Source organism: Actinomadura sp. 6K520 (assembly GCF_004349245.1).
In the GTDB taxonomy this organism is placed as follows: Bacteria; Actinomycetota; Actinomycetes; order Streptosporangiales; family Streptosporangiaceae; genus Spirillospora.
In genome coordinates, this window is the sequence record NZ_SMLC01000049.1 from 1 (window position 1) to 43,613 (window position 43,613).

Here is a 43,613-nt window from a genome sequence, read left to right on the forward strand (position 1 = left end):
GTTTGCTGGCATGCTACTGTCCCCCTTTTCCTTTCGGATCCGGGTAAGCCATTAGGCCCAGAGAAAACCTCCAATCCTCTCCCGGCTGAGCCGGGAATACGACCAAGCGCCTCGTGGCGCACTCCCACACCTCCACGACCACGAGGCCGTCGCGTGGGTCGCGGAGCACCCGCACGACGATCGGGGGCTTCCCGTGCCGGTAGGCGTTGGTCACCAGCTCGCAGACGACGAGCCGCCCCACGTAGTCGTCGCCGATCCCCCACTCCGCGAACCGCGCGGCGAGAAACCCCCGCGCCAGCCGCGGAGCCTGATCAGTCGCATCGAGCACGAGCGTCGGGACCTCGGAGACACATGCAGTGCGCATCGCTACAACCTTCGGCGTTCGGACGTGTGTGAACTACGCCACAGAGTCACGCCATCACGCTAAGTTCGCATGTGTACACAGCGCAGTCGCAACAACACGGAACGCGGAGGCTCCCCCCATGGCCACCAACGCGCCCCCCAATCCCAAGGACAGCATGTGGGCCTTCATCGCCTACTACCTGCGTTTCTGCCGCACCCAGCGGGGCCTGTCCGGCGAAGCCACGGGACGCCTCATCAACGCGAGCAAGGCGACCGTTTCACGCGTCGAAAACGGCGTCGACCGCCTGGACGGGCAACGCGCAGCCCTCCTGGACAAGGCATGGGAGACGGGCGGCGTCTTCGGCCTGCTGGTCTGGTACGCCAGCATCGGCCACGACCCACAGTGGCTTGCCCAGTACAAAACCTTCGAGCAGCGAGCGCGGATCATCCGAATCTTCGAGCCGCTCCTGATCTCCGGTCTCTTCCAAACCGAGGAGTATGCCCGGGCCCTCCTGACCGGTGGAGGCGTACCTGATCCGGAGCCGGACGTCACCGAGCGGATAGAACGCCAGAACGTCCTCGACCGAGCGTTCGTCATGGTGCTGTTGAGCGAGGCCACGTTGCGATGGCCTGTCGGGAGCCCCCGGATCATGCGGGAGCAGCTCGCACACCTCCTCGAAGTGGCCGAGCGCCCAAACGTCGTCGTCCATGTAATTCCACAGACCTTCGAGACCAACGCCTATCCGGGCCTGGACGGTGGTCTGAAACTCGTGACGGGAGACGATTTCGGCGAAGTGGCCTACACCGAGTCACTGGGTGGTGGACGACTTATATCGTCTCCATTGGAGGTCGCAGAGTACGCGATCCTGTACGCGCGAATCAGTGCGAAGGCTCTCCCTGAGCACAGGTCCAAGGACCTGATCAGAGCGGCTACGGAGGCGTTCAGTGACGACGAGATGGCGTAAGAGCAGTCATAGCGGCACCCAGAGCGGAAGTGAGTGCGTCGAGGTCGGCCGCTTCCCCGACTCCATCGCCGTCCGAGACTCCAAGGACCCAGAGGGTCCGAAGCTGGTCATCGACCGTGGCGAGTTCGCGGCTCTCATGGCGGCTCTCAAGCGATAACTGCCGGTTGGGCGCGTCGCATTGGTGGGCGGTGCGTGGGGCGCGCCGCCCACCGGTGCTCAGCCGCGGCTATGCGAGTGCGGTGACGCCCTGGTATTCGGCTCGGGGTGCTTGGCCGGTCACCTCGTATTCGAGGAGGAGCAGGCCATTGGGGGTCGCCTCGTGGTGGAGCAGGCGGAGGCCGGACGGGGTGCCCTCGCTCTTCAGCAGCCGCCGGCCGCTTCGCAGGACGGCGGGGGCGATCACCAGGCGGAGCGTGTCCACGAGACCCGCCTCCAGCAGGGAGTCGCCGAGGCGGGCGCTGCCGTGGATCTGGAGTTCCCGGCCCGGCCGTGCCTTGAGGTCGGCGACCGCCTGGACCGCATCGCCCTTTAGAACGGTCGTGGGGTTCCAGGTCCCCTCGGTGAGGGTGTTCGTCACGACGTACTTCGGCAGCGTGTTCATCCGCTCGGCGAACGGGTCGGCCGGGTCGGTGATCTGCGGCCAGTCGCGGGCGAACGCCTCGTAGGTCCGCCGTCCGAGCAGGAGGCCGTCGGCGAGGTCGAGCCAGTCGGAGGCGCGCTTGACGAAGGCCGGGTCCATGTGCGGGACGAGCCAGCCGCCGCGGTCGAACCCGTCGCTGGTGTCCTCGTCCGGCGAGCCAGGACCCTGGCTGACCCCGTCGAGCGTGACGAACTCGGTAATGGCGATCTTCACTTCGTGCCCTCCACGTGTGCTGCGAGCTGGGCGGCGACCGTGCCCCAGCCATCGGCGAAACCGAGCTTGTCGTGCTGTGCGCGGGCGTCGGGGGTCCCGTGCCGGACGACGATCCGGTAGTCCGTGCCGTCCGGGTGGTCGGTCAGCGTGACCGTGGCGGTCATCGCGATCGGCTCGGGCCTCGCGGGACGCCAGTCGCTGTCGATCGCGTTGGTGAACACCATCCGCTCCAGCTCATCGACGGCGACGAAGCACGCGTCCATATGCGGGACGTACTCGGTCCCGTCGTCACTGAAACTCGTCACGAACGCGCCGCCGGGACGCACGTCCAAGCGGTCGACCCGGCACAGCGAAGGCGCCGGGGTCCACCACCTCGCAAGGCGGGATGGATCGGTCCAAGCGCGCCACACGGCCGCCCGTGGGGCACGGATGATGCGCTCCAGACCAAGGTCGAGGTCGGGGTCGAAAGTCATGGCCGGTTCTCCTCCGGATCGGTGACGAACTGTTCCAGGCGGTCGGTGCGGCCCTCCCAGATCCGGCGCTGCTCCGCGAGCCAGTCGTCCACCAGGGCGAGCCGCTCCCGGTTGAGCACGCAGGTGCGCACCCGGCCGGACTTGACCGTGCGGATGAGGTCGTTCGCCTCCAGGGTCCGCACGTGCTTCATGAACGAGGGAAGCGTCATGGGGAACTCGCGGGCGAGATCGCCGACGCTCGCGGGCCCGAGGCCGAGCCGCCGGACGACCGCGCGCCGCGTCGGGTCGGCCAGGGCGACGAACACCCCGTCGAGCTGCGCCGAATACTGTGCCATGAGGCTAAGTATGCCCGCCCACGTTAGTTAACGCAAAGGCTAAGTGTCGGCCCCTGCGAGCCCGCCGACACCGGTACCCCCGAGGACCGTGAGGATTCCGCGGGCAGCCAGCCTGGTTCCCGAGCCGTTGGTATCGTTCGCGCCATGGCCTCGGGAATCGCCGATGGCACGAGAAGGTCCTCCGGATGGACATCCGAAACCGAGACCCGCAGCGGACGAAGTCCATGGAATACGTCGGCCGCGTGCCCGCACCGCCGCTCGACCTTTTCATCGACGACATCTACTGCCTGACCGGAGTGCCGCGCCACCGCCGGATGAACGTCCCGCCGATGCCGTCGGCACACCTGTTCATCAACCTGGGCGAACCCGCCCGCCTCTGGGACTCCGACCCCTCCGTGCCGTCGATGGCGTTCAACGACGCATGGTTCATGGGTGTATGGACCAGGCGTTTCCTCTACGAGTACCCCACACGGGCGAGACTCGTCGGGGTGCACTTCAAGCCATGGGGGATGTCGCCGTTCATCGACATGCCGGCGAGCGAGCTGCGGAACCGGTGGGTGCCGGTGGACGCCGTCTGGCAACGGTCTGTGGACCGGATTCGCAACCAGCTCGGCGACCTCGCATCGGCCGCCGAGACACTGCGGGTCGTGGAGGCGGAGCTGCGTTCGCGGCTTGCCGATGCACCGTCACGCGGTCTCGACCTCGTCCAGCACATGGGCAGGAGACTGGAGACCTCTCACGGCGCGATCCCGGTCGGCGCGCTGGCGGACGCCGCCGGGGTGAGCGGGAATCACCTGGCCACGCAGTTCAAGTCCCATGTCGGGGTCACCCCGAAGCGGGTGGCGCGGATCTACCGGTTCGCACGGCTGATCCTGTCCGTGGACGCGCTGCGCCCGGTCGACTGGTCGGACCTCGCCCAGCGGGCGGGCTACTTCGACCGGGCCCACTTCACCAGGGAGTTCAAGGACTTCACCGGCCACACCCCGACCGAATACCTGGCGCTGCGGCGCCGGTTCCCAGCCGAGCAGGGGTTCCCGCCGGACAGCGGTCCGATGCCCGCCGATTGATTTCTTACATGCCCGGTCGCCCCCGAGGGCGGCAAGATCGGCCGTGAAGGCGCGAGGAGACTGCGAGGAGAACCCGTGGGCACAGTGATCATGCACAGCGTGACGTCGGTGGACGGCTTCATCGCCGACGGGAACGACGACGTCGGGCCGCTGCACGATTGGTACTTCAACGGGGACACCCCGATCACCGCAACCGGCGACCAGGAGTACGACCATTCCGGAGCCGGAAGCCGCTTCAAGGTCTCCAAGGCATCGGCGGAGTACGTCCGGCCGATGTGGGACGCGATCGGCACGATCGTGATGGGCCGCACCCTGTTCGACCTGGTCGACGGCTGGGAGGGCAGCCCGCCCGCGGGCGATCACGTGGTCGTGGTGTCCCACCGGCCCAAGCCCGAGGGCTGGCACCCCGAGGCGTCCTACCACTTCGTCGACGACGTGACGGCCGCGATCGCCAAGGCCCAGGAACTCGCCGGGGAACGAATCGTCAGCGTGAACGCCGGCGAAGTGGGCGGCCAGATCTTCGCGGCCGGCCTGGTGGACGAGGTGGCGATGGACGTGGTGCCCGTGGTGTTCGGGTCGGGCAAACGCTACTTCGGCGGCGTCGACGGGCAGCATCTACTGGAGCATCCCCACGTGGTCGTCCAGGGCGACGGGGTGCTCCACCTGAAGTTCAAGGTGCGCCGCTAGGGCGGGGCGCACTCTCCGCGGCGGACCAGGGTTCCCACCGGCCCTGCCGCATCGTCAAGGACGGGTGATCGCAGTGGACGACCTCGACGCACATGCCCGCGCGCTCATCGAGGCGAATCTGTACCTGACGCTCGGCACCGCCGACGCCGCGGGGCGGCCATGGGTCTCGCCCGTGTACTTCGCGACGGCCGACTACACCGAGTTCTACTGGGTGTCCGCCCACGACGCCGCCCACTCGCGCAACATCGCGCAGCGCCCGCAGGTGAGCATGGTCATCTTCGACTCGCAGGTACCGACTTACCACGGCCGCGCGGTCTACCTCTCGGGGACGGCCGCCGAACTCGTCGGCCGCGACCTCGACCGCGGCATCGGAATCTACCCCGGTCCGGTGACACGGGGGGCGACCGGGGTGACGCCGGACGACGTCACCCCGCCGTCCCCCTATCGCCTGTACCGCGCCACCGTCACCGAGGCGTTCGTCCTCTGCCCGCGAGAACCCCGGCGACCGTGCCCGCTGCACTCGATCAGCGCCGACCACCGGACGCCTGTCCGCCCGTGGCGGTGCGCCCGGTAGCCGCCGCTGAACGCGCCCCCGATTCAGGCGGGCTGGTGGAGCTGGATCAGGTTGCCGCAGGTGTCGTCCAGTACGGCCGTGGTCACCGCGCCCATGTCCGTGGGTTCCTGGACGAAGCGCACACCCAGGCCGCGGAGGCGCTCGTACTCGGCCTTGACGTCGTCCACGGTGAAGGACGTGAACGGGATGCCGTCGGCGACCAGGGCCTCCTTGTACGGCTTCGCCGCCGGGTGGCCGCTGGGTTCGAGCACCAGCTCGGTGCCGTCCGGTGCCTGCGGGGACACCACGGTCAGCCACCGGGCCTCGCCCATCGGGATGTCCTGCTTCTTCACGAAGCCCAGCACATCGGTGTAGAAGCGCAGCGCCTTCTCCTGGTCGTCGACGAGCACGCTCGCCAGGTCGATCCTCATGTCGATCCCCTCTCCCCGTCTGCCTCGGCACCGTCTTCACGGCCGCCGGGCGTCCTGTTCTTGAGCCACCGCTCGACGATCGGTTCGAGCGGCCGCGGGTTGATGTAGTGGAACTTGTAACGGCCCTCGCGCCTGGTCTCGACCAGGCCGGCCGACTCCAGCACGTCGAGGTGCTGCGAGATCGCCTGCCGCGACGAGCCGAGCTGGTGCTTGGTCGTCAGGCGGGCACAGATCTCGAAAAGCGTCTGGCCGTTCCGATCCGTCAGTTCGTCGAGAATGATCCGCCGCGTGGGGTCGGCGAGGGCCTTGAAGACGTCTCCCACGCCCGAAACGATAGGCAAGCCGCGACTTGCATGTCAACCTTGTGCAGGGACGATCTGGTCGGGGTGGACGAGAGGGTGCGTCGAAACACGTCACGATCAACGCGCTCGACCGCCGTCGCCGGGTGGGGGTCGAGACGTCCGGCACACGGGGTCGGCGGCAGGTGCAGGAGGTACCCCGCAGCTACGTCGCGGGGGCGAGGTCGCCTTCGAGGATGGTCCGGGTGATCGGGGGCCGGTCCCAGAGGGCGAGGAGTTCGTTCGCGAGGTCCACGATCGGGAGCGGGTGCGGCTCCTGGCCGGGCACCTCGATGGCGGCGGCCGACAGGCTGCGCGGGACGGCTCGGGCGTCCAGCAGAAGACGCCAGTCCTCCGGTCCGAGTTCCAGGAACTCCAGTCCCTTGAGTTCGGCGATCTCCATCGGGTCCGCGAGGGTGCCGGGACAGGCGGTCAGGGTCCGCAGGCGGGGCAGGCCGACGACGGGGGCGAGGCTCAGCGGATCGTCCTTCCAGACGCCGATGCTCAGGACCTCCAACCGGGGGTGCGCGGCGGCCTCGATGCTCGTCAGGTTCCTGATGTTGACCCTGGCCACGGCTGGAAGCTCGGCACCGTGACGGGTGTCGTCCTCGTCGTCCTCCCCGTTGACCACGAAGCCGGTGAGCGAGTCGGCGAGCAGATGGGCGCCGATGCTCGTTTCGTGGCTGAGCATGATGATCTGGCCCACGTGGCCGCGCGGACCCGGCGTCAGGTCGACCGTGATCCGGTCGCCGCCTCCGTTGTCGCCGAAGACGATCCAGCCGGGAGAGCCGACTACGCCCTGCACGGCGGCGTCGGTTGGGGTGATGACCGCCTCCATCGCCGCGTATTTCCACGGGCATGGGCGAGACGCCGCGTCCGCGATGTACACCTCGTCCAGCGGGAGGACGTCGCAGCCCACCGCCTCGTAGACGCGTTTCACCGTCGCGTAGTCCGAGTTCCGTCCCTGTGGGGGCATAGCCCGGTAGAGCACCTTGAGTTCGTCGGGCAGCGCGACGCCAAGGCGTTCCTCTGCAGCGGCGATTTCGGCGTAGGTGGCACCGTCCGCGCTGCCGAGACGCTCTTCGAGAGCCTTCTTCAGCGACCGCGGATCGGCTGACGGCGCGGGCACCGCCCCGGGCACCGGGTCGGGCAGGCGGCGCCAGGGCTCGGGGACGGCGCCCTCCACCAGGATGAGCGAACCCGGGTACGGCCCGAGGCCGGCCTCCACGGACGGACCGGCGGTCAGCAGGTAGAGCACGGTCCGTCCGGTCGGCGAGATCTCCGCGGCGAACGAGATGTCCTCCAGGCCGGCGTGCTCCAGGGCGCTCCGCACCCGCTCGATGGCGTCGATCTCGTCCTGCATGTCCTCGGTCTGCAGGGCTCGGCCGGGCGGCGGAAACCGCGGCGGCAGCGGCACACTCCACCCGAATGTGCCGATCCGTCCCGCCACGTGGCCGCCCGGCGCGGCGAGGCTCTCGGCGTTGCCCGCCCGCAAGAGCCGCAGCAACGGCTCCCAGGTCGCAAAATCATGAATCGAGGACAACGGCCGCCTCCGGTCACGCCGATGATCGCGTGAGGGTGATTATTGCGGAGAATCGATTTCCGAGGTCGGTGAGTGAGAGTCGATGTGCCCCGACTCGGAGGCGAGTCGGCCCCGGTCACCACCGATCGTTCCAAAGCCGGGCCTTCGTGCGTTGATGGGTCGTCTGATCAGGCGCCCGCCACCATGACCGGGACGGTCAGGGCTATCAGGGCGGTCAGGATCCACAGGGCGGGGGCCGAGCCCAGGACCTGGTCGCGGCGGGCGGCGGCGCGGGCCGCCTCCAGGTCGTTGCGGGCCAGCCACCACGGGTTCTCCCGATGCTCCAGCCAGGCGAGGACGGCACCGAGCGCACCCCCGTACGCGAGGTGGCCGATGAGGCTCGCGAAGTCCGCGGCGATCGTGGGGGCCGTCCACCACAGCGGGACGCCCAGCGTCGCGGGCATCAGGGTCAGCCCGCCGAACACCCACCAGAAGAACCCGTACGAAAGCCCCCAGCCGACGCCGGACACCAGGTCGTAGGCGCGTCCGCGGAACAGCAGCGCGTACGACACCCCGATGCCCTGGGCGATGAGGAGATGGACGACCCAGCCGGCCGCGTCACCGTCCGCGCCGACGAGCTTCGCCACCGTGGGCAGCACGTCCACCGTGCCCCACACGAAACCGAACAGGACGCCGCCGACCAGCCCGGACAGCGCGCCATAGCCGACGACGCGCAGGCCGCGCGTGCCGGCCGCGCGGGTCCGGAGCCGCACATCGTCCACGAACAGGGCGCGGGCGAGGGAGCCCAGCCAGCCGAAGACGGCCGCGATCCCGGCGCCCGCCAGCAGGTACGGCGCCAGCGTGCTCGTCGCCTCCGCCACGGCGGACTCCGACCAGTCGAGGCGGCCCGCGTCCAGCAGCGGTGTGCAGGTCAGACCCGCCACGATCCACCACACGAAACCGTAGGCGGTGCCTCGGACGATAGCCGGACCGGTGCCCTCCGCGCGTCCCGTGAACACCAGCGGGTAACCGACCCCCATGGCCAGCGCGACGACGGGCAGCCAGCCGAGCCGATCGCCGGCGGTGAGGGCGAGGACGCCGCCGACGATCCCGGCGGCGAGCAGGCCGCGCAGGAGCGTCCTCGGCCGCAGATGGTCCGCGGCGACGGACCGGCCGTCCCGCTGCAGCAGCGCGAAGACGACCGCGGTTACCGCGCCGTAGTAGAGGTGTCCGAACAGGCTCGGCAACGCTTCCTGCGCGGCATCCAGGCTCCACGTCATCGGCGTCCCGGACAGCAACGGCAGCAGCGTCAGCGTCCCAAGGAACCACCAGAACATCCCGTAGGCGAGACCCCAGAACAGCAGCTCGCTCGACCGGATCCGCTGGTGCGCCGCGAGCAGCCCGAACACGGCGCCCACCGCGACCGAGATCAGCATGTTCAGCACGAACCCGAGCCACGGCGCCCCCGACCCGGCGAGCACCGCGACGTCCGGGAGCATGCCCAGCGACACCATCGCCGCGCCCCACACCATGCCCCCGGCCGCGCCGGCGAACGCGCCCGCCGGTGCGCCGCGCCCGGAGAACACCGGTCCGCGGACCGCCTCCGCCGTCATCGCGCACCCCCTCCGGGCAGCGCCGCCGGAGCGTCGGCGGGCGGGCCCGTGACGACGATGTCGCGCGGGAACGCCACGTCCAGCACCCAGTCGAGCAGGACGCGGACCCGCCGCTCCACCCCCGGCAGCTTCGCGAGATAGATGCCGCGCCACAGCAGCCAGGCGCTCAGCCCGGAGAAGGGACGGCCGCGGATCTCCCCGGCGGCGGTGCGATGGCCCAGCGCGACGAACGTCCCGATCGTCGTGAAGCGGAACGGGCGGGGCCGCTGCCCCCGCAGCACGGCGGCGATGTTGTCGGCGACCGCCTTGCCCTCGCGCATCGCGTGCTGCGCGGTCGGCGGGTAGAGCGCGCCGTCGGGCGCGGGGATCTGGGCGCAGTCACCGATCGCCCAGACCCGGTCCATCTCGAACGCGCGGAGCGTCCGGTCGACGAGGACCGCGTCGCGGCGGCCGGTCTCCCCGGGCAGCGTCCGCAGCATCGGGTTCGGCTGGTTGCCCGCCGTCCACACGAAGGTCGCCGTCTCGATCACCTCGCCGCTGTCGAGGTGCACGCTCCGGCCGGTCGCGCCGGTCGCGCGGACGCCCAGCCGGAACTCGATGCCGCGGGACCGCAGCTTCTCCAGCGCGTACGCGCCCAGGCGTTCCGACAGCTCGGGCAGGATCCGCCGATCGGAGTGGACGAGGACGAAACGCGGCTCGTCCGGGTCGATCGCGGGATAGAAGTGCAGCACGTCATGGGTGAGGTCGTACAGCTCGGCGACCGACTCCGTCCCGGCGAACCCGCCGCCCGCGACGACGAACGTCAGCAGGCGCCTCCGCTCCGCCGGATCGGTCTCCTGGTCGGCGCGCTCCAGCAGCCCCAGCACCCGTTCCCGCAGCCGCACCGCGTCCCCGAGCGACTTCAACGTCAGCGCGTTCTCCGCCACACCCGGCAGATCCGGGAAGAACGGGACGGACCCGACCGCCAGCACCAGATGCTCGTACCCGACCTGCTCGCCCCCCGATTCGAGGACGACCCGCCGCCGCGCGACGTCCACCCCCGCGACCCGCCCGTGCCGGAACCTCGTGTGCGACGCCGCGGCCCGCACCGGTGAGCTGATGTGCTGCGCCTCCAGCCCACCGGACGCGACCTCCGCGAGCATCGGCGTGAACAGCAGGTAGTTCGAGTCGCTGATCAGCGTCACGTCGACGCGATGGCCCCGCAGGTTCAGCCGCTCGAACCGGCGCGCGGCGCTGACCCCGCCGAAACCGCCCCCGACGATCACGACGCGCGGCGCGGGCGCCTTCGGCCTGTCCGGACGCCCGCCGAACCCCCGCATGGCGGAATGGAACAGCATCCCCGCCAGCGTCCCCTGGAGCAGCGAGCCCACCAGCTCCGGATACAGCGCAGTCGCCGCCTCCACCGTCCAGGTCGGCGTACCGCCCCGGACCCACGGATCCAGGCTCAGCCACCACACCGTCCAGCCGAGCACGCCGAGCAGCAGCCCGCCCGCCGCCGACACCGCCGGACCGGACGGCCGCCGCCCGACGAACGCGCCGAGCAACTGCCCGATGACCGCCGCGTACAGGGCGAACACCGCCCACCCGAACGTGCCGTGGGACGCGAGCAGGCCCTGCCCGGCCATCAGCCCCCCGACCGCCAGCCCCGACACCAGACCGCAGCCCATGCCGATGAGCACCCTGACGCCGCCCCCCGGCGCCGTCGGACCCTGCTCCCGAAGCCGCATGTCACCTCACCGTCCCCCACCGGCCGCGGGCGGGGCCGCCCGCTCGCCGCCCCGTCCCGACGGACCCCCGGGACCGCACCGACCGTCCCCCGTGAACCGGTCGAGGCTCGGTCCCCGAGGCCCTCGACCCTCGTACGGGCGAACTCGACCGCGCGGTTCAGCCGACGTCGCTCCAGCCACCGAACACCGGCAGGACACAGGACCCGAACGACATATGCCCTGCAAGCCGGCCTGCGCCCCCTTCCCCCCCGACCGCTTGCGGCCACTCCGCCCTAGCAGGTTGAGAGGCCCGATCCCGTCAGGCGACATGTCGGGCGGCGCGGCCGGTCCGGCCGTGGAGAACCCACGGAACCGGCAGCCGCCGGAACGACATCGACGTCCTGCTCCTCGACCCTCTGCGGGAGCGAGCAGCAAGTGCGCACCGCGGTGGTCCGCCGCGGTGCGCACTCGTTGTCGCCGAGGGTCAGGGCCGCTGGCCGGGCTTGTCCACGACCTCGATGGCGTCGCGGACCATGAGCCGCTGCAACGTCCCCGCCTTCACCGTGAACGCGGGCTCGCCGGCGGACTCGAACGTACGGCTCTTGATCGTGATCGCGCGCTCGCCGAGGTAGGCGTAGGTCTGCGGGTCGAGGAGCACTTCCTCGTGCAGCCAGCCGTCCACCGTCAGGCCGAGGCCGATCGCCGGGCGCCCCGCGGCGTCGACCCTGCCCTCGACCGGCGTCACGCCGGGGATCAGCTTGATCGCCCGGAAGATCGCCGCCTCCGTCTCCGCGGAATGGACAGTGTCCCGCAGGAGCGTGACCAGCGTCTGGTAGGCCATGAAGGAGTGGCCCTTGCTCCCGCCGACCTTCCGCAGCAGCGCCTTGGGATCACTGGGCAGGGGCTCGTACTTGGCCGCGACGGATGACGACACCGTTTCATGTCCGGTCTGCGGCTTGCCGTTCTTGTAGGCGGCGAACTGCTTGCCGTCGCCGCGCCGCCACAACTCCCACGCTTCCGTCTTGTACGGACCGCCGCTGACGAGCCCGGCAGGCTTCGCCGACGAGGTCAGCTTCATCTTCGTGTAGACCCACTGCCGGGGGCCGGGTGCGTCGAGCGACCGGGTCTCGGCGGCCTTGGCGGCCCGGTCGAGCACGTGTGCCGCCTTGGCGGCCGATCCCAGCGAGATGCTCTGCGGCGCCGCCCCGGAAGATTCCGGTGCCTGCTCACCGGCCGGCAGGTCGGCCCGCAGGACGACCCCGCCGACGGCGATCGCCGCCATCGCCCCGACGACGGCGAGGCGCACGCCCAGGCCGGGCAGTTGGAACCGGCGGGGTGTCCGCTCCGGCCCTTCCGCGCGCCCACCGTCCCCTGCCTGCGCCGCCGTCTCGGCGTGGAATTCCTTGGGCGGTGTGAGCGTCATGATGTCCTCCGCGAGGTCGCGCGCTGCGGGCCGGCCGGCGAATCCGGCCAGGTTCTCGTCGTGGACGCGGGCCATCGACCGCACCAGGTCGTCGGTGGAGTGCGACTTCATGTCAGGGATCTCCGTTCGCTGATGGGACGTGTGGGGCCCACGGCCATGGATTCGGACCGCGCCGAGCGCAGCGCACGGGAGAAGCGCTTGCGCGCACGGTGCAACCGGACGCGCGCGGCTCCGGCGGAGCAGCCGAGGACGGCCGCGATGGCGGCGTGGTCCAGCCCCTCCCAGGCGACCAGGCCGAGCAGTTCGCGATCGTCGACCGACAGGTCGCGGAACGCCTCCGCGATGGCCGACGCCTCAACGGGGTCCGCGGCGACCGCGGCGATCTCGTCGCGGAGGTCGTGGCGCAGGCTCGTCGTGCGTCGCCGGCGCTGCGCCTCACCACGCCAGTGATTGGCCAGCACCTTGCGCGCGACGCCGTACAGCCACAGCCGCGCCCTGTCACCGGCCGGGATCTCGTCCAGCCGCCGCCACGCGATCGTGAACGTCTCGGCCACCACGTCGGCGGCGTCATCGGGCGACGGGCAGCGGCGCAGCACGTAACCGAGGATCGGCTCGTACGTCGCGGCGTACATCGCCTCGAACCGTGCCTCACGGCCGTCACCCATCGAAGCCCCGATGGTCGGATCTCTCCTGGTGCACGTGGCCCTCCTTCACTGGTGGGGGAACACCACGTACGTGTCGAGAGACCCGCCGGTGTTACACCGCGCGGGCGCCCTCGGTTCGCGGCCGCGCGGCTACTGCGCCATGTCGACGAAGCGGCTGTAGTGGCCCTGGAAGGCGACGGTGACGGTGGCGGTCGGGCCGTTGCGGTGCTTGGCCACGATCAGGTCGGCCTCCCCGGCACGCGGCGACTCCTTCTCGTAGGCGTCCTCGCGATGCAACAGGATCACCATGTCGGCATCTTGTTCGATTGATCCCGATTCACGGAGATCGGACACCATGGGCTTCTTGTCCGTTCGCTGCTCGGGGCCTCGGTTGAGCTGCGACAGCGCGATGACGGGCACGCCCAGCTCCTTCGCGAGCAGCTTCAACGACCGGGAGAACTCCGACACCTCGACCTGGCGGCTCTCGACGCGCTTGCCCGAGGTCATCAGCTGCAGGTAGTCGATGATGACCAGGCGCAGGTCATGCTGCTGCTTGAGCCGCCGGCACTTCGCGCGGATCTCCATCATCGACATGTTGGGGGAGTCGTCGATGAACAGCGGCGCCTCGGCGACCTCGCTCATCCGGCGCGCCAGGCGCGTCCAGTCCTCGTCCTGCATCGTGCCCGACCGCATCGCGTGCAGCGCCACCCGCGCCTCGGCCGACAGCAACCGCATGGTGATCTCGTTGCGCCCCATCTCCAGGCTGAAGAACGCCGACGTCAACCCATGCTTGATCGACGCCGCCCGCGCAAAGTCGAGCGCCAGCGTCGAGTTATGGGTCGGGATGCACGACCGGCCCGCCAGATACATGTGGTCGGAGTTGTCGACCTGGACGCACCGGACCGGCACGCTCTCGACCGGCCGGACGTCCACGATGTACCGCACCCGCGCCTTGGGGTGGACGATCCTGCGCTGCCGCGCCGCCTTGCGCGGCAGCCGGAACACCGTCTCGCTCGGCGTGAAGTTGATCCGGTAGAAGGTGGAGGTCTCCGGAGAGCGCCCCCTGACCGGCTTGGTCGTCATCGTCGCGCGGTAGCCGAGGCTGAGGATCAGCTCGTGCGCGTCCTCGGCCAGCCGCCTGTAGGCGAACGCCAGCTGCACCTGGCCGATCTCCGAGACATACCCGTCCGTGTCGAGCATCCCGGCCAGCAAGGCCCGCCGCTGCTCCTCAGACGCCCGCAGATACTCGGCCGGGATGTGCTTGTTGCGCCACAGGCCCAATGCCTTGATCTTGGTGACCAGACCGGGAAGGCCGAAACTTCCCGGGGTCCTGTGCCGCCTGACCGGCTGCCCAGCTGCTTCGATCTGTTCCAGAATCTCTTCGTCGAAGCACGTTATGGAGCAGTTCGTGGCACACCCATCACCTAGCCAGGTGCCGAGGACATACGGATCGACGGGCAACTCGGCGGTCGGGAACTGGAACGGAGCGGCTACTTCGACCGCATGATTGGGACGGCTGTCCCCATCGCAGCGGACGGTCGCGGCGATCTCCCGAGTCGTCTTGATGGGGCGGTGCTGTGCCGTTGTCGCAGCGTTCTTTGGACGGACGGCACGATGCAGCAGCCCCCTGTAGAGACTCGTGCGGTCATAGCGAACCTGGCGCTTCGAGATGCTCCGATCGGCTTCACCGGCATGGCCGAGCTGCCGGGTGACCGCGTACAGCGCATGTCTGAACTCGGCTCCTACCTCGTCCACGGCCTGCCGGTGCGAAATGAGCTGACGGGGTTGCTCATTGGCCTCCGCCGTCGCCCACCGAACACGGTTGATCGCTTCGTCGGGCCAGTAGTAGGTCGTTCGGGTCTCGCTTCGCTGACGGCGACTTGCACGTGTCGTCGTACGCCACTGGTGCTCGGCGTCGGCGACGATCACCTCGCCGTCCGAGAACTCGATCTCGTAGCAGGGGCGACCGTGCATCACCTCTGTTGCGGCGACGACACGAGTCGGTTTGCCGTCGGCTCCGATCAGGTAGTCGCCAACGGACACTTCCCCCATGGTGGTCCATCCCGTTGGGGTTGGAAGGGGAGTATTCAGACATATCGCCTTCCCCATGGCAGGTCTTGCGGCGACTACTACCATTTGTCCGGGATGTAGGCCGTTGGTGAGGGCGTCCAGGTCGGCGAAGCCGGTGGGGCAGCCGACCATCTGGCCGCCGCGGCTGCCGATCGCCTCGATCTCGTCCAGGGCGCCCGGCATGATCTCGCTGAGCGGGACGTAGTCCTCACCGGCGCGCTTCTCGGCGATGGCGAAGACCTCGGCCTGGGCGCGGTCGAGGACCTCGTCGGCGTCGGCGCCGTCGGCGGCGTAGCCCATCTGGACGATGCGGGTGCCGGTCTCGACCAGCCGGCGCAGGATCGCGCGCTCGTGGACGATGCGCGCGTAGTACCCGGCGTTGGCCGCGGTGGGCACCAGGGAGATCAGGGTGTGCAGGTAGGGTGCGCCGCCGATGCGCCCGATCTCGCCGTTCTTGGTGAGCTCGCCGGCGACGGTGACCGCGTCGGCGGGATCGCCCCGGCCGTAGAGGTCGAGGATGGTGTCGAAGACGATCTGGTGCGCGGGACGGTAGAAGTCCGGCGTGCGCAGGATGTCGACGACCTCGGCGATGGCGTCCGGGGAGAGCAGCATGCCGCCGAGGACGCCCTGTTCGGCGGATATGTCGTGCGGTGGTGTGCGCTCGAACTCGGGTTCGCTCGGTCCGCCGATTTCGGCAACGCTCACCGTCGCACCCCCTTCATCTCGATCGCCGGCGGCCCCGTCCGCCCCGTCGGCGACCGTCCGTCCCAGGTCTATCCGAAGCGTCCGACATTCTCGCGAGCCCACGCGGCGGCGGGCAAAGCGTCCTGTGGACAAGGCTGTGGAATGCCTGTGCAGACACGCCGCGCAGGTTGTGCACGACCTGTGGAAAACCTTGTGGATTCATTGCGGACGAACCGCGCCGCAAGTCGTTGAGCTGCGAAAACTTCATCCACCGGGTGTGCGGAAAAGAAAGTCGGCCGGTCGGCCCGATGTAAGGTGCCAAGTGGATTAGGAGGATTACCAGGGTGCTACCCTCGGCGCGGTGAAGACCTCCCGGCGCCCCGCGGCCACGCATGATCGCGAGATCCTGCGCCTCGCCGTGCCCGCCTTCGGCGCGCTCGTCGCCGAACCGCTGTTCCTGCTGTCGGACTCGGCGATCGTCGGCCGGCTGGGCACCGAGCCGCTCGGCGGTCTGGGAGTCGCCGGCCAGGCGCTGGCCACCCTCGTCTACCTGTGCGTCTTCCTCGCCTACGGGACGACGGCCGGGGTGGCCCGGCAGATCGGCGCCGGGGACATGCGGGCGGCGGTCCGGCAGGGCATCGACGGCATGTGGCTCGCGCTCGCCATCGGCGTCGTACTGATCATGGCCGGCTGGCCGCTGACCCCGGCGATCGTGGACGCGTTCGGCGCCTCCCCGGCCGTCGCGCCCTACGCCGAGACCTACCTCGCCGTGAGCCTCTTCGGCATCCCGTCGATGCTGGTGGTCCTGGCCGGGACGGGCGTGCTGCGCGGCCTGCAGGACACCCGCACGCCGCTGTACGTCTCGATCGGCGGGTTCTCGCTGAACCTCGTGCTCAACGTGCTGTTCGTGCTCGTCCTGGACTGGGGGATCGCGGGCTCGGCCTGGGGCACCGTCATGGCCCAGACCGCGAGCGCCGCCGTCTACGTGTGGGTCGTCCTGCGGGCGGCGCGGCGGCACGGAGCCCCGGTGCACCCGGATCTCGCCGGGATGAAGACGGCGGCCACCGCGGGAGTCGGGCTGCTGCTGCGGACGGCGGCGCTGCGCGTCGTCCTGATCGTGGGGACGTCGATCGCGGCCCGCATGGGGGACGCGGAGATCGCCGCCTACCAGGTGGCCTTCCAGGTGTGGACGCTGCTGGCGTTCGCGCTCGACGCCATCGCGATCGCCGGGCAGGCCATCACCGGACGGTACCTGGGCGCGTCCGACATCACGGGCACGCGGGCCGTCACGCGCCGGATGGTGTGGTGGGGGATCGCGAGCGGCGCGGTGTTCGCGCTGCTGATCCTGCTGGTCCGGCCGTGGCTGCCGGGCCTGTTCACCTCGGACGGCGGCGTCCACGACCTGCTGTTCGCCTCACTGCTCATCGTCGCGGTGCTGCAACCCGTCGCGGGCGTGGTGTTCGTCCTGGACGGGATTCTCATCGGCGCGGGGGACGGCGCGTACCTCGCGGTGACGACGCTGCTCGCGACGGTCGTCTTCCTGCCCGCCGCCATCGCCGCCTACCGGGCGGACGCCGGGCTCATCGGGCTCTGGACGGCGATCTCCCTGTGGATGGCGACCCGCCTGGTCACCCTGGGCCTGCGTGCCCGCGGCGACCGGTGGATGGTCACCGGCGCCGTCCGCTGAGAGCCGATTTCCGCGAACCGCACCCGTACCTGGCGTCACACTCGCTACTATTCGAACATGTGTTCCACGCATGGCGAGCGGATGGCCCGGCTGACCCAGGCGATCGACGACCTGGCGGCCGAGGGCCTCGCCGGACTGCCGCCCGAGACCCTGGTGGAACGCGTCGCCGGCATCTGGTCCCTGGTCGAGGGCATCGACCCCGAGATAGCCCGCCGCCGCACCCGCTACACCACCCCGGAGACCTGACCCCCGCCGGTGGTGGCCGCGGTCAGCCGTCGAAGGACGGAAAGATCGACGTCACCAGGCCCCCGGCGGAGCCGCTCGCGCCCCCCGAGCCGTTCAGCCGGTCCGCGACCGACCTGCGCAGTTCGGGCAGCCGCGCGTAGAGGACGTCGCCGGGGCATGTGGTCGAGTTGTAGTCGCGGTGACCGACGATCGCCTCGGCGGGTTCGAGGTTGTACGCCCGGCACAGCCAGACGCACACCTCCACCAGCGAGTCCCACAGCCGGCGCGGGACCCTCGCGCTCGTGTACGTCCCCTCGCTCTCGATCCCGATGGTGTGCTGATTGTGGTGCAGGACATGCGCGCCGACCGCGTGGTTCTTCGCCCGGATGGCCGCCAGGCTCTGGTTGCGCCCCTCCATCACGATGCCGCCGCGGCTGATCGTGAGCTGCTGGCCCGTGTCGTTCCAGCCGTTCCCGTCCATGTGCCACTTCTGGATCTGCCGGGACAGGCCGAACGCGTGGACGAGGGAGCGGTCCCTGGTGTTCGCCGAGGCCGTGTGGTGCACGACGATGTGGTCGGGCGGCCGGTCGAGGATCCGGGCGGCGCGCTTGGGCGACCGCGCGTTCCACTGGGCGCGCGTGTACACCTGGGGAGCGTCCGCCCTGAACGCCGGGTAAGGCGGTCCCACCGGATACTCGCTCGCCATGGCCCCATCCCGTATGGACGACCCCACCGTCAGCAGGCCCGCCGCCCCGACCACACCGCCGATGAGCGCCCGGCGCGTGAACTGCGGGCCGCAGCGTTGCCCGCCGTCCGCGCCCTCCCCCGAATGCGCGTGCAACACATCGACCTCTTTCGTTCCGACTCGATCTGATTACGGAACGTATTGGCCGCTAGTTGATCACCCCAAACACCGGGTGATTCAGGGACGTTTCACATGAAACCCAGAGCGCACTACCCCGCTTTGAACAGGGGGTCGACCGATCTTGCAGCAGAGATTGCCGACTTCTGAACCGGCGGGCGGTGCGTGTCGACCGGCGGGCCGTGCGTGTCACGCCCCGTGCGGCCGCCGCACCCGGTGACCGCCGTAGGCCAGTGCCGCCGCCCCGAACATGGTCAGCAGGGTGAAGGTCTCCGTCTCCAGGCCCATGGCCCCGGTCCCCACCGAGATCACGCCGCCGCCGGCCGCGGTGGCCAGCACGCCGGCCGACAGCCATCCGGCCGTGGCGGCCGACCATCGCCTGGGCTGCATGGCCTCCCCGTTCGCCGCACGGACGTCCGGACCAGATCATACGGCGCGGACGCGAAACGACCCCCGCGCTCCCGGTGGGGCGCGGGGGTCGTTCGGCGGACGACGGTCAGGCTTCGACCACGTCGACGTCGATGGTGGCGTTGACGTCGCTGTGGAGCCGGACGCTGACCCGGTGGGTGCCGACCGTCTTGATCGGGTTGCCGATCTCGATGCGGCGGCGGTCCAGGTCGGGGCCGTTGGCGGCGCGGACCGCCTCGGCGATGTCGGCGGCGGTCACGGCGCCGAACAGGCGGCCGCCGCTTCCGCTGCGGGTGCGCAGCGTCACCCGCAGCGCCTTCAGCTGGTCGGCGACCTCCTTGGCGTGCTCGACGGTCGCGATCTCGCGGGCCGAACGCGCCTTCTTGATCGACTCGATCTCGCGCTCGGCGCCGCGGGTCCACCGGATGGCGAAGCCGCGGGGCACGAGGTAGTTGCGGCCGTAGCCGTCGCGGACCTCGATGATGTCCCCGGGTTCACCGAGACCGGAGACCTGCTGGGTCAGGATGAGCTTCATGTTCGTTCCCCCTGCCTCAGCGCGCGGTGCTGGTGTAGGGCAGCAGCGCCATCTCGCGGGCGTTCTTGATCGCCGTGGCGACGTCCCGCTGGTGCTGGGTGCAGTTGCCGGTCACCCGCCGGGCACGGATCTTGCCGCGGTCGGAGATGAACTTCCGCAGCAGGCCCGTGTCCTTGTAGTCGACGTAGGAGATCTTCTCCTGGCAGAAAACGCAAACCTTCTTCTTCGGCTTGCGGGGAGGTGGCTTCGCCATCGTGGTGCTCCTTTGGGAGAGCCCCGCTCACGCGGGAATGGACGTTGATTTGGTGTTGCCGGTGCGGGACGGCCGGTCAGAACGGCGGGTCGTCGGAGAAACCGCCGCCACCGCCGCCACCGCCGCCGGTGGCCCAGGGGTCGTCTGCCGGGGCGCCGCCGCCTTGCTGGCCGCCGCCGCCGAAGCCGCCGCCGCCCTGCTGGCCGCCGCCGCCGAAACCGCCGCCGCCCTGCTGGCCGCCGCCCCCGCCGCCGAAGCCGCCACCGCCGCCGCCACCCTGCCGCTGGGTCTTGTTGACCTTGGCGGTGGCGTTGCGCAGCGACGGGCCGACCTCGTCGACCTCGATCTCGAAGACGGTGCGCTTCTCACCCTCGCGGGTCTCGTACGACCGCTGCTTGAGGCGGCCCTGCACGATGACCCGCATGCCGCGCTGCAGGGTCTCGGCCACGTTCTCGGCCGCCTGCCGCCAGACGTTGCAGGTCAGGAACAGGGCCTCGCCGTCCTTCCACTCGCCCGACTGGCGGTCGAAGAACCGCGGGGTCGAGGCGAGGCGGAACGACGCGACCGCCTGGCCGCTCGGGGTGAAGCGGAGATTCGGGTCCTCGACGAGGTTCCCGACCATCGTGATTACGGTGTCGCCTGCCATGGGGCTCGCTCCGGCTGGTGAGAGGGCTGAGCCTGGCTCAGTGGACCTCGGGGCGGATGACCTTGGTACGCAGGATCGACTCGCTCAGGTTGAGCTGCCGGTCGAGCTCCTTGACCGTGGCAGGCTCAGCCGACAGGTCGACCACCGCGTAGATGCCTTCGGACTTCTTCTGGATCTCGTACGCCAGGCGCCGGCGGCCCCAGACGTCGACCTTCTCGACACTGCCGCCGCCGTCCTTGACGACCTTCAGGAACGGGTCGAGCGAGCTGCCCGCGTTGCGCTCGTCGATGGCGGGGTCGAGGATGGTCATGAGTTCGTAACGACGCATGCTGTGTCCCTACCTCCTCTGGACTCAGGCGGTCACGGTCTCTCCGTGACAGGAGGGCTCTTGCGTCCTCCGCGGCGGTGCCGGGACCCGGATCGCCGGGCGCACCTGCCGCGAGACCGATACAGGCTACCAACAGTTGGCAGCGTGTGAGCCGGATCCGGACGCGTGCACCGTCAGCGCCGCGCCCCCGCATGGACGTTCTTGGCGCAGCGCCGCCGCTCCAGCTCGGCCATGATGTCGGCCATCTGGGCGCGCATGCGGGCGGTCTGGGTCGTCAGCCGGGACAGCTCCTCCACGAGCTCCGCGTCCCCGATGAGCCCAAGCTCGGCTCTCGTCACCATCGTGCACCTCCTGCTCTCCCCGCTTCCCCTCGGGGGCCGGACCGAGCCGGTCTTCTCGAATCCATGTTCGACACTACCGGGTCCCGCCGACACTATCCGGCCACCCGCGCCGGATTGATCTCGCCCGGACGGGGCATCTCTTCATGGGCATGGTCCGTCCGGTCCCGCGCGCACCGTGTGCCCCTCGCGCGGGACGAGAAGCTGGAGGAGGGTCCCGATGCCAGAGCAGGCGGCAGGCACCGGTCGACAGGCCGTCGACCGCGAGGGCAGGCCCGAGCCCCATCGGCTCCAGGACGGGCTCGCGGTCGCCTCCATCACGGTCGGCGTCGCCGCGCTCATCATGGGCTGGCTGGAGGCGACCCACCTCCCCGGCGCCATCGCGGGACTGGTCGGGCTGCCGCTCGCCCTGTACTCCCAGATGATCTCCGCGACGACGAACGAGCGGTGGCTGAACGTCGTCGGCATGGTCGCCTCCTTCCTCGGCCTCAGCTTCGCGCTGAAAAACGGCGGCTTCTCGCTCTGACCCCCGCCGGCCCCGGCGCACGCCGCCGCGGCGTCCGCCCCACCCTGTCGGACGGCGCGGCTACTCTCGTGGCATGCGCATCGGAGCCCACGTCGACCAGACCAACCCGCTCGACAACGCCCGCGCGGTGGGCGCGGACGTCGTCCAGTTCTTCCTCGGCGACCCGCAGGGCTGGAAGAAGCCGGTCCTGCCGGAGGGCGTCGAGGCGCTGGAGGGCTCCGGCGTGGACGTCTACGTGCACGCCCCGTACACGATCAATGTGGCGACGTCCAACAACAGGATCCGCATCCCGAGCCGCAAGAACCTCACCCAGCAACTGGAGGCGGCGGCGTCCATCGGCGCGAAGGCGCTGATCGTGCACGGCGGCCACGTGCTGAAGGACGACGACCCCGAGACCGGTTTCGAGAACTGGCGCAAGGTGTTCGAGCGGGTCGAGTGCCCCGTCCCGGTCTACATCGAGAACACCGCGGGCGGCGGGAACGCCATGGCGCGCAGGTTCGACCGGATCGCTCGGCTGTGGGAGGTGCTGTCCGGGGTTCCGGGGCTGGAGTCCAAGCTCGGCTTCTGCCTCGACACCTGCCACGCGCACGCGGCGGGGGAGGAACTCATGGACGCCGTCGACCGCGTCAAGGCCATAACCGGCCGCATCGATCTGGTGCACTGCAACGACAGCCGCGACGCCTTCGGGTCCGGGGCCGACCGGCACGCCAACCTGGGCAATGGAAACATCGACCCCGAGGTGATCCTGGCCGTCGTGCGGGCCGCGGGGGCTCCGGTCGTGGTGGAAACGCCTGCCGAGGGGCAGGCGGAGGACATCTCCTGGTTGCGTTCCAAGCTCTGACGACGCAAAGTCGGGGAGGTCCGCGGGGGACGGGAACCCGAAACGGCGCCGCGACATCTAACCCCCCGTAAACCCAGATAAGCCCGCTTTGACCAGCAGGACGACAAAACCCCAAGGTCACGCCACACTGGCATAATCCGGAACCCAGCCTCAGCGCACGCGCGTAACTCTGCGGCGGCGGGCGCGCGAACCGATCGGGAAGCACATGGCATACGACCCCTACGGCTACGGCCCCCAGGACCCCTACGGCCAGCCTGCCTACTCGCAGCAGCCGGCCGTCCAGCACCACTACTACGGCTCCTCGGTCCCGGTCAGCGCGCCGACGAACGGAATGGCCACCGCGTCGCTGGTGTGCGGTCTCATCGGCTTCGTCGCCTGCGGGCTGACGTCCATTCTCGCGATCATCTTCGGGCACGTCGCGCAGAGCCAGATCAAGCGGACGGGCGAGGGCGGCCACGGGATGGCCGTCGCCGGCCTCATCCTCGGCTACCTCATCACGGCGGGCTGGATCGTCTTCTGGTTCCTCTACCTGCTCGGCGTCGCGATGTTCGCCGCCGAGACGGGCACGAGCACGTACTGACCCCCGATCAGGCGAGGCGCGGGACGCCCGCGACCTCCACACCGACGCTCGACATCAGGACGGTCATGGGGGTGGAGGTGTCCCGCCACGCCTTCACCGCACGGGCGAACACGTCCAGGACGGCGCGGAGCGACCGCTGGTCGGCGTCGGCGAGTTCCGACCACGACTCGTACAGCACCAGGTAGCCGCTCTTCGCGGGCGTCCATGACAGGTCGGCCAGGCCGTCGCCGAGGACGTCCCAGTCGCCCGGCGGCGCGCCGGGCATCTCGAAGACGTCCGCGCACAGCCGCAGGAACGACTCCTTGTCCCGGGCGCGGCGGCCGTCGAGGTGGAACGCCCGCAGGCCCGCCTCCTCGGCGCGCCCGGTCCAGCCCGTGTCGCCGACCGCGCCCGGCACCGGCGGCGTCCGCCACTGGTAGACGCCGGGTGCCAGCCGTCCCTCGATCAGCTCGGTCAGTGCTCGGTTCGCGTCCACGTCATCTCCCCGAAGGTCGTGCGCCCCGCGTTCCCCGGGCCCGGGGCGGCCCCCACCGGACGCGATCATCCCCGTCCCACGCGCGCAAAATCTCCCAATATGGGCACATTCCGGCCAGATTTCTCGCCACCGGCGTTCACCGCCGGGTGATTCAGGAGCGGGCGGGCGACAGCAGCGGCTTCAGGTAGGCGATGCCCTCGTCGCGGACGTCGGCCATGTCGTGTTCGATGCCGTGCAGGACGTCGCTCACCGGGTCGGCCAGTTCCCAGAAGCGCAGCTTGCCCTCCAGGCGGGCGTCCAGCGGGCGGCCCCGGTGCTCCTGGAGGCGGCGGATGAAGGGGCGGCTCGTCTCCGGCCACAGGTAGCACAGGTCGTAGTCGGGATCGGCGATCCGCACGTCCCCGAAGTCGATCAGGCCGGTGATCCGGGTTCCGGTGATCAGCAGGTGGTCCAGGCTGAAGTCGGCGTGCGTCAGCGTGGGCGGGTCCGCGAAGTTGCCGTCGTCGGCGAGGTAGCGCTCGTAGGCCGCGACCAGGAGGCGGCCTTCCTCCGGCGGCAGCAGCGGCGCGACCTCGGTGCGGACGAGGGCCAGCTCCTCGGTGTAGTCGGCGCGCAGGTCCGCCTCGGGGACGCCGAGTTCGCGGGCGCGTTCGACGGGGAACGCGTGGATCGCCTCGATCACGTCCGCGATCTGCCGGACGGGGCCGGGCTCGTCCAGCAGGCCGCGGGCGTGCCAGTCCTCCTCGTCCAGCGACTCCCCCGGGACGGCGGGGTAGCAGCAGAACGTTCCGGGACCGAGCGGGTTCGGGGCGGTGAACGCGAAGCGGGGGATGGGGAGGTCCAGCGTCCCGGCGAGTTCGGGCAGCAGCCTCGCCTCGCACGCGATGCCCTCCGCGCCGTCCTCGTTGCGCGGGAAGCGGAGCACGTACGACTCTCCCGCCGCCGCTTGCGTCGCGTCGAGGAGCAGTGCCACGCTCTCGTATCCCGCGCCGAGGAGGCGCAGCGGGCACGGCGCGAGGTCGGGACGGACGTCGGCGAGGGCCGCCCGCACCTTCGGCTCCCAGTCCTCGGGGAGGGTGACGTTCCTGGTCATCTGTACTCCTGGCCGGTCGGGGGCAAGGTCAATGATGGCGCGGACTTGAGTCTCCAGCGACTGGAGGCCCCATGGTGGGCGGCATGGAAGGCGACACCCTGTACACGATCGGGGAACTGGCGCGCCGCACCGGGCTGTCGGTGCGGACGATCCGGTTCTACTCCGACGCGGGCGTGGTGCCGGCGACCTCCCGTACCGCGGCCGGTTACCGGCTGTACGACGTGGACGCCGTCGCGCGCCTCGACCTGGTGCGGACGCTGCGCGACCTCGGCGTGGATCTCGGCACGGTCCGGCGGGTGCTGGACCGGGAGATCGGCGTCGGGGAGGTCGCGACGGCGCACGCCGAGGCGCTGGACGTGCAGATCCGCACGCTCCGGCTGCGCCGGGCCGTGCTGCGGGCGGTCGCCAAACGAGCATCCAGTCCCGAGGAGATGGAACTCATGCACAAGCTCGCCCGGCTCTCCGACGAGGAGCGGCGGCGCATCATCACCGACTTCATCGACGAGTCGTTCGCCGGACTCGCCGTGGACCCCGCCTTCGAGGAGAAGATGCGGTCCGCGCTGCCGGAACTGCCCGACGACCCCGAGCCCGAGCAGGTCGACGCGTGGGTGGAGCTGGCCGAACTGGTCGGCGACCCCGGCTTCCGGGCCGCGGTGCGGCGGATGGCCGAGGCCCAGGCCGCGGAACTCGGCAGGGGCGCCTACCCCGAGGACCCGGCGCGGCTCGGGCAGCTCACGGGGGAGAAGGTCGCGGCCGCCATCGCGGCCGGCATCGAGCCCGGCTCGGACGCGGCCCGCCCCGTCGTCGACGAGGTGGCGGCCGCCTACGCGGACGCCTACGGCGCCACGGACGGTCCCGAGTTCCGGCGCGAACTGCGGGAGCGCACCGAGATCGGCACCGACTCGCGTGCGGAGCGGTACTGGCAGCTCATGGCCGTCATCAACGGCTGGGAGGCGTGGCCGGCGATGACCCCGTCGTTCGAATGGCTCATCGAGGCCCTGCGCAGCCACGAATCCCCCGCGTGAGGGGCGGCGGCTAGGAGGCGACCGGGACGCTGGTGCGGCGACGGCCGCGCCAGCGTCCCAGCGAGACCACGTCCGCCGCCTCGTCGAGGACGCCGCCGGCCGGGTCGTCCGCCCCGTCCGATCTGACCGCGTCGCCGGACGGCCGCAGGATGTCCCACACAACCAGGGCCGCCAGCGCCAGGACGGTCAGGAACCGCGCGAGCAGCGCCAGGTGGTAGACGCCCTGGTCGATGCCGCCCTCCGGCGCGTCGAAGCTCAGCACCGCCGACAGCGTGCCCGAAAGGTCCGCGCCCGCGGTCTGGGCGGAGACCGACAGCAGGAACCACCAGATGCCGAAGAAGTAGATGATCTCGCCGAGCTGCCAGGCCACGAAGGCGGGGAGCCTCGGGCGGGCCAGCACGGCCAGGGGCAGCAGCCACAGCACGAACTGCGGCGACCAGACCTTGTTCGGCAGCATGAACGCGACGAGCACGAGGAACATCAGCTGCGGCAGCCGCGGCCGGCGCGGCGCGGCCAGCGCGAGGACGGCGATCCCGGCGGCGAGGACGAGGAACGTCCCCGTACCGAGGAGGTTCAGCAGGTCGGTGTCGGACGCCGGCTTCTCCAGCCCGTGCTCCTGCAGGAAGAAGAAGATCGACCCCCAGTCGACGCCGCGGCCCCGGCTGAAGGTGTAGAACTCCTGCCACCCCTCCCACGCGAAGATCATCACGGGCAGGTTGACGAGCAGCCACGCCGCGGCGGCGCCGGCGAGCATCCGCCCCATGGCGCGCCACTGCCCGGCGCGCACGCACAGCAGGACCAGCGGGCCGAGGAACAGCAGCGGGTAGAACTTCGCCGCGATCGCCAGCCCGAGCAGCGCGCCCGCGAGCGCGGGGCGGCGCGCCGACCAGGCGGCCAGGGCCAGCGCGGTCAGCGCCACCGCGAGGAGGTCCCAGTTGATGTACGCGGTGAGCAGCAGGGCGGGGGACAGCGCCACCATCAGGCCCACGCGCAGCGACCGCCGTCCCGCCACGTACGCCGTCGCGAGGACGGCGACGACCGCGAGGACGGCCAGCAGCAGCGCGGTCACGTTGTAGAACGCCATGCCGCGGGCGTCCACGCCGAACGGCTGCACCAGCCACGCGACGAGCTGCATCAGGGCGCCGGCCAGCACCGGGTACTCCACGTAGTGGATGTCGGTGCCGGCGAACGAGTCGAAGTACGGGATCTTCCCGTCGCTCAGCCCGCGCACGTAGTACAGCGGGTAGATGTCGGTGTAGCAGGCGTTCGTCGTCGTCTTGATGAAGTCGAAGTTCGCCGACGCGCACGGCCGCTTCTGCAGCCAGCCGAGCAGGCACACCAGGGCGGTGAGGCCCGTCAGCACCGGCGCGAACGGCGTCAGGGGGCCGCGCCGGCCGGACGGCGATCCGTCCGCCTCGTCGCTTTCGGTGCCGGCGGCGGACATCGCGATCTCCTCGGAAGACGACGACATGGACAGCAAGACTATTGGTCGCGGGGTCGGCGCAGGGGGGTGCCACCGGCGAAACGGAACGGCCCGGAGCCGCCTGGCTCCGGGCCGTTCCGCGGACCGCCGCGAAGCGTGTCCCGGCCTCCCTAGTTGCCGCCGACGCCGTCGTCCGGGTCGTCCTGCCCCCGGCAGGCGGGATGGTCCCGGTTCTGCGGTTTCGCGCACCACCAGCTCTTGTCCCCGTCGGGCGGCAGGTTCGGGTCGCAGCCGACCGGCATGTTGAGCTGGTTGCAGGGCTCCCCCTGGCTGGGCGGGGTCGTCGGCGTGTTCGACGGCGCCGGCGAGTTCCGCCGGCATTCCGGCGGCTGGTTCGGCCGGCCCGGCCGGCAGTCCGGCGTGTTCGTCGGGCTCGGCGAACTCGACGGAGGGGGCGTCGTCGGCCGCGCCTTCGCCCACGGGGCGACCTCGCCGCCGTTGACCGGGGGCGGGAACTGCTTGATCTCCTTGCCCTCAAGGGCCTTCGTCATGAACTTCTTGAACAGGTCGGCGGGGACCGTACCACCGTAGACCTGGCTGTAGTTGCCCACGCCGATCAGCGACAGCCGGTTCCCCTTCTTGTCCTGCCGCCACATCGCCGACGCCGTCGCGAGCTCGGGCGTGTAGCCGACGAACCAGGCCGACTTGTTCTCGTCCGTCGTACCGGTCTTGCCGGCGACCGGGCGGCTGCCCAGGCTCGCCCGCGTACCCGTACCGCCGGACTTGACGACCGCCTCCATCGCCGACGTCGCGTCCGCCGCGACCCCCTCGGAGAAGGCGCGCGTCGGCTTCTCCCACGGCAGCTTCTCCAGGACCTCGCCCTTCTCGTTCGTGATCGGATTGCCCTGGTGGTCGGTGACCTTGGCGATCACGTGTGCGTCGCGGTGCACGCCCTTCGCGGCGAAGGTCGAGTAGACCGACGCCATGGTGACCGAGGTCGTGTCGATGACGCCGAGCGGAAGCGACGTGTAGTTCGCGTTGAGGTTCGGGGTGTCGGCGGGGACGCCCATCTTCTTGGCCATGTCCACGACGTTGGACAGCTGCACCTTCTGCCCCAGCTCGACGTACGACGTGTTGATCGACATCGCCGTCATCTGCTTGAGGTTGTAGATGCCGTTCTCCGCGCGGTTGTCGTTGGTGAACGTCGCACCGTTGATCGTCCGCTTGTAGCTGCCGTCCATCGTGGTCTGCAGGCTGATGCCCTGGTCCAGCGCCGTGGCCAGGACGATCGGCTTGAACGACGACCCCGGCTGCACGTTGCCCTGGAAGGAGTTGTCGAACTGCTGCTTGCGGAAGTCGGGGCCGCCGTAGGCGGCGACCACCCCGCCCGTCCGGGGATCGATCGCGGTGAGCCCGAACTGGATGTCGTTGCCCAGCCCGTTCTCCTTGCGGATCTCCTTGACGGCCTTGTTGGTGTAGTCCTGCAGCCCCTTGTTGAACGTCGTCTTGATCCGCAGGCCGCCGGTCTCCAGCATCTGGTCGTTGATGCCGAGTTGCTTCAGCTCGTTCAGGACCCGCGCCTCCAGGTAGCCGGCGTTCGGGTCGTCCGGGACGTCGCTCCAGTTCTCCTCCGTCTGCGGGAACTTCGCCGCCGCGCGCTTGCCCTCGTCGAGCCAGCCCTGCTCGACCATGCCGTCGAGGACGTAGTTCCAGCGGTCGATCAGCGCCTGCTTGGCCGGGTTGGACGCCGGGCCGTAGGTGGCGAAGTAACCGGGCCGCTGGATCATCGCGGCGAGCATCGCCGCCTCGGACTCGTTGATCTTGGTGACGGGCTTGTGGAAGTAGGCGCGGGAGGCCGCCTGGATGCCGTACGACCGGCGCCCGAAGGGGACCGTGTTGAGGTACAGCTCCAGGACCTTCGCCTTCTCCATCTCCTTGCCGAGACGGATCGAGATCAGGATCTCCTTGAGCTTGCGGCTGACCGTGCGCTCCTGGCTGAGGCCCGCGTAGTAGTTCCGGGCCATCTGCTGGGTGATCGTGGAGGCGCCCGCGGTGCCGCCGCCGGTCACCGCGCGGAACATCGCGCCCGCGATACCGGTCGGCGAGATTCCCGGCTCGGTCCAGAAGCCGCGGTCCTCGGCCGCGAGGACGGCGTTCTGGACGTGCTTGGGCACCTTGTCCAGCGGGATGTTCTCGCGGTGCGTGCCGATCCGCGCGAGCGGCGAGCCGTCCGCGTACGTGATCACCGACTCCTGGCGGATCGCGTCCTGCTGCTTCTCCGTCGGGATCGGGGTGTTGGCGTACGCGACGATGACGAGCGTCGCCAGCCCGAGGATCATCACGCTGGCGACGGCGACCATGATCTTCCAGGACGGGATGTACCGCCGCCATCCGGCCTTGTCGGGGTCGTCCGACCGCTTGGCGCGGCCCTCCTCGTCCCAGAAACCGCCGCCCCCGGAACCGCCGCGCCCACCCGGGCCGCCGGGACCGCCGGGGCCACCCGGACCACCTGGACCACGGCCGCCGCCACCGGGCCTGCCGGGCCCACCGGGCCTGCCGGGACCGCCCCGGCCGCCGGCGGCGCCCGCGGGACCACCCGGGACACCCGGCCCGCCGGGCCGTCCCGGACGCCCGCCGGGCCCCGAGCGCATCGCCGAGGGCGTACCGGCCCGCCGCCGGCCGCCACCGCCCCGGCCGCCACCGCCCGGGGCGCCGGCCCGCGCGGGGCCGCCGCCGCGTCCGCCCGGCCTGCCGCCGGGGCGCGGGCCCTTGCCGGGTGAGGGCGAGCCGGACGGTCCGCCACGCGGCGCACCGGCAGGCGTGCCCGAACCGCCGGGACGGGGGGCTCCCCTCCGGCCCGGGCCATCTCCGTGTTCCGGTCCGTATCGGCTTGGGTTACTCACGCGACCTCATCGACTGGGGTACGGCTGTGCGTCGTCAGAGAGTACTGCGCAGCAGGAGGCGCGGGGGCCGATGGCGCAAGGCATCGCGGCTCCCGGCCGTCCGGACGCAGTCGATCATGCCCGCTGGCGTGCGGCAATTCGCGAACATGCTTCATGTCACACCACCGCCTCCACAAGAGGGTTCGGACGCAACGGTCACAGGGTTCATTCCGGCGGCCTCGTCAACGGCAGCAGCGGCGCGATGACCCCCGTGCTGGGTTCGCCGGAACTCGGTTGCAGGCTGCGCCCGCCCCGCCTGCCGCGGCAGGCCGGGTCCCCCTGGTGGAGCTGGCACCACCAGTCGGGCGGCGGGTTGCTCGGCGGCTTGTTCGGGTCGCAGTTGCCGTTCGGGAACGGCGACTGGCACGGCGGCTTGTCGCCCCGGTCGCCGTCACCGCCGTCACCGCCGCCTCCCTGGCAGCGCGGGTGGAACCTGCCGAGCGGGTGGTCGTCGCACCACGGCGGCCTGTCGCCGTGCTCCTTCTTCGGCGGCTTCGCCCACTTCTGCACGATCCCGCCCCACGCCGGCGGCGGGAACTGCTGGACCTCCATCCCCTGCATCGCGTTGACCATGTAGGAACGCCAGATGCGGGCGGGGATCGTACCGCCCTCCACCGTGCCGATCCCGGGCAGGACCACCGACTTCTTCTTCCCGTCGGGGCCCGTGGCGTCGTTGTAGAGCGTCACCGCGGTGGAGAGCTGCGGGGTGTAGCCGACGAACCAGGTCGCGACGTTCCGGTCGGTGGTGCCGGTCTTGCCGGCCGCCGGGCGGCCCGGCAGCGCCGCCGCCGTCGCGGTGCCGCCCCGGACGACCTGCTGCATCGCGTACGTGGCGTCCGCGGCGACCTTCGCGTCGAAGACCCGGCGCTTCTCGTACTTCGGCTTCAGCCGGACCGTCTTGTTGTCGGACTCCCTGACCTGGCGGATCACGTGCGGCTGGTGGTAGACGCCGCCGTTGGCGAACGGCGCGTAGCCCGCCGCCTGCTCGATCGGCCGGATGTTGTTGACGCCCAGCGCGAGGTTCAGGCAGCACTTGTGCGGGTCGAGCAGGTGGGACTCGATCCCGGCGTCCGTCTCGGTCTTGACCACCTCTTCGATGCCGACCTTGCCCATCAGCTGGATGAACGCGGTGTTCACCGAGTCCTTCGTCGCCGTGATCATGTCGACCGGCGTCCCGACGTCATGGCTGTTCGGGACGATCACCGCCTTCGGATCGTCCTTCGACACCACGCTGCCGTCCGGGCCGATCGGCGTCTTCGAGATCCCCTCAAGGGTGCTCTTCAGGCTGTAGTTCTGCTTGAGGGCCGTCGCCAGGACGTAGGGCTTCATCGCCGAGCCGCCCTGCGCCGAGCCCTGCCACACGTTGTTGAACTCCTGGTCCAGGTAGCCCGGCCCGCCGTAGAACGCGACGACCTCGCCGTTCGCGGTGTTCACCGACACCAGCCCGACGCGGATCTTCTTCTTCGCGAGCCGCTTCGGGTTCACCTGCGAGACGGTCTTCTCGGCCGCCTTGCGCGCCATCTCCATCCGCTTCTGGTTGAAGGTGGTGTAGACGCGCAGGCCCTTGGTCGTCAGCTCCTTCTCTTCGATCCCCTGCCGGCGGAGCTCCTCCTTGGCGCGCATCAGCATGTAGCCGCGCTGCCCGCCGTACAGCTGGTCACCGGCGTTGGCGCTCTTGATCTTGGGCAGGCCCTGCTGGAGGAACTTGTCGGCGTCGCCCTGGCTGAGCTTGCCCATCGAGACCAGGCCGTTCAGCGTGTACTCGTACCGGCCCTTCGCCCACGCCTGGTGCGCCTTCGCCTCGGGGTCGCGGTTGGGGTTCTGGATGATGCCGCCGAGGACGGCCGCCTCGGCCTGGTTGAGCTTCCACACGTCCTTGCCGAAGTACTCGCGGGACGCGGCCTGGATGCCGTAGGTGTTGCGGCCGAAGTAGATCGTGTTCAGGTACAGCTTGAGGATCTCGTCCTTGGTGTGCTTGTCCTCGAGCTTCATCGAGATGAACAGCTCTTTGAACTTCCGGCTCATCGTCCGGTTGTTCGGGTCGGAGTAGTGGTTCTTCGCGAGCTGCTGCGTGATCGTGGACCCGCCGCCGGACCCGCCGGTGAGGTTGTCCCACACGGCCCGCGTGGTGCCCTTCACCGAGAAGCCCGGGTCGCTGTAGAAGCTGCGGTTCTCCGCCGCCAGCACCGCGTCCCGGACGTGCGGCGGGATCTTGTCGAGCTCGACGCTCTGCCGCTTCTTGCCGATCCGGCCGATCTCCTTGCCGTTCGTGTAGTAGAAGATCGACGCCTGGTCCTCGACGCCCGCCACCGTCGGCTCCGCGGGCGTGGGGGTGTTCGAGTACGCGACCCAGATCAGCGTGACGAACGCCGCGACGCCCAACCCGGAGAGACCGGCGACGAGCTTCCAGGACGGCAGGAACCGCCGCCATCCCGTCTCCCGGGACCGCAACTGCCCGAGGATCCCGGACTTCTTCTGCCCCGGCCCGCCCGGCACGCCGGGCCCCCCGGGCCCTCTCGGCCCGCCAGGCCCCATCGGTCCGCCGGGACCGCCGGGACCACTGGGCGCGCCGGGCACGCCGGGCCCACCCGGGCCGCCGGAGCGGTGCGCGGCCCGCACACCCTTGCTCTTGAACTTCGAGGTGACCTTGGCGCCGAGGTCCTGGCCGACCTTCTGGAGCTCGCCGAGCTTCTCCTTGACGCCGGGCTTCGCCGTCGTCCCGAACCCGGCTCCCGCGGCCATACCGGCACCGGCGGCACCCGGCACACCGCCCATGCCGTGCCCACCGGGCACACCGGGTCCGCCTGGCACACCGGGCCCGCCTGGCACACCGGGCCCGCCTGGGCCGCCGGGCATTCCCCTCCCGGGGCCGCCCGGGGCACCCTGCCCACCGAAGCCCGCGGGCGGACCGTATCCACCGGACGGACCGCCGCCACCGGGCGCGCCCGGACCACCAGCGTCCGCGCGGACGGCGGGGCCGGGTGCGGTCGGCGGCGCACTCGAACCACCGAACGAACCACCCGGCGAACCGGAGCCACCGGGCACACCACCACCGGGCACACCACCACCGGGCACACCACCACCGGGCACACCACCACCGGGCGCGCTCGCACCCGAGGGGACCGCGGGACCGGGAGCCGTCGGCGGCGCCCCGGCGGCACCGAACGAACCGCCACCACCCGGGCCGCCGCCCGTCCCCGGCCGACTCACGCCACCGGCGCCACTCGGCATCCCGAACCCGCCGGGCGAACCACCGGCAGCACCGGCCTGGCCACCCGGCATACCGGGCCCGGCAGGCGGACCGCCGCCGCTCGGCCCGGGACCGCCCAGGCCGCCCGCCCCGCTGCCATGCGCCCCGGAACCACTATGCGCCCCGGAACCACTCGGTGCTCCGGAGCCACCGGGCGGACCGCCGATGTTCGGCGCACCCGCGCCACCGCCCAGGCCGCCGGGTTCACCCGGCCCGCCACCGGCCGTACCGGACGTGCCGTGCGATCCGGAACCGCCGGCGAAGCCCTCGCCGCCCGAGCCGCCCGGACCGCCCGAGCCGCCGGGACCGCCGCCGAGCCGGTGCGCGCCGGAGCCGCTCGGCGGCGGGAACCCGCCGGCCAGCGGGTCACCCGGTCCGCTTCCGGCGCCGGAGCCGCCCGGCATGCCGGAGCCGCCGGACAGGCTGCCGCCGCCGGGGACGGCGTGGCCGCTCATGAAGCCGGGGCTCTGGACGTTGTCCTGCGGTCCGCCCGGTGCCGCCTGGGCGCCGGGGTCGTCCGGCGCGCCGGGGACGCCCGGAGCGGATTCGCGGGGGGCACCCGGATAAGCGGGGTCGCCGGGGTCGCCGGGACGGGGGACCTGCTGCCCGCCCGGCCTCTGCGACCCGGGTTCCGGTCGGGGCTGGCTTGGATTACTCACGCGACCTCATCAACAGGGGACAGCTGGTTGTTGCCAAGGGCCGGGGATCGCTCCCCAGCGTTGGAACGAACTCGTGCGCCGCCCGAGAGTACTGTGCGAGCTGGTGAGCGGGGGGAGCGTGTGCACGGCGAAGTTACGTCCTGGCTGGTCAACGCCCTCGCCGAACGCTGCGGCCGGTGGATCCTCCTCTGCTTTCTACCGTTCGGGGCCCTGCTCCCCATGGCCGAGGACGTACGACATCGCCAGGTGGTTCCATGCGCAACTTTGACACACTTCCACCACATACACCCTGAATTCTCCGTATTCGCGGTCCATCTCGGCCAGTTCGGCGGTGGCCTTGACGCGTCCCGCGTAGCGACCCAGCTCGTCCCCATATACGTACGTGACATGGGTCAGGGGTTCATGCCCGCAGACGGGACACCGCTCGCCGGTGGGTTCGCCGTGGTACTTGGCCGCGCGCAGGAGGTAGGGGTGGGCGTCGCAGGCGTCGTCCCTGGTCAGCGAACCGGACCTCAGCTCGGCGATGGCCGCCCGCTTCGCCAGGGCGTAGTCGACGACCAGCCTCGGTCTCATGGTCGGCTCCCGCCCCGCATACCGGCAGGGTAAGCGGCGCCGGGGGCGTCCGGACAGATCTCCACTTGCCAGACCGGGCCGCACTACGTATCTTGTCGATGTATCGAGCCGATACATTGACTCGATACATCACATCGATACATCGGCTCTGCTGAAGGGGTCCGGATGGCGGCCAAGAAGGGCGCGGGCGTGCTGGAGCTCGCCGTGCTCGGCCTCCTGCACGAATCCCCGATGCACGGTTACGAGCTCCGCAAGCGGCTCAACGTCGTGCTCGGCATGTTCCGCGCCTTCTCCTACGGCTCCCTCTATCCGTGCCTCAAACAGCTCCTGGTGAACGGGCTGATCATGGAGGACCGTCCGGAGGAGCACACGGCACTGGCGCTGCAGAGCCGCCGCTCGAAGATTGTTTACAAGCTCACCGCCGATGGCAAGGAGCGCCTCCAGGAGCTGCTGACCGAGGCCGGTCCGGCATCGTGGGAGGACGAGGGGTTCGGCGTCCGATTCGCCTTCTTCTCGCACACCCGCGCCGACGTCCGGCTGCGGATCCTCGAAGGCCGGCGCAGCCGGCTGGAGGAACGCCTGGAGGCATTCCGCGCGGCTCTCGCGCGCACTCGCGAGAGGGTCGACTCCTACACCCTGGAGCTGCAGAACCACGGGCTGGAGTCCGTCGAACGCGAGGTCAGGTGGCTGAACGAGCTCATCGGGCGCGAGCGTGCCGAGCAGGAACAGCAGCAAGCCGAGCAGGAAAAGCAAGACAGGTCTTCGGAAACCATCACACAGGACATGCCTCGGGATCACGACCGCTGATCGGCGGCACCGGGGTCGGGTGAAGAAACACCACATGTTCCGCAAGAGAGAAGGAGCAACCGGATGGGTTCGGTGCGCGTAGCCATCGTGGGTGTGGGGAACTGCGCCTCTTCGCTCGTCCAGGGTGTCGAGTTCTACAAGGACGCGGCCCCCGAGACACGAGTCCCCGGCCTGATGCACGTGCAGTTCGGCGACTACCACGTAGGTGACGTCGAGTTCGTCGCGGCGTTCGACGTGGACGCCAAGAAGGTCGGGATGGACCTGTCCGAGGCCATTCACGCCAGCGAGAACAACACGATCAAGTTCGCCGACGTCCCCCCGACCGGTGTGACCGTCCAGCGCGGCCCGACCCTCGACGGCCTCGGCGAGTACTACCTGGACATGGTCGACGAGTCGGACGCCGAGCCGGTCGACGTGGTGCAGGCGCTGAAGGACGCCGAGGTCGACGTCCTCGTGTCGTACCTGCCGGTGGGCTCCGAGGCGGCCGACCGCTTCTACGCCCAGTGCGCCCTCGACGCCAGGGTCGCGTTCGTGAACGCCCTCCCCGTGTTCATCGCCAGCGACCCCGAGTGGGCCGAGAAGTTCACCGACGCCGGCGTCCCGATCGTGGGCGACGACATCAAGTCGCAGGTCGGCGCGACCATCACCCACCGCGTCATGGCCCGCCTGTTCGAGGAGCGCGGGGTCGAGCTGCTGCGCACGTACCAGCTCAACTTCGGCGGCAACATGGACTTCATGAACATGCTGGAGCGCAAGCGCCTCCAGTCCAAGAAGATCTCCAAGACGCAGTCGGTGACCTCGCAGATCCCGCACGAGATGGCGAAGGCGGACGTGCACATCGGCCCGTCCGACCACGTGCCGTGGCTGGACGACCGCAAGTGGGCCTACGTCCGGCTGGAGGGCAAGTCGTTCGGCGACACGCCCCTCAACCTGGAGTACAAGCTGGAGGTCTGGGACTCCCCGAACTCCGCGGGCGTGATCATCGACGCGGTGCGCGCCGCGAAGATCGCCAAGGACCGCGGCATCGGCGGCCCGATCCTGTCGGCCAGTTCCTACTTCATGAAGTCGCCGCCCGAGCAGTACACCGACGACCAGGCGCACGAGGCCGTGGAGGCGTTCATCCGCGGCGACGTGGAACGCTGAGCCAGGCGACCGAGGGCAGCAAGGGAGCGGCTCAGCGCCGGTGCGGCCGCCGGCTGAGAATCCGATCACAAAGTTCCCAAGGGACGCCCTGGCAGTGGACATCCACTGTCAGGGCGTCCTTACTTCTGTAGAGAAAACGGTGATGTACCGGCCCCTTGTCACCCTCCGGCTCTAATGTGACACCGCCGGTGACTGCGCGCCAGGTTCCGAGTCGTGAGGTGAGAACGTGATGGCACGTGAGATGTGCAAGGTGACGGTGGGGCTCACGCTGCTCGCGCTCGGGCTCACGGGGTGCGCCGGGGGCGGTGACGACGCCTCCGCGGCGGGCCGCCCCCGCGACGGCGGCACACTGCGGGTCATCGGCTCGTCCGACGTCGGGCACCTCGACCCCGCGGCCGTGGCGAGCGTCGGCGCCTACGGGCTGTCCCGCACGTTCGCGCGGACGCTGCTCGGGACGCGGGCGTCCAACGACTTCCAGGAGACGATCCCCGTCCGGCCCGACGTGGCCGCACGGATCCCGACCCGCGAGAACGGCGACATCAGCAAGAACCGCCGCACGTACACGGTGCGGCTGCGCGAGGACGTCCGGTGGAACACCGAGCCGCCGCGGCCGGTGACCGCCCAGGACTTCGTCCGCGGCTTCAAGCGGCTGTGCAACCCGGCGTCCCCGTCCGGAGGCAAGGGGTACTTCACCTCCACGCTCAAGGGCATGGAGGAGTTCTGCGAGGGCTACGCCTCCGTCGACGCCAAGAACGCCGGGGCGATGGCCGCCTACCAGCGCGGCCACGAGATCGAGGGCGTCCGCGCCAAGGACGACCGGACGCTGGTCTTCGAGCTGAAGCAGCCCGCGAGCGACTTCCTGAACCTGCTCGCGCTGCCGTACGCCGCCGCCGCGCCCCAGGAGTACGACAGGTACGTCCCGGATTCGGCGGAGTTCCGGCAGAACACACTGTCGAACGGCCCGTACCAGATCAGCGAGTACAAGCCGGGCATGTCATACCTGCTCACCCACAACCCGGTCTGGCGGCAGCAGAGCGACCCGCTCCGGGAGCGGCACGTGGAGAAGATCCAGATCACGCTCGGGCAGGACTCGCCGGAGACCGTCCAGCAGCAGATCGAGCAGGACGCCGCCGACCTCGCCTGGGACCAGCCCGTCCCCACGTCCGCGATCCCCCGCCTCCGCGACGACCGGCGGTTCGCGATCAGGGAGACCCCGAGCAACAGCCCGTACCTGGTGTTCAACACGCTCAGCCCGAACAACGGCGGCGCGCTCCGCAAGCGCGAGGTCCGCCAGGCGCTCCAGTACGCCGTCGACCGCAGCGCCCTGATCAAGATCGTGGGCGGCCCGTCGGTGGCCCAGCCGCTGCACACGGTGATCCCGCCCGGCAACTCCGGCTACGCGCCGGCGAACCACTACCCGACGCCCAGCGAGTCCGGCGACCCCGCCAAGTGCCGCGAACTGCTCGGCAAGACCGGCCACCGCGGCCTCACCCTGAAGTTCCCGTACCGCACCAACAGCACCCACAAGCTCATCGCCCAGTCCATCGCCGAGAACCTCGGCGCCTGCGGCGTGAAGACCGAACTCAGCGCCGACTCCGGCGGCTCCTTCTACGCCGGGACGATCTCCACCCCCGCGAACGCCCGCACCGGCCGATGGGACATCGCCGCCCCCGGCTGGACACCCGACTGGTACGGCAACAACGGCCGCTCCATCATCCAGCCGCTCTTCGACGGCCGCGGCTACGGCCAGAACTCCACCAACTACGGCGGCTACGACAACCCCGAGGTCAACGCCCTCATCGACGCGGCCCTCACCGCCCCCGAACCCTCGCACGCCGCCGGCTACTGGCAGCAGGCCGACCGGAAGATCATGGAAGACGCCGCGATCATCCCGCTGCTCAGCCGCTCCCACACCATCTTCCACTCATCCCGCGTCCACGGCGCCTACTTCCTCCCCACCACCTCCGGCTACGACTACACCCGCATATGGCTCAGTTAATTGCATTGCCCTTGGCGGTCAGGCCCTAGAGGGCCTTCCCTTCGGCGGGCAATGCGCGCGATCGCTGCATCGCTCCGGCTCGCCTTGGGGCTCGCTGCGCGATCAGGTTTCTCGCTTCGCTCGAAGCCTGCCTTCGGACGCGATCGCAGGCGTTGGGGTTGTCGCGGGGTTGCTGTGGGGGCTGAGGTCGTCGCTGCCCTGGCGATCCCTCCCACCGAGACCTTGAGGCCCGCTGCGCTTGCCAGCGCGACCACTCGCGGGCTTCCTAACCAGAGCGGTCGCGGCCGTTGGGGTTGCTTTGGTGGCTGAGGGCTTTGCAGATCCCTTAGTGCTGGCGTGTGGGGGGCTTGTCGGGTTGGGGGGCGCATAGGGTGACCTGGTGCGGTCGGGTGAGTTGCGGGAGATTCTGCGGGGGCGTGACTTCCGGCGGCTCTATGCGACGCGGCTCGCTTCGCAGTTGACCGACGGGGTCTTCCAGGTGGCGCTGGCGGGGTACGTGTTCTTCTCGCCCGAGCGGCAGACGACCGCGGCGAAGGCGGCGGCGGCGTTCGCGGTGACGTTGCTGCCGTACTCGGCGCTCGGGCCGTTCGTCGGCGTGTTCATCGACCGGTGGCGGCGGCGGCAGATCCTCGTGTGGACGCCGGTGCTGCGGGCCGTGCTTGTGGTGCTCGTCGCGGCGCTGGTGGCGGCGGGGCAGGACGGGGCCGTCTTCTTCCTCGGGGTCCTCGTCGTGCTGGGGGTGAACCGGTTCTTCCTCGCGTCGCTGTCGGCGGCGCTCCCCCATGTTGTCCGGCGCGACCAGCTGGTGACGGCGAACGCCTTCTCCGTCACGTCCGGGACCGTCATCGCGTTCGTCGGGGCCGGGGCCGGTTACCTGCTGCGTCAGGTGTTCGGGGCGGGGGACACCGGGACGGCGCTGATCCTCGTGGCGGCGGCGGGGCTGTTCCTGCTGGCGGGCTCGATCGCGACGCTGCTGCCGAAACGGCTGCTGGGGCCGCACCCGGCCGAGGACGCCGCAGCGGGTCCCGTGCAGCCGGACGCGACGCGGTTCGTCGAGGCGCTCCGGGTCGTCCTGGACGGCCTGGTGGACGGGGCGCGGCACCTCCGGCGGCGCCCGGCGGCGGCGCTGGCCCTCGGCGCGATCTCCTTCCACCGCTTCCTGTACGGCGTCGTCCTGATCATGACGCTGCTGCTGTGCCGGAACCACTTCGCCGACGATCCGGACGAGGGGCTGGAGACGTTCGCGCTGATGCTGGGGGTGTCCGGCGCCGGGTTCTTCGCCGCGGCGCTGATCACGCCGGCGGTGGTGCGGCGCATCGGCAAGCGGGCGTGGGTGGCGCTGCTGTTCGCCGCGGCGGCGGTGAGCCTGCTGGCGCTGGGCATGCCGTTCGCCGAACGTCCCTGGGCGGCGGCCGCCTTCGCGTTGGGCGTCGTGTCGCAAGGGGTGAAGCTCTGCGTCGACACCACGCTGCAGGAGGGGGTCGACGACGCCTACCGGGGCCGGGTGTTCGCCGTCTACGACATGCTCTTCAACGCGGTGTTCGCCGGTGCCGCGGCGGCGGCCGCGACGTGGCTGCCGGTGGACGGGCGCGCCGGCGGCACCCTCCTCGCGGTGGTCGCCGCGTACGCCGTGGGGGCGGCCGCCTACTGGTCGGCCACCACGCGCGGTCCGGACCGGGCACTCCGCTGACGCGGACCCTTCACAAGGATTCGGCGACGGCGTGGAGCGCGGCGGCGATGTGCAGGACCTCGTCGTCGGTGCAGACGTACGGCGGCATCGTGTAGATCAGCTTGCCGAACGGGCGGAGCCAGACGCCGTGCGCCATGGCGATCTCCTGCGCGGCCGCGACGTCCACCGGCTCCCGCGCCTCCACCACCCCGATCGCGCCCAGAACGCGGACGTCGGCGACACCGGGGAAGTCCACGGCGTCGTGCAGTTCGGCCGTGAGGCTCGCCTCGATCGCGTCGACCTCGTCCCGCCAGTCGCGCGACAGCAGCAGGTCGATGGACGCGGACGCGACGGCGGCGGCCAGCGGGTTGCCCATGTAGGTCGGGCCGTGCATGAGGGCGCCCGCCTCCCCCGACGTGATGCCGTGGGCGACCCGATCGGTGCACAGGGTGGCGGCCATGGTCAGGTAGCCGCCGGTCAGGGCCTTGCCGAGGCACATGATGTCGGGGACGACCTCGGCGTGGTCGCAGCCCCACAGCTCGCCCGTCCGGCCGAAACCGGTCGCGATCTCGTCCAGGACGAGGAGGATGCCGTGCTCGTCGGCGATGTCGCGGAGGAGGCGCAGGTACTCCGGCGCGTAGAAGCGCATGCCTCCCGCGCCCTGGACGATCGGCTCGACGATGATCCCGGCGAGCTCGCCCGCGTGCTCGGCGGCCAGCCGGGACACCTCGTCCAGGTACGCCTGCTCGGGGTCGGCCGAGTAGCCGAGCGGGGGCGCCGGCGCGAACACGTGCTCCGCCAGGACGTCCCGGAACAGGTGGTGCATGCCGTTGACCGGGTCGCAGACGGCCATGTCGCCGAACGTGTCGCCGTGGTAGCCGCCGCGGACGGTGAGCAGCCGGTGCCGTTCCGGACGCCCCCGCGACCGCCAGTACTGCAGCGCCATCTTGATCGCGACCTCGACGGCAACGGAGCCGGAGTCGGCGAAGAACACCTTCGTCAGCGGCTCCGGGGTGATCTCGACGAGCCGCTCGGCGAGCCGGACGGCGGGCGGGTGCGTGAGCCCGCCGAACATCACGTGCGCCATCTTCCCGAGCTGCCCGGTGACGGCCGCGTTCAGCTTCGGGTGGTTGTAGCCGTGCACGGCCGCCCACCACGACGACATCCCGTCGATCAGCTCGGTGCCGTCCGCCAGCGTCAGCCGGACCCCCGACGCGGAGACGACGGGGAGGACGGGCGCCGGCGCGGGCATCGGCGCGTACGGGTGCCAGATGTGCTCCCGGTCGAACTCCAGCATCCGCTCGGTCTCCCGCGGGCTCATCCGCCCGAGCTGCAGCGGGATCATTCCGCCCCCTCCGCCGGGACGATGCCTTCGGCGGCGGCCCAGCGGCGCAGCTCCTCCGCCGCGGCGTCCTTGCCGATGATGCCGCGGTCGAGACGCAGGTCGAGCAGGAACCGGTACGCCTTGCCGACGAGCGGGCCGGGCTTGATCCCGAGGATCTCCTGGATCTCGTTCCCGTCGATCTCGGGGCGGATCGCGGCCAGCTCCTCCTCCTGCGCCAGCCGTTCGATGCGCGCCTCGAGGTCGTCGTAGGTGCGCCGCAGCCGCTCGGCCTTGCGCCTGTTGCGGGTGGTGCAGTCGGCCCGGGTCAGCTTGTGCAGCCGGGACAGCAGCGGCCCGGCGTCGCGGACGTAGCGGCGGACGGCCGAGTCGGTCCACTCGCCGGTGCCGTAGCCGTGGAACCGCAGGTGCAGCTCCACCAGCCGGGACACGTCGGCGACGACGTCCTTGGGGTAGCGCAGCGCGGTCAGCCGCTTGCGGGTCATCTTGGCGCCGACGACCTCGTGGTGGTGGAACGAGACCCGCCCGCCCGGCTCGAACCGGCGGGTGCGGGGCTTGCCGATGTCGTGCAGGAGCGCCGCGAGCCGCAGGACGAGGTCGGGCCCCTCCTCCTCCTGCGCGATGGCCTGCTCCAGGACGATCAGCGAGTGCTCGTAGACGTCCTTGTGCCGGTGGTGCTCGTCGATCTCCAGCCGCAGCTTCGGCAGCTCGGGCAGGACGTGCGCGGCGAGGCCGGTGTCCACGAGGAGCGCCAGCCCCTGCCGCGGGTACTTTCCGCAGACGAGCTTCGACAGCTCGTCCCGGACCCGCTCGGCGGAGACGATCTCGATGCGGGCGGACATGTCCGTCATGGCGCGGACGACGTCCGGGGCGACCGTGAAGCCGAGCTGCGAGGCGAAGCGGGCGGCGCGCATCATCCGCAGCGGGTCGTCGCCGAACGAGTCCTCGGGCTTGCCGGGCGTCCGCAGGACCTTGTCCCGCAGGTCGGTGAGCCCGCCGAAGGGGTCGACGAACTCGTGCCCGGGCAGCCGCGCCGCCATGGCGTTGACCGCGAAGTCGCGCCGGCGCAGATCCTCCACCAGTGACGTCCCGTACGACACGACGGGCTTGCGCGACTTCGGGTCGTAGGACTCGCTGCGGTAGGTGGTGATCTCCAGCTCGACGCCGTCCTTGCGGAGGCCGACCGTGCCGAACTCGATGCCGATCGTCCAATGCGCGTCCGCCCAGCCGCGGATGATCTCCAGGGTGCGCTCGGGCGGGGCGTCGGTGGTGAGGTCGACGTCCTTGGTCGGACGGCGGAGCAGCGCGTCCCGGACGGGACCGCCGACCAGGGCCAGCTCGTGACCGGCCGCCGCGAACCGGGCCCCGAGATCGTCGGCGACGGGCGCGATCCGGCGCAGCAGCTCGGCGATCGCGGTGCGCCGCGAGGACTCGGGTGTCACGTTCTGGTTGGGCACGGCCATCGAGCGTATTTCCTTGCGAGACGGGCTGACAAAGGACTTTCCGATGATCGGCGGGGCCCGCGCGCGAATCCTTGCGGGGCCGAAGGAGGACGGGACCCTTCACATGCCGCGATCCCCGGGTTACGTTCTGGACACCCCGATGACGCCATCGCGACCGCCGGTGAGCCCTCCGCACGACAACGGTAGCGGGACACAGCAGGGCCACGGCCCGCCGCGTGTGCGGCTGAGGCGCATCGCGAGTGTTTTGCACGACGTATGGCGAGGGTTAAACCGGACGTCTCGGGTATGGGGGGATATCCCTCGCAGAATGCGATGCAGGGGGACACAGGGAAACCAGGCACGGGGGTGAGCGGGGCGACCCCCGGGATGGAGCCGATGATGAAGGACGCTCTGACCATCCACCGCGCGCTGCTCGAATGGGAGGCCGTCCACGAGATCGTGCGACTGCCCTTCGCGCTCGCCCACGCCGACGAACTTCCCAGGGCGCTCGGCCTGCCCCCCGAACGGTGCCTGGTGACGCGCGTCTACTCCTGCGACGACGCCTACGGCGACCAGCGCTTCCTGACCGGCGTGATCGTCCCCGCGGGCGGCCGCCCCTCCACCGACGCGGTCCGCGCCACCGTCGGAGCGACGACCGTCCGCCCGGCCCACGCGGACGTCGTCAACGCCGTCACCGAATACGCGGCCAACCTGGTCTGCCCCCTGCTCCTCCCGGACGACATGCCAGTACTCATCGACCAGCGCGTCATGGACGCCCTCCCGGCCGACGACGTCGTCTACACGGCAACCGGCGAAGCCTCCACCGCCCTGGGAAT

Annotated in this window: 43 protein-coding genes; 16 read left to right on the forward strand and 27 right to left on the reverse strand. The window is 70.6% G+C overall.

Features of this window, described 5'->3' with window-relative positions:
• Positions 1-13 precede the first annotated feature (13 nt).
• The gene (locus E1289_RS15505; RefSeq protein ID WP_131980633.1) at positions 14-364 is read right to left on the reverse strand and encodes an ATP-binding protein; all 351 of its coding nucleotides are present in this window, start codon (positions 362-364) and stop codon (positions 14-16) included.
• 118 nt (positions 365-482) lie between these two features.
• Between E1289_RS15505 and E1289_RS15510 the strand changes: the two genes are divergently transcribed.
• Complete coding sequence (locus tag E1289_RS15510) at positions 483-1,307, forward strand: helix-turn-helix transcriptional regulator (protein ID WP_131980635.1); 825 nt, start codon at positions 483-485, stop codon at positions 1,305-1,307.
• Complete coding sequence (locus E1289_RS15515; protein WP_131980637.1) at positions 1,288-1,464, forward strand: DUF397 domain-containing protein; 177 nt, start codon at positions 1,288-1,290, stop codon at positions 1,462-1,464. The genes E1289_RS15510 and E1289_RS15515 overlap by 20 nt, the downstream gene beginning before the upstream one ends.
• 69 nt (positions 1,465-1,533) lie before the next feature.
• Here E1289_RS15515 and E1289_RS15520 read toward each other — a convergent pair whose 3' ends face one another.
• The 3 genes from E1289_RS15520 to E1289_RS15530 are packed head-to-tail and all read right to left on the reverse strand — an operon-like array spanning position 1,534 to position 2,968.
• On the reverse strand, positions 1,534-2,160 hold the full coding sequence (locus tag E1289_RS15520; protein WP_131980639.1) for a dihydrofolate reductase family protein: 627 nt from the start codon (positions 2,158-2,160) through the stop codon (positions 1,534-1,536).
• On the reverse strand, positions 2,157-2,633 hold the full coding sequence (locus E1289_RS15525; RefSeq protein WP_131980641.1) for an SRPBCC domain-containing protein: 477 nt from the start codon (positions 2,631-2,633) through the stop codon (positions 2,157-2,159). Before E1289_RS15525 ends, E1289_RS15520 begins: the two co-directional genes overlap by 4 nt.
• A complete protein-coding gene (locus E1289_RS15530; RefSeq protein ID WP_131980643.1) occupies positions 2,630-2,968 on the reverse strand; it encodes a metalloregulator ArsR/SmtB family transcription factor in 339 nt (112 codons plus the stop codon). The genes E1289_RS15525 and E1289_RS15530 overlap by 4 nt, the downstream gene beginning before the upstream one ends.
• 185 nt (positions 2,969-3,153) lie before the next feature.
• Between E1289_RS15530 and E1289_RS15535 the strand changes: the two genes are divergently transcribed.
• From E1289_RS15535 to E1289_RS15545, 3 genes are all read left to right on the forward strand, one after another.
• Positions 3,154-4,035, forward strand: coding sequence for a helix-turn-helix domain-containing protein (locus E1289_RS15535; protein WP_207928985.1), 882 nt, complete (start codon positions 3,154-3,156; stop codon positions 4,033-4,035).
• A gap of 75 nt (positions 4,036-4,110) precedes the next feature.
• Positions 4,111-4,722 carry a dihydrofolate reductase family protein gene (locus tag E1289_RS15540; protein WP_131980645.1) on the forward strand — a complete coding sequence of 204 codons (612 nt, stop codon included), beginning with the start codon at positions 4,111-4,113 and terminating at the stop codon, positions 4,720-4,722.
• Between the two features lie 64 nt (positions 4,723-4,786).
• The gene (locus E1289_RS15545) at positions 4,787-5,296 is read left to right on the forward strand and encodes a pyridoxamine 5'-phosphate oxidase family protein (RefSeq protein ID WP_207928986.1); all 510 of its coding nucleotides are present in this window, start codon (positions 4,787-4,789) and stop codon (positions 5,294-5,296) included.
• A 23-nt stretch (positions 5,297-5,319) separates the two neighbouring features.
• Here the strand turns inward: E1289_RS15545 and E1289_RS15550 are convergent, their stop codons facing one another.
• The 8 genes from E1289_RS15550 to dnaB all read right to left on the reverse strand — a co-directional run bounded on the left by E1289_RS15550 (position 5,320) and on the right by dnaB (position 15,727).
• Positions 5,320-5,706 carry a VOC family protein gene (locus E1289_RS15550; protein WP_131980647.1) on the reverse strand — a complete coding sequence of 129 codons (387 nt, stop codon included), beginning with the start codon at positions 5,704-5,706 and terminating at the stop codon, positions 5,320-5,322.
• Entirely contained in the window at positions 5,703-6,029 is a 327-nt protein-coding gene (locus E1289_RS15555; protein WP_131980649.1) for a metalloregulator ArsR/SmtB family transcription factor, read from the reverse strand. Before E1289_RS15555 ends, E1289_RS15550 begins: the two co-directional genes overlap by 4 nt.
• 181 nt (positions 6,030-6,210) lie before the next feature.
• Complete coding sequence (locus tag E1289_RS15560; RefSeq protein WP_131980651.1) at positions 6,211-7,587, reverse strand: SMI1/KNR4 family protein; 1,377 nt, start codon at positions 7,585-7,587, stop codon at positions 6,211-6,213.
• Positions 7,588-7,754: 167 nt separating this feature from the next.
• Positions 7,755-9,179, reverse strand: coding sequence for a hypothetical protein (locus E1289_RS15565; RefSeq protein WP_131980653.1), 1,425 nt, complete (start codon positions 9,177-9,179; stop codon positions 7,755-7,757).
• Positions 9,176-10,906 (reverse strand): NAD(P)/FAD-dependent oxidoreductase, encoded by a 1,731-nt coding sequence (locus E1289_RS15570; protein WP_131980655.1) that lies wholly within the window; start codon positions 10,904-10,906, stop codon positions 9,176-9,178. The genes E1289_RS15565 and E1289_RS15570 overlap by 4 nt, the downstream gene beginning before the upstream one ends.
• A 463-nt stretch (positions 10,907-11,369) precedes the next feature.
• Positions 11,370-12,419 carry a CU044_5270 family protein gene (locus E1289_RS15575; RefSeq protein WP_131980657.1) on the reverse strand — a complete coding sequence of 350 codons (1,050 nt, stop codon included), beginning with the start codon at positions 12,417-12,419 and terminating at the stop codon, positions 11,370-11,372.
• Positions 12,416-12,973: a sigma-70 family RNA polymerase sigma factor gene (locus E1289_RS15580; protein WP_131980659.1), complete on the reverse strand. Its 558-nt coding sequence runs from the start codon at positions 12,971-12,973 to the stop codon at positions 12,416-12,418. The genes E1289_RS15575 and E1289_RS15580 overlap by 4 nt, the downstream gene beginning before the upstream one ends.
• A 129-nt stretch (positions 12,974-13,102) precedes the next feature.
• Positions 13,103-15,727: a replicative DNA helicase gene (dnaB, locus tag E1289_RS15585; protein WP_131980703.1), complete on the reverse strand. Its 2,625-nt coding sequence runs from the start codon at positions 15,725-15,727 to the stop codon at positions 13,103-13,105.
• Positions 15,728-16,067: 340 nt separating this feature from the next.
• On the opposite strand from dnaB, the gene E1289_RS15590 reads away from it, so the two are divergent.
• Together E1289_RS15590 and E1289_RS15595 are read left to right on the forward strand one after the other, a co-directional pair.
• Positions 16,068-17,393, forward strand: coding sequence for an MATE family efflux transporter (locus E1289_RS15590; RefSeq protein ID WP_131980661.1), 1,326 nt, complete (start codon positions 16,068-16,070; stop codon positions 17,391-17,393).
• Between the two features lie 57 nt (positions 17,394-17,450).
• Positions 17,451-17,639, forward strand: a complete 189-nt coding sequence (locus E1289_RS15595) for a hypothetical protein (RefSeq protein WP_052357975.1) — start codon at positions 17,451-17,453, stop codon at positions 17,637-17,639.
• A gap of 22 nt (positions 17,640-17,661) precedes the next feature.
• Here E1289_RS15595 and E1289_RS15600 read toward each other — a convergent pair whose 3' ends face one another.
• The 7 genes from E1289_RS15600 to E1289_RS38225 form a co-directional block, all read right to left on the reverse strand.
• Positions 17,662-18,324 (reverse strand): peptidoglycan recognition family protein, encoded by a 663-nt coding sequence (locus E1289_RS15600; protein WP_131980705.1) that lies wholly within the window; start codon positions 18,322-18,324, stop codon positions 17,662-17,664.
• Positions 18,325-18,669: 345 nt separating this feature from the next.
• Positions 18,670-18,870 carry a hypothetical protein gene (locus E1289_RS15605; RefSeq protein ID WP_131980663.1) on the reverse strand — a complete coding sequence of 67 codons (201 nt, stop codon included), beginning with the start codon at positions 18,868-18,870 and terminating at the stop codon, positions 18,670-18,672.
• 106 nt (positions 18,871-18,976) lie between these two features.
• Entirely contained in the window at positions 18,977-19,423 is a 447-nt protein-coding gene (rplI, locus tag E1289_RS15610; protein ID WP_131980665.1) for a 50S ribosomal protein L9, read from the reverse strand.
• 16 nt (positions 19,424-19,439) lie between these two features.
• Complete coding sequence (gene rpsR / locus E1289_RS15615; RefSeq protein WP_019631633.1) at positions 19,440-19,676, reverse strand: 30S ribosomal protein S18; 237 nt, start codon at positions 19,674-19,676, stop codon at positions 19,440-19,442.
• A gap of 76 nt (positions 19,677-19,752) precedes the next feature.
• Positions 19,753-20,322, reverse strand: coding sequence for a single-stranded DNA-binding protein (locus tag E1289_RS15620; RefSeq protein ID WP_131980667.1), 570 nt, complete (start codon positions 20,320-20,322; stop codon positions 19,753-19,755).
• A gap of 37 nt (positions 20,323-20,359) precedes the next feature.
• Positions 20,360-20,650, reverse strand: coding sequence for a 30S ribosomal protein S6 (rpsF, locus tag E1289_RS15625; RefSeq protein WP_131980669.1), 291 nt, complete (start codon positions 20,648-20,650; stop codon positions 20,360-20,362).
• 173 nt (positions 20,651-20,823) lie between these two features.
• Entirely contained in the window at positions 20,824-20,991 is a 168-nt protein-coding gene (locus E1289_RS38225; RefSeq protein ID WP_165970483.1) for a hypothetical protein, read from the reverse strand.
• Between the two features lie 217 nt (positions 20,992-21,208).
• On the opposite strand from E1289_RS38225, the gene E1289_RS15630 reads away from it, so the two are divergent.
• The 3 genes from E1289_RS15630 (at position 21,209) to E1289_RS15640 (ending at position 22,935) form a co-directional block, all read left to right on the forward strand.
• The gene (locus E1289_RS15630) at positions 21,209-21,514 is read left to right on the forward strand and encodes a hypothetical protein (protein ID WP_131980671.1); all 306 of its coding nucleotides are present in this window, start codon (positions 21,209-21,211) and stop codon (positions 21,512-21,514) included.
• Between the two features lie 73 nt (positions 21,515-21,587).
• Positions 21,588-22,355 (forward strand): deoxyribonuclease IV, encoded by a 768-nt coding sequence (locus tag E1289_RS15635; RefSeq protein WP_131980673.1) that lies wholly within the window; start codon positions 21,588-21,590, stop codon positions 22,353-22,355.
• A 205-nt stretch (positions 22,356-22,560) separates the two neighbouring features.
• Entirely contained in the window at positions 22,561-22,935 is a 375-nt protein-coding gene (locus E1289_RS15640; protein WP_131980675.1) for a DUF4190 domain-containing protein, read from the forward strand.
• Between the two features lie 7 nt (positions 22,936-22,942).
• On the opposite strand, the gene E1289_RS15645 is transcribed toward E1289_RS15640, so the two are convergent.
• Both E1289_RS15645 and E1289_RS15650 read right to left on the reverse strand, forming a co-directional pair.
• The gene (locus tag E1289_RS15645) at positions 22,943-23,410 is read right to left on the reverse strand and encodes a barstar family protein (protein ID WP_165970484.1); all 468 of its coding nucleotides are present in this window, start codon (positions 23,408-23,410) and stop codon (positions 22,943-22,945) included.
• Between the two features lie 151 nt (positions 23,411-23,561).
• A complete protein-coding gene (locus E1289_RS15650) occupies positions 23,562-24,503 on the reverse strand; it encodes a phosphotransferase (RefSeq protein ID WP_131980679.1) in 942 nt (313 codons plus the stop codon).
• An 83-nt stretch (positions 24,504-24,586) separates the two neighbouring features.
• Between E1289_RS15650 and E1289_RS15655 the strand changes: the two genes are divergently transcribed.
• Entirely contained in the window at positions 24,587-25,528 is a 942-nt protein-coding gene (locus E1289_RS15655) for a MerR family transcriptional regulator (protein WP_131980681.1), read from the forward strand.
• 10 nt (positions 25,529-25,538) lie between these two features.
• Here E1289_RS15655 and E1289_RS15660 read toward each other — a convergent pair whose 3' ends face one another.
• The 4 genes from E1289_RS15660 to E1289_RS15675 all read right to left on the reverse strand — a co-directional run bounded on the left by E1289_RS15660 (position 25,539) and on the right by E1289_RS15675 (position 34,375).
• Positions 25,539-26,999, reverse strand: a complete 1,461-nt coding sequence (locus E1289_RS15660) for a glycosyltransferase 87 family protein (RefSeq protein ID WP_243712846.1) — start codon at positions 26,997-26,999, stop codon at positions 25,539-25,541.
• A gap of 122 nt (positions 27,000-27,121) precedes the next feature.
• Entirely contained in the window at positions 27,122-29,602 is a 2,481-nt protein-coding gene (locus tag E1289_RS15665) for a transglycosylase domain-containing protein (protein WP_243712847.1), read from the reverse strand.
• Between the two features lie 456 nt (positions 29,603-30,058).
• The gene (locus E1289_RS15670; protein ID WP_165970485.1) at positions 30,059-32,635 is read right to left on the reverse strand and encodes a transglycosylase domain-containing protein; all 2,577 of its coding nucleotides are present in this window, start codon (positions 32,633-32,635) and stop codon (positions 30,059-30,061) included.
• Positions 32,636-33,997: 1,362 nt separating this feature from the next.
• A complete protein-coding gene (locus E1289_RS15675; RefSeq protein ID WP_131980685.1) occupies positions 33,998-34,375 on the reverse strand; it encodes a DUF5318 family protein in 378 nt (125 codons plus the stop codon).
• Positions 34,376-34,540: 165 nt separating this feature from the next.
• On the opposite strand from E1289_RS15675, the gene E1289_RS15680 reads away from it, so the two are divergent.
• The 4 genes from E1289_RS15680 to E1289_RS15695 all read left to right on the forward strand — a co-directional run bounded on the left by E1289_RS15680 (position 34,541) and on the right by E1289_RS15695 (position 40,014).
• Complete coding sequence (locus tag E1289_RS15680; protein ID WP_131980687.1) at positions 34,541-35,182, forward strand: PadR family transcriptional regulator; 642 nt, start codon at positions 34,541-34,543, stop codon at positions 35,180-35,182.
• Between the two features lie 63 nt (positions 35,183-35,245).
• Positions 35,246-36,325 (forward strand): inositol-3-phosphate synthase, encoded by a 1,080-nt coding sequence (locus E1289_RS15685; RefSeq protein ID WP_131980689.1) that lies wholly within the window; start codon positions 35,246-35,248, stop codon positions 36,323-36,325.
• Between the two features lie 229 nt (positions 36,326-36,554).
• The gene (locus tag E1289_RS15690; RefSeq protein WP_243712848.1) at positions 36,555-38,324 is read left to right on the forward strand and encodes an ABC transporter substrate-binding protein; all 1,770 of its coding nucleotides are present in this window, start codon (positions 36,555-36,557) and stop codon (positions 38,322-38,324) included.
• A gap of 379 nt (positions 38,325-38,703) precedes the next feature.
• On the forward strand, positions 38,704-40,014 hold the full coding sequence (locus E1289_RS15695) for an MFS transporter (protein ID WP_207928987.1): 1,311 nt from the start codon (positions 38,704-38,706) through the stop codon (positions 40,012-40,014).
• 10 nt (positions 40,015-40,024) lie between these two features.
• Here E1289_RS15695 and bioA read toward each other — a convergent pair whose 3' ends face one another.
• A complete protein-coding gene (gene bioA / locus E1289_RS15700; RefSeq protein ID WP_131980693.1) occupies positions 40,025-41,338 on the reverse strand; it encodes an adenosylmethionine--8-amino-7-oxononanoate transaminase in 1,314 nt (437 codons plus the stop codon).
• Positions 41,335-42,798, reverse strand: a complete 1,464-nt coding sequence (locus E1289_RS15705) for a CCA tRNA nucleotidyltransferase (RefSeq protein WP_131980695.1) — start codon at positions 42,796-42,798, stop codon at positions 41,335-41,337. Before E1289_RS15705 ends, bioA begins: the two co-directional genes overlap by 4 nt.
• Positions 42,799-43,176: 378 nt before the next feature.
• Here E1289_RS15705 and E1289_RS15710 point away from each other — a divergent pair.
• Positions 43,177-43,613 (forward strand): YbaK/EbsC family protein (locus E1289_RS15710; RefSeq protein WP_131980697.1); only part of this gene is annotated, 437 nt, incomplete at its 3' end.

What these genes read in the sequence shown, in the direction of transcription:
- E1289_RS15505 (WP_131980633.1), bottom strand. Translation starts at nt 364, where the DNA reads ATGCGCACTGCATGTGTCTCCGAGGTCCCGACGCTCGTGCTCGATGCG.
- E1289_RS15510 (WP_131980635.1), top strand. Translation starts at nt 483, where the DNA reads ATGGCCACCAACGCGCCCCCCAATCCCAAGGACAGCATGTGGGCCTTC.
- E1289_RS15525 (WP_131980641.1), bottom strand. Translation starts at nt 2,633, where the DNA reads ATGACTTTCGACCCCGACCTCGACCTTGGTCTGGAGCGCATCATCCGT.
- E1289_RS15530 (WP_131980643.1), bottom strand. Translation starts at nt 2,968, where the DNA reads ATGGCACAGTATTCGGCGCAGCTCGACGGGGTGTTCGTCGCCCTGGCC.
- E1289_RS15535 (WP_207928985.1), top strand. Translation starts at nt 3,154, where the DNA reads ATGGACATCCGAAACCGAGACCCGCAGCGGACGAAGTCCATGGAATAC.
- E1289_RS15550 (WP_131980647.1), bottom strand. Translation starts at nt 5,706, where the DNA reads ATGAGGATCGACCTGGCGAGCGTGCTCGTCGACGACCAGGAGAAGGCG.
- E1289_RS15565 (WP_131980653.1), bottom strand. Translation starts at nt 9,179, where the DNA reads ATGACGGCGGAGGCGGTCCGCGGACCGGTGTTCTCCGGGCGCGGCGCA.
- E1289_RS15570 (WP_131980655.1), bottom strand. Translation starts at nt 10,906, where the DNA reads ATGCGGCTTCGGGAGCAGGGTCCGACGGCGCCGGGGGGCGGCGTCAGG.
- E1289_RS15575 (WP_131980657.1), bottom strand. Translation starts at nt 12,419, where the DNA reads ATGAAGTCGCACTCCACCGACGACCTGGTGCGGTCGATGGCCCGCGTC.
- E1289_RS15580 (WP_131980659.1), bottom strand. Translation starts at nt 12,973, where the DNA reads ATGGGTGACGGCCGTGAGGCACGGTTCGAGGCGATGTACGCCGCGACG.
- E1289_RS15595 (WP_052357975.1), top strand. Translation starts at nt 17,451, where the DNA reads ATGTGTTCCACGCATGGCGAGCGGATGGCCCGGCTGACCCAGGCGATC.
- E1289_RS15600 (WP_131980705.1), bottom strand. Translation starts at nt 18,324, where the DNA reads ATGGCGAGCGAGTATCCGGTGGGACCGCCTTACCCGGCGTTCAGGGCG.
- E1289_RS15605 (WP_131980663.1), bottom strand. Translation starts at nt 18,870, where the DNA reads ATGCAGCCCAGGCGATGGTCGGCCGCCACGGCCGGATGGCTGTCGGCC.
- rplI (WP_131980665.1), bottom strand. Translation starts at nt 19,423, where the DNA reads ATGAAGCTCATCCTGACCCAGCAGGTCTCCGGTCTCGGTGAACCCGGG.
- rpsR (WP_019631633.1), bottom strand. Translation starts at nt 19,676, where the DNA reads ATGGCGAAGCCACCTCCCCGCAAGCCGAAGAAGAAGGTTTGCGTTTTC.
- E1289_RS15620 (WP_131980667.1), bottom strand. Translation starts at nt 20,322, where the DNA reads ATGGCAGGCGACACCGTAATCACGATGGTCGGGAACCTCGTCGAGGAC.
- rpsF (WP_131980669.1), bottom strand. Translation starts at nt 20,650, where the DNA reads ATGCGTCGTTACGAACTCATGACCATCCTCGACCCCGCCATCGACGAG.
- E1289_RS38225 (WP_165970483.1), bottom strand. Translation starts at nt 20,991, where the DNA reads ATGGTGACGAGAGCCGAGCTTGGGCTCATCGGGGACGCGGAGCTCGTG.
- E1289_RS15630 (WP_131980671.1), top strand. Translation starts at nt 21,209, where the DNA reads ATGCCAGAGCAGGCGGCAGGCACCGGTCGACAGGCCGTCGACCGCGAG.
- E1289_RS15635 (WP_131980673.1), top strand. Translation starts at nt 21,588, where the DNA reads ATGCGCATCGGAGCCCACGTCGACCAGACCAACCCGCTCGACAACGCC.
- E1289_RS15640 (WP_131980675.1), top strand. Translation starts at nt 22,561, where the DNA reads ATGGCATACGACCCCTACGGCTACGGCCCCCAGGACCCCTACGGCCAG.
- E1289_RS15650 (WP_131980679.1), bottom strand. Translation starts at nt 24,503, where the DNA reads ATGACCAGGAACGTCACCCTCCCCGAGGACTGGGAGCCGAAGGTGCGG.
- E1289_RS15655 (WP_131980681.1), top strand. Translation starts at nt 24,587, where the DNA reads ATGGAAGGCGACACCCTGTACACGATCGGGGAACTGGCGCGCCGCACC.
- E1289_RS15660 (WP_243712846.1), bottom strand. Translation starts at nt 26,999, where the DNA reads ATGTCGTCGTCTTCCGAGGAGATCGCGATGTCCGCCGCCGGCACCGAA.
- E1289_RS15665 (WP_243712847.1), bottom strand. Translation starts at nt 29,602, where the DNA reads ATGCGCTCGGGGCCCGGCGGGCGTCCGGGACGGCCCGGCGGGCCGGGT.
- E1289_RS15670 (WP_165970485.1), bottom strand. Translation starts at nt 32,635, where the DNA reads ATGGCCGCGGGAGCCGGGTTCGGGACGACGGCGAAGCCCGGCGTCAAG.
- E1289_RS15675 (WP_131980685.1), bottom strand. Translation starts at nt 34,375, where the DNA reads ATGAGACCGAGGCTGGTCGTCGACTACGCCCTGGCGAAGCGGGCGGCC.
- E1289_RS15680 (WP_131980687.1), top strand. Translation starts at nt 34,541, where the DNA reads ATGGCGGCCAAGAAGGGCGCGGGCGTGCTGGAGCTCGCCGTGCTCGGC.
- E1289_RS15685 (WP_131980689.1), top strand. Translation starts at nt 35,246, where the DNA reads ATGGGTTCGGTGCGCGTAGCCATCGTGGGTGTGGGGAACTGCGCCTCT.
- E1289_RS15690 (WP_243712848.1), top strand. Translation starts at nt 36,555, where the DNA reads ATGGCACGTGAGATGTGCAAGGTGACGGTGGGGCTCACGCTGCTCGCG.
- bioA (WP_131980693.1), bottom strand. Translation starts at nt 41,338, where the DNA reads ATGATCCCGCTGCAGCTCGGGCGGATGAGCCCGCGGGAGACCGAGCGG.
- E1289_RS15705 (WP_131980695.1), bottom strand. Translation starts at nt 42,798, where the DNA reads ATGGCCGTGCCCAACCAGAACGTGACACCCGAGTCCTCGCGGCGCACC.